The organism is Variovorax sp. KBS0712 (assembly GCF_006323185.2).
GTDB lineage: Bacteria > Pseudomonadota > Gammaproteobacteria > Burkholderiales > Burkholderiaceae_C > Variovorax > Variovorax boronicumulans.
Genome location: NZ_VCCD02000004.1, coordinates 275,692 through 332,481 on the forward strand (window position 1 = coordinate 275,692; position 56,790 = coordinate 332,481).

The window sequence follows — 56,790 nt, forward strand, 5'->3', positions numbered from 1 at the left end:
ATTTCTGTTTGAAATGTGAACTTTTGTCACCGACTATTGGAGGCTTTGATCATGACCGTCCCCGTGCCGCGCGAGTCGACCGCGCCGCTTTCCACCAGCCGCCGCCGTGCCCTTTCCGGGCTGGCCGCCACGACGGCCGCCGCGGCCGGCGTCGGGCTGGGATTTCCGGCGTTCGCGCAGAACCGTGCGATCCGCATCGGGACGACCTTCGACAACAGCAGCGTCGAAAAGGCCAACGGCCAGGGGCTGTACCAGGGCTCCACCGCGTTCTTCAACGCGCTGAACAAGGCTGGCGGCATCCATGGCAGCAAGGTCGAGCTCGTGATGGCCGACGACACCTTCAAGCCCGAGGTGGCCAAGGCCAACGCGCTGGCCTTCGAAAAAGACGGCTCGGTGCTCGCGCTGGTGCACCCGCTGGGCACGCGCCAGACCGCCGAGGTGATGGACGCGGTGCCCGGCATGGCCGTGGTCGGCCCCATCACCGGCACCATCGCACTGCGCAAGAAGACCTCGCCCAACACCTTCTGGGTGCGCGCCAACTACGACCAGGAGGTCGACAAGCTGGTGAGCACTGCCGCCGTGCTGGGCCAGACCCGCATCGGCCTCGTGCATTCGAACGACCCGCTGGGCCAGTCGGTGCTGGCGGCGTTCAAGAACGCGCTGGCCAAGGCCAAGCTGGAGCCGGCGGTGATCGCCACCACGCCCAACACCACGAGCATGGAAGTGGGCCCGGCCGCCGAGGCCATCGCCAAGGCCAAGCCGCAGGTGGTGGTGGTCGGCCTGGCTGGCACGGCGCCGGTGTTTTTGAAGGCGCTGCGCGGCGCGGGCAACAGCAGCTCGGCCTACGGCCTGTCGATCACGGCCAGCGCGCTGTCGGCCATGGGCGACCTGGCGCGCGGCCTGGGCTTCGTGATCGTGGTGCCGTCGCCGTACTCGACCAAGTTCGAGATCGTGCGCCGCTACCAGGCCGACATGGTGGCCAACGGCACCAAGGACTTCTCGCTCACCAGCCTGGAGGGCTACATGAACGCCGCCGTGCTGGCCGAGGGCCTGCGCCGCGCCGGCCCCTCGCCGACGCGCGCCGCCGTGCTCGGCGGCATGGCGAGCATCGAGAACTTCGACCTCGGCGGCGTGAAGATCAACTACGGCCGCTCCAACCGCGAAGGCGGCCAGTTCGTGGACGTGGCCGTGATCGGCAGCCGCGGGCAGATGCTGAGCTGATGCGGTCGAGGCGTACCGCGCGCTGCGGCGCACGGTAGCGCCTGCCGGTACGCCGGCGCACGCGCGGCCCTGTCGCGGGTCGGCGTGCTTACAGTGCGGCCATGACCCTCGAACTCATCCTGGGCCTCGGCCTGCTGGCCCTGGTGCTGCTGGACCTGGCCCTGTTCTTCCTCGTGCGCTGGGCCGTGCTGCGCGAGCACCTCGGTCCGCTGGCGGCCAGCCTCGTCTACGGCCTGTGCCTGGCCGCGCTGCCGTACTTCGTGTGGTGGGGCCTGGGCACCCACGTGCTGTTCGGCAAGGACACGACCTTCCTGGCGCGCGTGGTGGACGTCGGCCTGGCCTTCATCCTGTACACCTGCGTGTGGCTGTCGTGGGGCGTGAGCCTGATCGCCGGGGGGCTGGCGTCGTGGCGTTTCTTCGTGCGGGCCCGGCGGATCGGCCTGGCCTGACGGCTCAGCCGGCTGGCGCCTCGGCGATGCCGACGCCCAGCAAGCCTTCGAGCAGCTCCTTGTCGGCCGCCAGCGCCGCGCTCGGGCCGGCGTGCACGACGGTGCCGCGCTCCAGCACGATCGCCTGGTGCGTCATGTCCAGGGCCAGCACCGGGTGCTGCTCCACCACGATCGAGGCCAGACCTTCCGATTCGCACAGGCGCCGGATCGCCGCGGCCAGCTCTTCCACGATGATCGGCGCGAGGCCCTCCATGGGCTCGTCGAGCAGCAGCAGTTTCGGGTTGGTCATGAGCGCGCGGCCGATGGCCAGCATCTGCTGCTCGCCGCCCGAAAGCTGGTTGCCGTAGTTGCCGCGCCGCTCGCGCAGGCGCGGAAAGAATTCGTAGACGCGCTGCAAGGTCCAGCTGCCGGGGCGGGCGATCACCGTGAGGTTTTCTTCCACCGTGAGCGAGGGGAACACCTCGCGCTCCTGCGGCACCCAGCCCAGCCCCGCGCGCACGCGCTGGTGCGCGGGCCAGCGCGTGATGTCGGCGCCCTGCCAGCGGATCGCGCCTTGCATCACGCGGGTGTTGCCCATCAGCGTTTCGAGCAGCGTGGTCTTGCCCACGCCGTTGCGCCCGAGGATGGCCAGGCTTTCGCCGGGCCGCAGCGAGAAGTCGAGGCGGTCGAGGACCACGGCGTTGCCGTAGCCGGCGGTGACGCGGTCGAAGGCGAGGGCGGCGGTTGCGGTGTCAGCCATGGTGGTGCGAGCTTCCCAGGTAGACCTCGCGCACGCGCGGGTCGGCGCCGATCTCGGCGGGCGTGCCTTCGGTGAGGATGCGTCCGCCCACCAGCACCGAGATGCGGCGCGCAAAGCGGAACACGAGCTTCATGTCGTGCTCGATGAAGAGCACGCTGATGTCGGCCGGCAGCGCCGCGATGGCTTCGAAGAGTTCGCCGCTCTCGTCCTCCGGCACGCCGGCCGCGGGCTCGTCGAGCAGCAGGATGCGGGGCTTGGCGGCGAGTGCCAGCGCGATCTCGAGCAGCCGCTGCTTGCCGTAGGCCAGCTCGGCCACGGGCACGTCGGCCAGGGCGTCGAGCTTCAGCGTGGCGAGCAGCGCATGCGCTTCGTCGAACACGGCGGTGCAGCCCTTGAGCGGCCGCCACCAGGTGGCGCCCAGGCCTTCGCGCTCGCTGATCGCGAGCACCACCGACAGCAGCGGCGTGAGGCTGGGGAACAGCGTGTTGATCTGGAAGGTGCGCGCCAGCCCCATGCGGGCGCGCTTGTCGCCGGGCAGGCGCGTGATGTCGCGCGGGCCCAGGTGGATGTGGCCGCTGGTGGGCTTGAACACGCCCGTGAGCAGGTTGATGAGCGTGGTCTTGCCGGCGCCGTTGGGGCCGATCAGCGCCTGCCGCGCACCGGGCTCGAGCGACAGGTTGACGTCGCTCACGGCCTGGAAGGCGCCGAAGCGGATGCCCAGGTTCTGCGTGCGCAGCGCGTGCGTGGTGGTTGCGGTGGTGGAGCTCATCGCGCCTTCCCCGTGCGCACCACGCGCGAGAGCGCGCCCATGATCCCGCCGCGTCCCAGCATGACGGCCGCGATCAGGAAGATGCCGAGCCAGAACATCCAGTACTGCGGGTTCATGTCGGCGAACCAGTCGTGCACCAGCATGTAGACGATGGCGCCGATGAGGCCGCCGTACAGCCGCCCGGTGCCGCCGAGCACGAGGATGATCAGCACTTCGGCCGAGCGGTTGAAGCTGATCGATTCGATGCCCACGAACTGCGTGGTCTGCGCCAGCAGCGCGCCCGCCACGCCGGCCACGGCGGCCGACATCGCGTAGGCCATGCGCAGGCGCGCTTCCACCGGCGAGCCGATGGCCGTCATGCGCTTGCGGCTGTCGTGGATGCCGCGCAGCGCCAGGCCGAAGGGCGAGCGCAGCACCAGCCGCACGAGCAGGAACATCGCGAGCACCACGCCGAAGGCATAGCCGAACGCGGTCTTGCCGTAGAGGTCGAAGTCGAACAGGCCCAGCACCGGCGCGATCACCACGCCCTGCAGGCCGTCGGTGCCGCCCGTGATGCCCGAGAGCCGGTTGGCCAGCTCGAACAGCAGCACGCACACGCCGATGGTGATCATCAGCCGCGTGAGGTCGGCGCCGCGCACCACGAGGTAGCTCAGCACGTAGCCCAGCAGGCCGCACACGGCGAGCGCGAACGCCAGGCCGGTGAAGGGCTCGCTCCAGCCGTACTTGGCGAGCAGGCCGGCCGCATAGGCGCCCGCGCCGAAGAAGGCGGCGTGGCCCACGGTGAGGATGCCTGCGTAGCCCAGCGCCATGTCCAGCGACACGGCGAAGAGCCCGAAGATCATGATCTGGCTCATCAGCGTGAGCTTGTCGGGCAGGAGGAAGAAGCTCGAGGCGAGCGCGAGCCAGAAGGCGATTTCGGCCGCGCGCAGTTGCGCGGGGGAGAGGCTCAGCGGCTTCATGCGAGCCCCTTCTTGGCGACGATGCCGTTCGGGCGCACCAGCAGCATGACGATCATGAACACGTAGATGAGAAAGGCGCCCGTTTCAGGCAGGTAGTACTTGCCCGCCACGTCGACGATGCCGACCAGCAGCGCCGCGATGAACGGGCCGGTGACGGTGCCCGCACCGCCCACGCACACCACCATCAAGAAGTAGACGAGGTACTTGAGCGGGAACGACGGCTCCAGCCCCAGCATGCCCAGGCTCAGCGCGCCGCCCAGGCCCGCCAGGCCGCAGCCCAGCGAGAAGGTCAGGAAGAACAGGCGCTGCACGTGGATGCCCGTGCCGCCCGCCACGCGCTGGTTGTCGACGGCGGCGCGCACCATCGCACCGTAGCGCGTCTTGCCCAAGCCCAGCAGCAGCGCGACCAGCACCGCCACGCCGCAGCCGATCAGAAACAGGCGGTAGCGGCCCACTTCGAGGCCGAGCAACGACACCTGGCCTTCGAGCGCCTTCGGCAGCGTGAAGGGCTGCATCGTCGGTCCGAAGAAGTAGGTGAAGGCGGCGATCGAGACGAACACCACGCCGATCGACAGCAGCACCTGGTCCAGCGGGTGCGCGCGGTACAGCCGCCGGTAGAACACGAACTCCAGCACCGCGCCCACCACCGCCGCCGCCACGAAGGCCGCCGCCAGCGAGAGCCCGAAGCCCAGGCCCCACTGGTTCATGAGCACGCTGGCCGCATAGCCGCCCACCATCGCGAAACTGCCGTGCGCGAGGTTGACGAAATTCATGAGTCCCATCGTGATGGACAGGCCCACGCCGATGAGAAACAGGAGCATGCCGTAGGCCACTCCATCGAAGATCACGATGCCCATGAATTTCCTGCTTGCTGCGTGCTGGCTGGCGTTGGCTTACTTGGGAGCGGCTTCCTTGGCCGGGTCCTTGACGCGCTCGAACTTGTCGAACTCCACGTTCACCAGCTGGCCGTTGGCGCGCTCGGTCTTGCGGATGTAGACGGTCTGCACGATGTCGCGCGTGGCGGCGTCGATTTCGATCGGGCCGCGCGGGCTCTCGAAGCTCAGGCCCTTGAGCGCGTCCATGAACTTGTCGCCCGCGGTGTCGCCCTTGGTCTTGGCCAGCGCCAGGTCGATGGCGGCCATGGTGTCGTAGGCGGTCACGGCGAAGTAGCTGGGGCGCAGCTTGGCGCCGTTGTCGGCGGCGAAGTCCTTCACGAACTTCTGGTTCTTGGGCGAGTTGTGCGCGAACGAGTAGTGGTGGCTGGTCACGAGGCCCAGCGCCACGTCGCCGGTGGCGTCCAGGTAGCTGTCGTCGGTGGCTTCGCCGGTGGCGAACAGCTTGATGCCGGCCTGCTCCATGCCGCGCTCCTTCCACACCTTGAGGAAGGCCGGCGGCATCACGCCCGAGGGGAAGAAGAAGAACACGGCCTGGGGCTTGGCGTCCTTGATGCGCTGCACGTAGGCCGAGAAGTCGGGGTTGTTCATCGGCGTGCGCACCTCGCCCGAGACCTTGCCGCCGCCGGCGGTGAAGGCCTTCTTGAACGCGGTCTCGGCATCGACGCCCGAGGCGTAGTCGGCGACCACGGTGTAGGCGTCCTTCACGCCCTGCTTGAGCATGTAGCGCGCCATCGGGTCGGTGACCTGCTGCACGGTGAACGACAGGCGCGCCACGTAAGGCGAGCTGGTGGTGATGGCCGAAGAGGCGGCGTTCATCACCAGCGTGGGGATCTTGGCCTGCGTGGCGATGGCGCCCACGGCATAGGCGTTGGGGCTGAAGTCCAGGCCGGTGAGCACGTTCACCTTGTCGCGCACGATGAGCTCCTGCGCGATGCGCTTGGCGGCGTCGGGCGCGGGGCCGGCGGTGTCTTTCTTGATGATCTCGACGGCGCGCCCGCCCACCTTGCCGCCGTGCTCCTTCAGATAGAGCGCGATGCCGGCGTCGAACTGGCGGCCGTAGTCGGCGTAGGGGCCGGAGTAGGTCGCGATGAGGCCGATGCGCAGCGGCTCCGTGGTCTGGGCTTGAGCGGCACCCGCCATGCCGAGGCCGGCGAGCAGCAGGGTCGAGAGGAGGGTTCGCTTGGTCATCGTCGTCGTCATGAAAAAACGCCTTTCAGTGGGAGTGGAATGCGCCGCGCGGGCGCCGCTGGCTTGTAACCGGATGTTTGGCAGCGGGCGATGATGCCCGACGCGTTGGTCAGACCTGTGTATCGGGCACACGCACCGTGAGGCCATCGAGGGCGGCGCTCACGCTGAGCTGGCAACTCAGGCGCGAACCGGGCCGGCGCTCGGACGCGACGGCATCGAGCAGGGCGCTTTCCATGTCGTCGGGCGGCGGCAGCAGTTCGAGGAACGCGTCGTCGACGTAGACGTGGCAGGTCGCGCACGAGCAGCAGCCGCCGCACTCGGCGTCGATGCCGCGCACGTTGCCGCGGATGGCGGTCTCCATCACGCTGGCGCCGACCTTGGCGTCGACCTCGCGCGTGGTGCCGTCCTTGAGGATGTAGTGGATCGTGGGCATTGAAGGGTTCAGAACATGTCGAAGTACTCGCGGTGTTCCCACTCGCTGACTTCGAGGTTGAAGCGGGCGATCTCCGCTTCCTTGATGTGGCACAGGTAGTCGACGAAGGTCTTGCCCATCTGCGTGTTGAGCATCTCGTCGCGGCGCAGGCAGGCGAGGGCGTCGCCGAGCGATCGCGGCAGTTGCTCCGCCGGCGTTTCGTACGGCGCATCGGCCGAGGGGCCGGGGTCGGTCTGGTGGCGGATGCCGTCCAGCCCCGAGAACAGCTGCGACGCGAGGTACAGGTACGGGTTGGCCGTCGGCTCGCCCACGCGGTTCTCGATGCGCGAGGCGTTCTGGCCCGGACCGCCGAGCACGCGCAGCATCGCGCCGCGGTTGTCGCGGGCCCAGATCGCGCGGTCGGGCGCGAGCGAGAAGGGGCGGTAGCGGCGGTAGCCGTTGATCGTCGGGCTGGCGAGCGCGGCCGCGCCGCAGGCGTGCGCCTTCAGGCCGCCGAGGTAGTGCATGCCGATCTCGCTGAGGTCACGCCCGCCGGGCTCGGGCATGAAGGCGTTCACGCCGTCGCTCTTGCGGCGCAGCGACTGGTGCAGGTGCCAGCCGCTGGACATCACGTTCGGGATCTTCGGGCGGCACATGAAGGTGGCGTGCAGCCCGGCGCGCTGGCAGATCTGCTTGATGGCGCTGCGCAGCAGCACCATGGTGTCGGCCGGCGTCACGCCGGCCGTGGGGCCGAAGGTGAGCTCGAACTGGCTTGGGCCGAACTCGATCTCCAGCGAGCGCAGCGGCAGGCCGAGCGCCACGAGCTGCGAGCGCAGCAGCTCCATGAGGCCGTCGACGCGGTCGTAGCGCAGCTCGGTCAGGTACTGGTGGCCATGCGACAGCAGCGACACGCGCGGCGGCTCGCCAGGCTGGCCCGAGTCGGCCAGGCCCATGCGCGCGTCTTCGAGCTTGAACACGTGGAACTCGACCTCGAGGCCGGCGATGAAGTCCAGCCCGAGTTCGTCGAGCTGCGTCACCGCGCGCTGCAGGATCTGCCGCGTGGCGAAGGGGCAGGGCCGGCCGTCGGCCATGTAGGCGTCGCACAGGATCCAGCCGGTGCGCGGCGCCCAGGGCAGCACCTTGAAGGTGGCGGGGTCGGCCACGATGGTGAAGTCGGCGCCGCCCTGCAGGCCCTCGATGGCGAAGCCGCCGCCCTGCGTGAACACGGGGAACACGGTCTTGTGCGAGGTGTCCTTGGCCAGCAGGGTGGAGGTGAGGTTCACGCCCTCCCACAGGGCCGAGCGCGCTTCGCCCGCGACCAGGGTCTTGCCGCGCAGCAGGCCGTGCTGGTCGGGCCAGGCGAAGCGGACGGTGTCCACCTCGCCGCTGTCGATGCGGCGCACGAGTTCGCGCGCCTGCGCATGCTGGTCGGCCGACCAGAGACCGAAGCGGTCGACGAAGGTGTGGCTGTTCATGGCGCGTGCTCAGGCAGCAGCAGCCAGGCGTGCGGACGCCCAGTCGGACTTCAGGCGGCGCGCGCGGTCGGCGTCCTGCCAGTAGGCCTCGGTGGCGGCTTCGTCGACCACCTTGCCGATGCCGTCGATCGACGGCGGGCCGGTCATGGCGCTGGCCTGTACGGCGTCGATGAGCATCGGCGCGGTTTCGCCGGCGAGCGTGGCCTCGATGGCCTTCACCAGCACGCGGCGGTAGGCAATGATGCCCTTGTCGGTGCTGCCCAGGTGCTCGCGCGTGCGGTCCTGGATGGCGCCTTGCGACTCCACCGCCCACTGGTCGTGCACGTTGATGTCGTCGCCCATGCCGGTGTAGGTCTCGGTCAGCTGCTCCTCGATGCTGTAGCCGTAGTTGTTGCGCTTGTTCTTGCGCGAGGTGTAGTCGGGCAGCTCGTAGAGCTTCAGGCGCTGGTCGCGCATCTGCTGCTTGTCGACCGGGCCGGTGAAGCTGGTGAACACGGCATACCAGTAGCAGTGCGTGTCGTCCACGGGCACGTGCCACTGCGAGATGGTCATCTCGGCGCTCATCGGGATCACGAAGGCCTGCGGGAACACCACGTTGGTCACGCGCACGTGGGTGGTGTCTTCGGAGAGCTTGCGCAGCGCCTTCAGGCGGAAGCCGTAGTCGGTGGGCTCCACGCTGATGTCGGGGCGGTCGTACTCGCGCAGCACCTTGGTGATGGGCATGTCGGAGTCGGCCGAGGCGCCGCGGAACTGCTTGCCGTAGCTTTCCGACGTGTCGGCGTCCTCGAAGAAGCGGTGCAGGTACGAGGCGTGCGCGGGGTCGATGCCCACCTCGAGCGCCTGCAGCCAGTTGCATTCGAAGAGGCCCTTGAACGCGAAGGTGTGGCTGTCGGGCGCGACGAAGCAGTCGAAGTCGGGGAAGGCCGGGGGCTCGCCCTCGCCGATGTACGCGAAGACGATGCCGGCCTTCTCGACCACCGGGTAGGCCGACTGCTTGATGCGGCTGCACAGCTTGCTGGTGGCGGGCTCGGCCGGGGTTTCGAGGCAGTTGCCCTTGGCGTCGAACAGCCAGCCGTGGAAGGCGCAGCGGATGCCGCCGTTTTCCAGCCGGCCGAAGGCGAGGTCGGCGCCGCGGTGCGGGCAGTCGCGGTCGAGCATGCCGAGCTGGCCGCTCTCATCGCGGAACAGCACGAAGTCCTGGCCCATGAGCTTCACGGGCTTGACCGGGCGCGGGCCCGCCAGTTCGTCGGCCAGGGCCACCGGCTGCCAGTAGCGGCGCAGCAGCTTGCCGGCGGGCGCGCCGGGTCCGACGCGGGTGATGAAATCGTTTTGCTCGGCGCTGATCATCGTGCGGGCTCCATCGAGAGGTCTTTGTCAGAAGGCCTGCAGGCATTGCATGCAGTTGTATGCATTGTCTTGGTGATTTTTGACAAAGGTCAAACTTTCATCGGCCGATTCGCCCTGTTTTGGGGCTTGAAGCGGCCATATATAGGGTTAACTCTGAGGTGGTTGTGTGTTTTTGACACACTTCTGTTTGCAGTGCATGCAACAACCGCGCCCGTTTGGCTATGCTGCGTGCAGTGGCGGGCGGGTCTCCTAGAATCCGCCCATTCATCCCTCTCCTTGTTGCCCTGGCGCCTCCCGATGGACTCCCAACAATCCCGCGTGCTCGTGCAACTGCGCGACCTGATCCTCAAGGGCGAATTCGTGCCCGGAGAGCGGCTGGCCGAGATCCCGCTGGCCGAGAAGCTCGGGGCCTCGCGCACGCCAGTGCGCCTGGCGCTGGCCAGCCTCGAGCACGAAGGCCTCATCGAGCAGTCGCCCAGCGGCGGCTACCAGATGCGCCGCTTCACCTCGCAGGAAGTGGCCGACGCCATCCGCGTGCGCGGCGTGATCGAGGGCTTTGCCGCCCGCCTGCTGGCGGAAGACGGCGTGTCGCGCCAGCTGCTGCGCGACCTGAAGGACTGCCTGGAAGACGGCGATCGCGCCGTCAACAAGCCCAGCATGGAGATCGACGACTACGCCGCCTACGTCGAGATGAACGACCGCTTCCACCGGCTGATCCTCGAAGGTTGCGGCAACCTCGCGCTCAAGCGCGTGATGGACATGCTCGGCGGCCAGCCCTTCGCCGCGCCCAGCGCGATGCTGCCCATGCAGTCGTCGATGGAGGAGGGCCAGCAGTGGATGCGCCAGGCGCACCGCACGCACCACGCGATGGTGCAGGCGATCGAGCGCGGCCAGGGCTCGCGCGCGCAGGCGCTCGGCGAGGAGCACGTCGAGATCGCGCGCATGAACCTCGACTACGCGCTGGAGCGGCCCGAGCTCGCGGCCGAACTCATGCCGGGCATCCGGCTCGTGGCCAAGGGGCGCAGCGCCTGAGCGGCGAAACGGCCGGTCAGCGGATCTCGATCAGCAGCTGGGGCTGGTAGCCCTCTTGCTCGCCGTTGCTGCGGTAGCCCAGCGGATTGGCGACCACGCGGCAGCCGTCCTTCACATAGTCGAACGGGCAATGCAGGTGGCCGTGCAGCCACAGCTGTGCGTGCGGCAGCAGCTCGTCGAGCGAATTGCAGAAACCCGCGGTGCCGGGCGTGAGCCCGTAGCGCGGATCGGCGCTGGCGAGGCTGGGCGCGAAATGGGTGATGGCCACCGTCGTGCCGTCGTAGGGCTGGGCCAGCGCGTCTCGCAACCAGGCCTGACAGGTGAGCGCTTGCTCTCTCATTTCGGCAGCCATGAAGGGCTTGCCGTCGCGGGTTCCGGCCATTTTCTCGAGGTAGAAATCGGCCGCACGCATCGCCTTGCCGCGCTTCTTGAGCGCCTCGGCGAGGCCGTCGCGGGGCTCGACCAGCGCGTCGAAATCGGCCCACAGCGTGGTGCCGATGAAGCGGATGCCTTCGATGACCAGCGTCTCGCGCTCCAGCCAGAGGATGCCGAGCTCGTCGCACAGCGCCCGCAGGCGCGCATGCGTCGCGTCGAAATCGAGGTTGTCGTACTCGTGATTGCCCGGCACGTAGACCACTGGCGTCGGCCAGCCCTTGCGCGGCGAGAAGCGGCCCAGGCCGAAATCGGTGTCCGTCAGGCGGGAGCCTTCCTGGTAGGAGCCGATGTCGCCCCCGAGCACCAGCAGGTCGGCGCCCGGGATGGGTTCGGCGTGGAAGCGGGGATGGGATTCCAGGTGGAGGTCGGAGAGCAGTTGCAGCTTCATCGTCGGGTCAGTCTAGGTGAATCGCACTATGCATGAGATGCATAACCTGGGGCTTGCTTTACTAGGGATTACCCTTAATCTACTTCCATCGTTAATCAACTCCGTCGCAGCCACAAGCCGCGCACCGTCATGTTCAGTCTTCTTGCCCAAGTGGCCCGTTTCTTCCGTTCGTCGCCGAGCCAGACCCCCGCCAGCCACGCCGCTGCGCTGATGGAAAGCGCCGACAGCCGTGCCGGTCGCGGTGCGCACCACGCGCAAGAGCTGCGTGCGGCGGCTTCCGCCTGGCTCAGCGTCGTCAGGTAATTCGCTGACGTGCGGCGCACCCGGGATCCAAGGGCAGGTCACGCCTGCCCGTGGACCGAGCCCGCAAACGCCGCGGCCGCCGAGCGCAACAGCGCCGTGCGCAGCCACTCGTGCGAATGCCCATGTTGGGCGCGCCGGTGCCAGATGGCATCCACGTGCACCGGCGGCTGGTCGAAGGGCAGATCCCGCACCACCAGCTGATTCTCGATGCCCGTCACGCTCACGAAGTGACGCGGCAGCACCGCCAGCAGGTCCGAGTTCGCGACCACGCGCCCGGCGGTGAAGAACTGGTTCACCGTCACCGCGATCCGCCGCTCGCGCCCCATGGCGCCCAGCGTCTGGTCGATGAAACCGTACGGCCGCCCCGAAAAACTCACCAGCAGGTGCCGCGCCGTGCAGTAGCTGTCGAGTGTCAGCGGTGCGCTGGCCAGCGGATGGCCGCGTCGCATCACACAGACATACTGACCCAGGTAGAGCCGCTGGGTCTCGAACGGCACCCCCACCCCCGACTGGCCGCGCGCCGCCAGGCTCGCGATCACGGCAGGAAAGTAGCCGATCGCCATGTCGACTTCTTCGTGCTCCAGCATGCGGCGCGGGTCGCGCGTGGTCAGCGGCAGCACGCGCAGCGAGATGGCCGGAGCTTCTTCTTCCGCAATCTTCACCAGGCCCGGCATGAGCTCGGCGGCTGTGGCGTCGGCCATGGCCAGCAGGAAGGTCGTGTCGGCGGTGCCGGCATCGAACTCGCCGGGCGCCAGTGTGTGCTGCAGCTGGCGCAAGGCGTCGCGCACCGTCGGCCAGAGGGCTTGCGCGCGCGGCGTGGGTTCCACGCCCGCACCGGAACGCCGCACCAGCTCGTCCCCCAGCAGCTCACGCAGGCGGCGCAGCGAGTTGCTCACGGCCGGCTGGGTGATCGCGAGGTTGCGGGCGGCGCGCGTGAGGTTGCGCTCTGCCATCACCTCGTCGAAGACGCGCAGCAGGTTGAGGTCGAATGTGCGGAAATTGACATCCATCAGCAATATGAATGATAAACATCAGAAAGATAAAGTGGCGGAACACTGGGGTAATCCCTAATATCGGGTCATCGGCCTTGTTCGCCACCACTGATTACCACTTGTCCCCAGGAGGGATGCATCATGACCAGCTTTGTCCACGTTGACCAACCCACCGAACATCCCGGCGTCCGTCGCGCCGAAGTTCTCTTCGGCCAGATCCAGGCCGCCCGTGCCGGTGCCCATGGCGCCCGTCCGCTGATCGCCCTGTTCGTGCTGGCCCTCGCGGCCGCCGTGCTCGTGGTCGCCGACAAGATCGTCTCCAACTGGGACGAAGGCGCGCTGCTCGCCGCATGGACCGTGTTCTGCGTCGCCGCCATCGCCTTGTTCGCACTCTTCGTCGGCTCGGTCCGCAAGAGCAACCTGGCCACCCTGTGGCGCGAAGCTGCAGAGCGCCGTGCGCAAGCGCGTGCAGACGCCCGCTTCCTGGCGACCGCCCAGAGCGATCCGCGCATCATGCAAGAGCTGCAAGCCGCGGTGTGGCGCCAGCAGTCGGACGACGTCGTGTCGGTTCAGGCCGTCGCCAAGGTCGACGCACTGGCTCGCATGAACCGTCGTTCGCAAGAAGTGCGCATGCCCACGCTGTACGAAGCGATGCGCCGCATGAACAGCTCGCGTTATTACTAAGCAAGGCTGGGCCGGGCGCTGAGCGGCCGGCTGTAGTTGAGTTGGTTCAAAGGCCCGTCGGACGTATGTCCGACGGGCCTTCTTCATTGGGGCTGAGCTGATGCAAGTTGGTGAATGTCTCTGCTGTCATGGAGGCGCTGCGGGAGTTGCTCGATGGCGCCCTGGTTGGGGAAGCGTACGCCTCTATATATAACGGGGCGGATGGAGTCGCTCCTGGGGGCGCCGTGTGATCAAGCGGTGCCTGAAGACGCGGCAAGCTGTGGAGCGGTCTCGCTGCAAGATTCTTTTCATCTCGTGTTGGCTTCGGCACCCAAAATGACATACACTGGCAGGCTTCGCTGCTGAATACCTCTGGTGTTCGAGGCGACTGGCGCTCTCAGAAGTGCTGGTTGTGAGTGGTGAAGAAAGTCTTCGAAAGTTGACGCGGTTTGAAAAAACAGTGCATAATCGAAGGCTTCGCTGAAACGGCTTCAGCGACTTGAACTGAAAGGTTCGGGTTGCAGGAAAGAAGAAGTGGAAAGCGAAAAAAAGTCTTCGAAAGTTGACGCGGTTTGAAAAAACAGTGCATAATCGAAGGCTCCGCTGAAAACAACTTCAGCAGCTTGAATCGAAAGATTCGGGATGCGAAAAAAGAAGTTGAAGAAAGCGAAAAAAGTTTGACGATACTTAAAAAATCGTGTTAGACTACAAGGCTTCGCTGATCGCAGCAAAGCAAAACGAAGTAAACGACAAGTTGCTTCGGTGATCGTTAAAAAATTACAGCCGATAAGCGTGGGCGTTTGAAGGTAATTGCGTAAGTTCTTCGGAACAAGTCGCAAGACTTAAAAACGCTCATGAGATAGAAGTGAAGTTCACTTTAATTCTTTTTTTATGAGTTTTGCTTGACCGCGAGGTCAGGCGCAAAAATCAAGATCGAACTATAGAGTTTGATCCTGGCTCAGATTGAACGCTGGCGGCATGCCTTACACATGCAAGTCGAACGGCAGCGCGGGAGCAATCCTGGCGGCGAGTGGCGAACGGGTGAGTAATACATCGGAACGTGCCCAATCGTGGGGGATAACGCAGCGAAAGCTGTGCTAATACCGCATACGATCTACGGATGAAAGCAGGGGATCGCAAGACCTTGCGCGAATGGAGCGGCCGATGGCAGATTAGGTAGTTGGTGAGGTAAAGGCTCACCAAGCCTTCGATCTGTAGCTGGTCTGAGAGGACGACCAGCCACACTGGGACTGAGACACGGCCCAGACTCCTACGGGGGAGGCAGCAGTGGGGAATTTTGGACAATGGGCGAAAGCCTGATCCAGCCATGCCGCGTGCAGGATGAAGGCCTTCGGGTTGTAAACTGCTTTTGTACGGAACGAAACGGTCTTTTCTAATACAGAAGGCTAATGACGGTACCGTAAGAATAAGCACCGGCTAACTACGTGCCAGCAGCCGCGGTAATACGTAGGGTGCAAGCGTTAATCGGAATTACTGGGCGTAAAGCGTGCGCAGGCGGTTATGTAAGACAGTTGTGAAATCCCCGGGCTCAACCTGGGAACTGCATCTGTGACTGCATAGCTAGAGTACGGTAGAGGGGGATGGAATTCCGCGTGTAGCAGTGAAATGCGTAGATATGCGGAGGAACACCGATGGCGAAGGCAATCCCCTGGACCTATACTGACGCTCATGCACGAAAGCGTGGGGAGCAAACAGGATTAGATACCCTGGTAGTCCACGCCCTAAACGATGTCAACTGGTTGTTGGGTCTTCACTGACTCAGTAACGAAGCTAACGCGTGAAGTTGACCGCCTGGGGAGTACGGCCGCAAGGTTGAAACTCAAAGGAATTGACGGGGACCCGCACAAGCGGTGGATGATGTGGTTTAATTCGATGCAACGCGAAAAACCTTACCCACCTTTGACATGTACGGAATTCGCCAGAGATGGCTTAGTGCTCGAAAGAGAGCCGTAACACAGGTGCTGCATGGCTGTCGTCAGCTCGTGTCGTGAGATGTTGGGTTAAGTCCCGCAACGAGCGCAACCCTTGTCATTAGTTGCTACATTCAGTTGGGCACTCTAATGAGACTGCCGGTGACAAACCGGAGGAAGGTGGGGATGACGTCAAGTCCTCATGGCCCTTATAGGTGGGGCTACACACGTCATACAATGGCTGGTACAAAGGGTTGCCAACCCGCGAGGGGGAGCTAATCCCATAAAACCAGTCGTAGTCCGGATCGCAGTCTGCAACTCGACTGCGTGAAGTCGGAATCGCTAGTAATCGTGGATCAGAATGTCACGGTGAATACGTTCCCGGGTCTTGTACACACCGCCCGTCACACCATGGGAGCGGGTTCTGCCAGAAGTAGTTAGCTTAACCGCAAGGAGGGCGATTACCACGGCAGGGTTCGTGACTGGGGTGAAGTCGTAACAAGGTAGCCGTATCGGAAGGTGCGGCTGGATCACCTCCTTTCTGGAAACAAGCAATTTAATTTAAACGCCCACACTTATCGGTTGTTGGAAGAAGTCGGTTGTCTTCAATTTTGAAGATGATTGGCGAATGGGTCTGTAGCTCAGCTGGTTAGAGCACCGTCTTGATAAGGCGGGGGTCGTTGGTTCGAGCCCAACTAGACCCACCAAATCTTCTGATATCTCGTGTGAGAGTTTGAGGGGGATTAGCTCAGCTGGGAGAGCACCTGCTTTGCAAGCAGGGGGTCGTCGGTTCGATCCCGTCATCCTCCACCAATAACTTCGATACTTATTCAACACCAAAGCAGCTTCCTGCGAAAGCATGAGGCTTCTTTGTTGTTGATCAGGATCTCTTGATCAATCGGCTGTTCTTTAAAAATTCATAGAGTCGAATCAGCGTTGCTGATGGAAACTGCACATTCGTAAAGGTTTAGTGCAGACCGTGCCATCAGCAACATAGAATTTTTGATTGCGTCAAAAGAAACTTCAATTTCGAGTCAAATCGATATTGGAAGTACGGCATAACGCGTCAGGTGAAAGACCTGACATATTCCTTGAGATGATTTTGTAGTTTCGCAAGAAACGTCAAAGTTATAGGGTCAAGTGAATAAGAGCACGTGGTGGATGCCTTGGCAATGATAGGCGACGAAGGACGTGATAGCCTGCGATAAGCTTCGGGGAGCTGGCAAATTAGCTTTGATCCGGAGATTTCCGAATGGGGAAACCCACCTGCAAAGGTATCGCATGATGAATACATAGTCATGCGAGGCGAACCGGGTGAACTGAAACATCTCAGTAGCTCGAGGAAAAGACATCAACCGAGATTCCGAAAGTAGTGGCGAGCGAAATCGGAGAAGCCTGTTAGTGATAGCACAAGACATAACGGAACAGCTTGGAAAGGCTGGCCATAGCGGGTGATAGCCCCGTACGTGAAATGACCTGTGTGGTACTGAGCTAACGACAAGTAGGGCGGGACACGAGAAATCCTGTCTGAATATGGGGGGACCATCCTCCAAGGCTAAATACTCATCATTGACCGATAGTGAACTAGTACCGTGAGGGAAAGGCGAAAAGAACCCCGGGAGGGGAGTGAAATAGATCCTGAAACCGCGTGCTTACAAAAAGTAGGAGCCCGCAAGGGTGACTGCGTACCTTTTGTATAATGGGTCAGCGACTTACATTCAGTGGCAAGGTTAACCGAATAGGGAAGCCGTAGAGAAATCGAGTCCGAATAGGGCGATCAGTCGCTGGGTGTAGACCCGAAACCAAGTGATCTATCCATGGCCAGGATGAAGGTGCCGTAACAGGTACTGGAGGTCCGAACCGACTAGTGTTGCAAAACTAGCGGATGAGCTGTGGATAGGGGTGAAAGGCTAAACAAACTTGGAAATAGCTGGTTCTCTCCGAAAACTATTTAGGTAGTGCCTCAAGTATTACCATCGGGGGTAGAGCACTGTTTTGGCTAGGGGGTCATGGCGACTTACCAAACCAAGGCAAACTCCGAATACCGATGAGTACAGCTTGGGAGACAGAGCACCGGGTGCTAACGTCCGGACTCAAGAGGGAAACAACCCAGACCGCCAGCTAAGGTCCCTAAAATTGGCTAAGTGGGAAACGAAGTGGGAAGGCTAAAACAGTCAGGATGTTGGCTTAGAAGCAGCCATCATTTAAAGAAAGCGTAATAGCTCACTGATCGAGTCGTCCTGCGCGGAAGATGTAACGGGGCTAAGCCAGTTACCGAAGCTGCGGATTTGCAATTTATTGCAAGTGGTAGGAGAGCGTTCTGTAAGCCTGTGAAGGTGCGTTGTAAAGCGTGCTGGAGGTATCAGAAGTGCGAATGCTGACATGAGTAGCGTTAAAGGGGGTGAAAAGCCCCTCGCCGTAAGCGCAAGGTTTTCTACGCAACGTTCATCGGCGTAGAGTGAGTCGGCCCCTAAGGCGAGGCAGAGATGCGTAGCTGATGGGAAACAGGTCAATATTCCTGTACCGATTGTTAGTGCGATGTGGGGACGGATCTTAATAGGTCATCCAGTTATTGGATTATTCTGGTTTAGTTGGATGTAGGCGTGCATTAGGCAAATCCGGTGCACATATACCGAGGCCAACGATCGAGCGGACTTGTCCGTGAAGTGACTGAACGAGGTTCCAGGAAAAGCCACTAAGCTTCAGCTAACAACGACCGTACCGCAAACCGACACTGGTGCGCGAGATGAGTATTCTAAGGCGCTTGAGAGAACTCAGGAGAAGGAACTCGGCAAATTGACACCGTAACTTCGGAAGAAGGTGTGCCCTATTAGTGTGTAGTGAACAACGAAGCATGAATGGGTTGCAAAAAATCGGTGGCTGCGACTGTTTATTAAAAACACAGCACTCTGCAAACACGAAAGTGGACGTATAGGGTGTGACGCCTGCCCGGTGCTGGAAGATTAAATGATGGGGTGCAAGCTCTTGATTGAAGTCCCAGTAAACGGCGGCCGTAACTATAACGGTCCTAAGGTAGCGAAATTCCTTGTCGGGTAAGTTCCGACCTGCACGAATGGCGTAACGATGGCCACACTGTCTCCTCCTGAGACTCAGCGAAGTTGAAATGTTTGTGATGATGCAATCTCCCCGCGGAAAGACGGAAAGACCCCATGAACCTTTACTGTAGCTTTGTATTGGACTTTGAACAGATCTGTGTAGGATAGGTGGGAGGCTTTGAAGCAGGGTCGCTAGATCTTGTGGAGCCAACGTTGAAATACCACCCTGGTGTGTTTGAGGTTCTAACCTAGGTCCATTATCTGGATCGGGGACAGTGCATGGTAGGCAGTTTGACTGGGGCGGTCTCCTCCCAAAGCGTAACGGAGGAGTTCGAAGGTACGCTAGTTACGGTCGGACATCGTGACGATAGTGCAATGGCATAAGCGTGCTTAACTGCGAGACTGACAAGTCGAGCAGATGCGAAAGCAGGACATAGTGATCCGGTGGTTCTGTATGGAAGGGCCATCGCTCAACGGATAAAAGGTACTCTGGGGATAACAGGCTGATACCGCCCAAGAGTTCATATCGACGGCGGTGTTTGGCACCTCGATGTCGGCTCATCTCATCCTGGGGCTGTAGCCGGTCCCAAGGGTATGGCTGTTCGCCATTTAAAGAGGTACGTGAGCTGGGTTTAAAACGTCGTGAGACAGTTTGGTCCCTATCTTCCGTGGGCGCTGCAGATTTGAGGAAGCCTGCTCCTAGTACGAGAGGACCGGAGTGGACACACCTCTGGTGTATCGGTTGTCACGCCAGTGGCATTGCCGAGTAGCTAAGTGTGGAAGAGATAACCGCTGAAAGCATCTAAGCGGGAAACTCGTTTCAAGATGAGATCTGCCGGGGCCTTGAGCCCCTAAAGAGTCGTTCAAGACCAGGACGTTGATAGGTCAGGTGTGGAAGCGCAGTAATGCGTTAAGCTAACTGATACTAATTGCTCGTGCGGCTTGACCCTATAACTTTGATCAATCTGATCAAGGTGTTATGCCAAGTTGACGCATTCAAAATAATTCGCCCAAAGCTGATTCCAAACTCTATGAATTCGTTTGATTGATCGCGTGATCAATCGGACAACCCTTTATGCCTGATGACCATAGCGAGTTGGTACCACTCCTTCCCATCCCGAACAGGACAGTGAAACGACTCAGCGCCGATGATAGTGCGGGTTCCCGTGTGAAAGTAGGTCATCGTCAGGCTCTTACAGCCCAGAAAACCCCAGTCAGCAATGACTGGGGTTTTTTGCTTTGCGCGACGTAAAAGAACACGCAAGACAAGAACAGACAGACAAAGAAAAAGCGCCTACTCGAACGAGAAGGCGCTTTTTTATTGCAGCAGACAACCGCCAATCAGGCGTTGTGAACTCCCGATGCATCGGATTGCGCTGCGCCAACTGCAATCAGCTCTGCAAGCAGCTCCGACGTCAGATCGACCAGCGACTCACCGGCAAAGAATCGAGCCCGGATCCGCTCGAAATAGGGCGTTCCAGCAAGCCATCTATCCCATTCAGCGTGCGACGCCGCGTGCAGTTCGAGAAGCTTGAACTTCATCAGCACCTTCATCGCATGACGCGCGTGCTTCACCGGGTCACGCTCCAAGCCAGCTAAACGCTTGCGCGCCGTCTGCAACGCGCGCTCGACATCCGCGAAAACGCCACCATGACCAGGAATCACCTGCCGCGGCGCCAACTGACTAGTGCCTAAAACAAAAAAAGCCCGATGAGATGAGCTCATCGGGCTTCCTATTGGGCTTTCAAAACCCGCACTTCGCAGGCCTCATGAGCCCGCGAGCAGCGCTTACCTTACTTAAGCCGCCAGCCGCTGCTCAATCGCAGCCTTCGTCTCCGGCAGTTCCTTCGGCAGATGGTGCGCCAGCTGCTGGAACAGCTCCGTGTGCAGCTTCAGCTCAGCCTGCCAGGCCGCCTTGTCGATGCTCGTGACGGTAGCGAACTGCTCGGCGCTGAAATCCAGGCCGGTCCAGTTCAGGTCTTCGTAGCGCGGGCTCACGCCGGTGATGTGCTCGACACCTTCCGTCGCCTTGCCTTCCACGCGGTCGATCATCCACTTCAGCACGCGCATGTTCTCGCCGTAGCCTGGCCAGACGAACTTACCGTCCGCGCCCTTGCGGAACCAGTTGGTCGTGTAGATCTTCGGCAGCTGGGCGCCCGAGGCTTGCAGCTTCTTGCCCAGGTCGAGCCAGTGCTGGAAGTAGTCGCTCATGTTGTAGCCCATGAACGGCAGCATGGCGAACGGGTCGCGGCGCACCACGCCCTGCTGGCCGGCGGCCGCGGCGGTGGTTTCCGAGCCCATCGTGGCAGCCATGTAGACGCCTTCGACCCAGTTGCGGGCTTCGGTGACCAGCGGCACGGTCGTCGAACGGCGGCCGCCGAAGATGAAGGCGTCGATCTTCACGCCCTTTGGGTCGTCCCAGGCTTCGTCGAGCGCGGGGTTGTTGGTGGCGGCGACGGTGAAGCGCGCGTTCGGATGGGCGGCCTTGGCGCCGGTTTCCTTGGCGATCTGCGGCGTCCACTCCTTGCCTTGCCAGTCGATGCAATGCGCGGGCGCGTCGCCCATGCCTTCCCACCAGACATCGCCGTCATCGGTCAGCGCCACGTTCGTGAAGATCACGTCACGGTGCAGGCTGGCCATGCAGTTCGGGTTGGTCAGGTCGTTGGTGCCCGGAGCCACGCCGAAGTAGCCGGCTTCCGGGTTGATGGCGCGCAGCGTGCCGTCGGCTTGCGGCTTGATCCAGGCGATGTCGTCGCCGATGGTCGTGACCTTCCAGCCGTCGAAGCCCGCCGGCGGGATCAGCATGGCGAAGTTGGTCTTGCCGCAGGCGCTCGGGAAGGCGGCGGCCACGTGGTGCTTCTTGCCCTCGGGGCTGGTCACGCCGAGGATCAGCATGTGCTCGGCCAGCCAGCCTTCGTCGCGGCCCATGTTCGACGCGATGCGCAGCGCGAAGCACTTCTTGCCCAGCAGCGCGTTGCCGCCGTAGCCCGAGCCGTAGCTCCAGATCTCGCGCGTCTCGGGGTAGTGAACGATGTACTTGGTGGTGTTGCAGGGCCAGGTCACGTCCTTCTGGCCGGCCTCGAGCGGTGCGCCTACGGTGTGGACGCAGGGCACGAACTCGCCGTCGGTGCCCAGCACCTCGTACACGGCCTTGCCCATGCGGGTCATGATGCGCATGTTGACGGCGACGTAGGGGCTGTCAGACAGCTCGATGCCGATGTGCGCAATGGGCGAGCCCAGCGGACCCATGCTGAAGGGCACCACGTACATGGTGCGGCCCTTCATGCAGCCGTCGAACAGGGGCTGCAGCGTCGCGCGCATTTCGGCCGGGGCCATCCAGTTGTTGGTGGGGCCGGCGTTTTCCTTCTGCGCGGAGCAGATGAAGGTGCGGTCTTCGACGCGTGCCACGTCGCTCGGATCGGACATCGCGAGAAACGAGCCCGGGCGCTTGGCGGGGTTCAGCTTCTTGAAGGTACCGGCGTCGACCAGTTGCTGGCAGAGGCGGTCGTATTCTTCCTTGCTGCCGTCGCACCAGTGGATGGCGTCGGGTTTGCACAGCGCGGCCATCTCGGCCACCCAGGCGATCAGCTTGGCGTTCTTGACGTATGAGGGCGCCTGAATGGGAAGGCCCTTCATCGTGGGTGCGTTCATCGGAAATCTCCTAAGTTGAAAAATCGTCTTTCCGAACGGGGCGCCGCGCCTGACCAGGCACGGAGGTCCGTTTGAGAAAACGTTTCGCTTCGGGAGATTGCGTCAACGCGGGCCGCACAGCCCGCGGACAAAGGCGCGAAAGCCTGTCAGTTCAGGCGAGAAAAACGGCGATCGACGCCAGCAGCAGCATCAGCACGCCGCCAGCCAGCGGGAGCACGAGCGGCATCAGGTGAACGACCGATTCGACGGCGTCATGTTCAGCGGCAGCGTGGCCGTGCTCGGCGGGGGTGGGATGGGACATCGGGAAATACCTCGAATACGCAAATGACAAAGCATCAAATGCAGTCAACCGCAAATGACAAAACTCCCGCCATTTTACCGGCGAGGCGCCGTCAGCGGGTCTAGGGGGTTGCGAGGAGCCCTCAGTGCTGCTCCACCGCTTCGAAACCGGCGTCTTTCAGGGCACTCAACACGCTCGCCAAGTGGGCCCGGCCGCGCGTCTGCAGCACCAGCTCGACGTCGACATTCTGCGCCGCCAGCATGGTGAAGGCGCGCTGGTGGTGCACCTCGTCGACGTTAGCGCCCGCTTCGGCCACGGTGGCCGTAATCTGGGCCAGCGAGCCCGGCACATCGCGCGCGCTGACGCGCACCCGGGCGAGCCGCCCGGCGCGCACCATGCCACGCTCGATGATGGCCGCGAGCAGCAGCGGATCGATGTTGCCGCCCGACAGCACCAGGCCCACGCGCTTGCCGCGAAAGCGTTCCGGATGCCGGATCAGCGCCGCCAGGCCGGCCGCGCCCGCGCCTTCGACCAGGGTTTTTTCGATCTCGAGCAGCATCAAAACGCCCTGCTCGATGTCGCCTTCATCCACCAGCAGCAGGTCGTCGACCTTGGCGGCGATGATCTCCCGCGTCAGCACGCCGGGCGTGCCGACCGCGATGCCTTCGGCGATCGTGCTCGTGCCTTGCGCGTGGTGCGTGCCCTTGACGGCATTCACCATCGCCGGAAAGCGCTGCGTCTGCACGCCGACGATCTCGATGCCGGGCTTGATCTCGCGCGCCGCGACGGCCATGCCGGCGATGAGCCCGCCGCCGCCGACTGCCACCACCAGCGTGTCGAGGTCGGGCACGGCGTCGAGCATCTCGAGCGCGATCGTGCCCTGGCCGGCAATGATGGCTTCGTCGTCGTACGGGTGCACGAAGGTCAGGCCTTCGCGCTCGGCCAGTGCCAGCGCATGGGCGCGCGCCGCGTCGAGCGTGTCGCCGTGCAGCACCACCTCGGCGCCGAAGCCGCGCGTGCGCTCGATCTTCACGCCGGGCGTGAAGCGCGGCATCACGATGAGTGCGCGCAGGCCCAGCCGCTGCGCGTGATAAGCCACACCCTGCGCATGGTTGCCGGCCGACATGGCGATCACGCCGCGCGTGCCGCCTTCGGACAGATCGACCAGCTTGTTGCACGCTCCGCGCTCCTTGAAGGAGGACGTGAACTGCAGGTTCTCGAACTTGAGGAACACCTGCGCACCCACGATTTCAGAGAGCGTGCGCGACTCCACGCAGGGCGTGTTGAGCACCTGGCCCTGCAGGCGCGCCGCGGCGCGACGGATAGCTTCGATTCCGACCATGGCGCGCATTGTGGCTGGAATCCAGCGGATCAGGGTTTTTACTCTTTCGGCGTCTTCCCGAAGCCAAAAGTCTGCGTTATGGTCGCTCCAAGTATTTCCTCGCAGGAGGTTGCCTGATGGTCAAGCGTGCGGGTGTCGATGTGGTGGCTGCTGCGGTGCGCGGGCAGGCCTTGCCTTCGCCCGGCCTCAAGGAAGCACCGGTGCTCGAGCTCATGTGCTCGCACTTCGTGCTCACGCTCGCCGCCAAGCAGGGGCCGCGCTTCAATGTGCGGCGCGATATCAACGGATTGCTCTCGCTCACCGGGCGCCACCTCGTGTGGCCCGCCGCGGTGCTGCAGCGATTGCGCGAGTTCCTGGGCCGCCGCTGTGCGGGCAATGAAGCGTGGAAGGGCGTCGAAGACTTCGACGGCCGCACGCTGCTCGAACGCCACGGCGTGTGGCGCGGTCCGTATGAAGAAGGCACGCTGTTCTTCTACCTCGACGAGTACGCGAAAGACCAGCCCAAGGACCTGCTCTCGGTGCTGGCCGTCACGCGCGACTGGCTCACGCACGCGCTGCGCAAGCAGTCCACGCTGGTCGAGAAGAACATCGATGCGCTCGCCGGCCTCTTGCAGCTCAACAAGGCCGAGCGCGCGCTGCTCCTGTACGGCACGCTCGCGCGCTACCAACGTGACCTGCGCTCGCTGCTGGTCGAGTTCAAGGTCAACAATGCGCCCGAGGCCTATGCCGCCATCGCCGACATCGCGGGCGTCAACGCGAGCGAGGTGGGCGAGGCGCTGCGCGCGGGCTCGCGGCTGGAGCGCATCGGCCTGGTCGAGAACCTCATCTCCGAGCACAACATCACCGACCTCGCCGACCTCATGAAGGTCAGCGAGAAGCTGCCGCCCGTGCTCATGCGCGAGTACCGCGACCACAACGAGCTGATGGCCGTGTTCACGCGGCCCTCGGCCAAGAGCGCGCTCACGCCGCACGATTTTTCCTTCGTGCAGGAAGACGCGCAGATGCTCGTCACGCTGCTGCGCGCGGCGGTCGCGCGCAAGGAGCCCGGCGTCAACGTGCTGCTCTACGGCCCGCCCGGCACCGGCAAGACCGAGCTGGCCAAGGTGGTCGCGCAGGCCGCGGGCCTGGAGCTCTTCGAGGTCGAGTACGCCGACCGCGATGGCAACTCGCTCAGCGGCCGCGACCGCTACCGCTCGCTGCAGATCGCGCAGGTGTTCCTCAAGGGCAGCGCGCAGGCCGCACTGCTGTTCGACGAGGTCGAGGACGTGTTCCCGCCCATCAGCACCGAGGCCGCGCAGTTCATGGCGCGCGCCGAGCAGATCCCCGCGCCCGCCAGCGGCAGCGTGAGCGGCAAGGCCTGGGTCAACCAGATCCTCGAGGCCAACCCCGTGCCCACGCTGTGGGTCACCAACCGCATCGAGCAGATCGACCCGGCCTTCCGCCGCCGTTTCGCCTACCACCTGGAGCTCAAATCGCCGCCGCCCGGCGCGCGCGAACAGCTCGTCAAGAAGACGCTCGAAGGCGTGGTCGTGTCCGAGGCCTTCACCGCCAAGCTGGCCGAGCGCAAGGGCCTCACGCCCGCGCAGATCCGCACCGCCGTGCGCTTCGCCGGCCTGGCGAAAACTGACGAAGCCTCGGTCGAGGCGCTCATCGAACGGCAGTTGCGCAACGCCGACCTCGCGCTGGGCACGCTCGACAAGAGCCCGGCCGAGCGCCGCAGCGTCACCACCTACGACCTGGACATGCTCCATGTCGAAACCCGCTTCGAGATCCCGCGCATCGTCGAGGCGCTGAAGGCGCGCGGCCACGGCACGCTGTGCTTCTACGGCGCGCCCGGCACCGGCAAGACCGCGTTGGCCGAGCACATCGCCAAGGCCGTGGGCCGTCCGCTCATCGTCAAGCAGGCCAGCGACCTCATGAGCAAGTACGTCGGCGAGACCGAGCAGAACATGGCCGCCATGTTCAAGGAGGCCGAGTCCGAGAAGGCCGTGCTGCTGCTGGACGAGGCCGATTCGTTCCTGCAGGACCGGCGCGGCGCGCAGCGCACCTACGAGGTCACCGAGGTCAACGAGATGCTGCAGGGCATGGAGCGCTTTCGCGGCGTGTTCGTGTGCACCACCAACCTGCTCGACCGGCTCGACCAGGCGGCGCTGCGGCGCTTCACCTTCAAGATCAAGTTCATGCCGCTCACCGCAGCGCAGCGCGAACGCATGTTCGTCACCGAGGCGCTCGCGGGCGACGCGGCCCTGCTCACCGGCGAGGTGCGCGCGCGTCTGGCGCTGCTGTCGCAGCTGTGCCCGGGCGATTTCGCGGCCGTGAAGCGGCAGACCGACATCCTCGCGGCCGAGTTCTCGGCGGCGGAGTTTCTCGAACAGCTCGAAGCCGAGCACCGCATCAAGCCCGAAGTGCGCGAATCGCGCGGCATGGGCTTCATCCAGTAGCGGGCGAGCGTCCCGCCCCCGCGCCCCGAACAAAAACCAGTCTGCACTGTCCGCCACCGCGGACGCCAGGAGGACCCCGATGGCCTTTCGCAATGCACACGCGTCGCGGCGCTCGCGGGCCCTGGCCGCCGCCACCGGCGCGGTGGCGCTCGCCCTGGCCGGCCTGCTGGCGGGGTGCGGTGGAGGCGGCGGGGGAGGAGGTGGCGGCGGTGGCTTCCCGATCGGCGTGCTGCCGACGCCCGTGCCGGGAGGCGGGGGCAACGGGGGCGAGGGCGGCATCGTCGCGTCCTCGACCGTCGCCGGCCAGTGCGTCGCGCCGCGCCGGGGCACCAACCCCGCGACGGGCCGCGCGTACCCCGACACCGCCGGCACCGTCGACAACGAGAAGAGCTGGGTGCGCGGCTGGATCGACGAAACCTACCTTTGGTACAACGAGGTGCCCACCACGCTCAAGGCGTCCGACTACGCCACGCCGTTGACCTGGTTCAGCGTGCTCAAGACGCAGGCCACCACGCCCTCGGGCCAGCTCAAGGACCGTTTCCACTTCTACCTCGACACCGAGGCGTACCGCCTGGAGTCCGAGGGCGGCGTGTCGGTCGGCTACGGCATGGACACGGCGGCGGTGCGCAGCTCGCCGCCGCGCAACATCCGCCTTGCCTTCGTCGAGCCGGGCTCGCCGGCGGCGGCGGCCGGCCTGGCGCGCGGGGCCAAGCTGGTCGCGGTCGACGGCGTCGACGTGGTGGCCAGCACCGGGCAGGCCAATGTCGACATCATCAACCGCGCGATCTCGCCGCAGAACCTCGGTGAGAAGCACACCTTCACCTTCGAGGTGAGCGGCACGCGCGGCAGCCCGATCGAGCTCACGGCCCAGCGCATCACGAGCACGCCGGTGCTGTACACCCGCACCATCGGGCCGGCCGGCAACCGCGTGGGCTACCTGCTGTTCAACGACCACATCTCGACCGCCGAGGGGCAGCTCGTCACGGCCATGAACACGCTCAAGCAGGACGGCGGCGTCCAGGACCTCGTGATCGACATGCGCTACAACGGCGGCGGCCAGTTGCGCATCGCGAGCCAGCTGGCCTACATGGTGGCCGGGCCGGGCCCGACGAACGGCAAGACCTTCGAGTTGCTGACCTTCAACGACAAGAATCCGTACCGCACCACGCTCGCGGACAACCTCACGCCCTTCTTCACGACCACCCGCGCCGGCCAGCCCCTGCCCACGCTGGGCCTGTCGCGCGTCACGCTGCTGACGGGCCGCGGCACCTGCTCGGCCAGCGAGTCGGTCATCAACAGCCTGCGCGGCGTGGGCGTCACGGTCAACCTCGTGGGCGCCACCACCTGCGGCAAGCCCTACGGGTTCGTCCCGCAGGACAACTGCGGCACCACCTACTTCGCGGTCAACTTCAAGGGCGTCAACCAGGCCGGTTTCGGCGACTACGGCGACGGCTTTGCACCCAATGCCAGCTGCGCCGTGGCCGACGACTTCGACCACCTCCTGGGCGACGCCGCCGAAGGCCGGCTGGCCGCGGCGCTGCGGCTGCGCGACACCGGTTCGTGCACCGCGGCCACGGCATCCGCCAAGGCCGCGGACGCCCCGGGCCTGGAGAAGGCCGCCGCGCCGGTGGAAGAAGACGAGCTCTTCCTGCGCCCCCGCTCGCCGCTGCGCGAGAACCGGCTGATCGACCTTGTGCCCAACCCGGGCTGATAGACGGCCTGACCCCGCGCGCGAGGCCGGCCCCGGCCTCGCGGAAAACCCCTAGCCGCACCCCATTGCCACGCCTGCGGCCTGCCACTTAGAGTTTGGCAAACGTTTGCGCAAAGGTTTGCGCAAACGTTTTCACTCCCTGGCGCCCCTTTTGGAAACCGGGCTGGAAACCAAACACTTAGGAGAAGCAGATGCGCAAATGGACAGTGACGACCTTCTGGCTCGTCGTCGTGGCCGTGCTCACGGCATGCGGCGGTGGCGGGGGCGGCAACGACGGCATCGGCCTGGCACCCGGGTTCGCCGCGCCGCCGGTGGCGCAGAAAGTCATCATCGACAGCGACTACAACACCATGAGCGACGACGGCCAGCTCGGCGTCATGGCCGCGCAGCTGCAGGCCGAGGGCAAGGTGCAGGTGATGGGCATCAGCGTGGTGTCGGGCAACCAGTGGCTCAAGCAGGGCGTGGCCGACGCGCTGATGTCGGTCGAGCGCCTGGGCGTGGGCCAGCGCATCGGTGTCTACGTGGGCGAGAACTACGCCATCAACCACGACTACGCGACCATCGAGGCCGAGATGAAGGCGGGGGCGGGCGGCGACGGCTACCTGGGCGCCTGGAGCGGCCCCGAGCCCAAGACCGACGCCGACCTCAAGCCCTCGCCCGACGGCTTCGCCACCCGCACCGTGGTGCAGCGCAAGAGCGCGGTCGACTTCATCATCGACACCGTCAAGGCCAACCCCAACGAAATCACCATTCTGGCCATCGGCCCGCTCACCAACATCGCGCTGGCCGTGAAGAAGAGCCCCGACATCGTGCCGCTGATCAAGAAGATCATCTACATGGGCGGCGCCGTCGACGTGGCCGGCAACACCACCCATTTCGCCGAGTTCAACTGGTGGTTCGACCCCGAGGCCGCGCAGTTCGTGGTGCGCCTGCCGATCCCGCAGGTGGTGGTGCCGCTGGACGTGACCGACACCGTGTTCCTCACCAAGCCCGTCTACGACCGCATCGCGCACCCGGCCAAGCCGACGGCCGTGACCGAGGTGTTCCGCAAGCTCAACGGCTACGGCTTCAGCGGCACCAACGGCTTCGAGAACAACCCGAACTACACGCAGAACATCTGGGACACGCTGGTGCTGGCCTACCTCATCGATCCGCGCTATGCCACGCAGACCGTCGAGCGCTATGTCGACGTGGTCGCCAAGCCCGGCGCGGCCGACAACGGCCGCTCCATCGGCTACACCACGCCGCCCGCGGGCGTGCCGCTGCAGAAGATGACGGTGGTGAAGAAGTTCGACAACGCGCGCTTCTTCGAGCTCTACATCGACCTGCTCACGCGGCCGGTGCCGATTTCGCTGCCGGCGACCGGCTCGTAAACCACCTGCCGTCAGCCGGCGCGCGGGGCCGGAGCGCCGATACTTCGGCCCTCGAACAGGGAACACACGCATGCTGATCGGCATCGATATCGGAACCTCCGCGGTCAAGATCGTCCTGACCGACCTGCAGCTGCTGCAGGTCGTGGCCACGGTCGATCGGCCGCTCACTTCGCAGTACCCGCAGCCGCTGTGGTGCGAGCACGACCCCGACCAGTGGTGGGCTGCCGTGGCCGACGGCCTTGACGAACTGGCGCGCATGCACCCGACGGCGATGGCTGGCGTGCAAGGCATCGGCCTGTCGGGCCAGATGCACTCGCTGGTGCTGCTCGACGCGGCCGACCGCCCCGTGCGCCCCGCGATCTTGTGGAACGACGGCCGCGCCGCCGCCGAGGCCGCCGATCTCATGCAGACCGACCTGGCCCTGCGCCGCGCCGTCGGCGTGCAGCCGATGGCGGGCTTCACCGGCCCCAAGCTGCGCTGGCTGCGCACCCACGAGCCCGAGGCCGTGGCGCGCGCCCGCTCGCTGCTGCTGACCAAGGACTACGTGCGCCTGCAACTGTCGGGCGAGAAGGTGACCGACGTCACCGACGCGGCCGGCACCTGGCTGTTCGACCAGGCGCAGCGCCGCTGGTCGCCGCAGGCGCTCGCCGCCTGCGGGGTCGATCCCGCCTGGCTGCCGCGCGTGGTCGAGTCGTGCGAACCCTGCGCCACCGTGTGCGACGCGCTGGCCGCGCGCTGGGGCCTGCCGCGCGGCGTGCCGATCGCGGGCGGCGCGGGCGATGCCGCGGCGGGCGGCGTCGGCATCGGCGTGGTCGGGCCCGGCGACGGCTTCGTGTCGCTCGGCACCTCGGCGCAGATCCTGGTGGCCGACACCGCGCACCGCCCCGACCCCGAGCGGCTGGTGCACGCCTTCTGCCATGCGCTGCCGCAGCGCTGGTACCGCATGGCCGCGCTGCTCAACGGCGCGAGCCCGCTCGCGGCGCTGGCGTCGTGCACCGGTGGTGCGTCGGTCGGCGCGCTGCTGGCCGAGGTCGAGGCCGCGTACGCCGGGCCCTCGCGCCTGCTCGCGCTGCCTTATCTGTTCGGCGAGCGCACGCCGCACAACAACCCCTTCGCGCGCGGCGCGATCGTCGGCCTGTCGGGCGCCACCACGCGCGCCGACCTGATGCAGGCGGTCTGCGAAGGCATCGCCTTCTCGCTCGCCGACGGCCTGGAAGCGCTGAGCGCGCAGACGGCACGGCCCGAGCGCCTGGCGCTGATCGGCGGCGGTGCGCGCTCCGCCTTCCTGGCGCAGCTGATCGCGTCGGTGCTCGATGTGCCGCTGGTGCTGTACGAATCCGCCGACCGCGGCCCGGCTTTCGGCGCGGCGCGGCTCGCGCGGTTGGCGGTCACAGGCGAAGACCCGGCGGGTGTGGTGGTGGCGCCGCCGGTGCGCCAGGTGCTGGCGCCCGACGCCGCCTTGCATGCGGCCTACCAGCCCCGGCTGGAGGCCTTCCGCACGCTCTACCGCGCGATGGCGCCGGTCTGGGCGTCGGTGGCCTGAAGAGGCGCTCTCGCGGGTTCAGTCCGGCGTGAGCCCGGCGGAATCCACCACCTTCTTGTACACGTCGAATTCGGCGGCGATCTGCTGCGTGAATTCCTGCGGCGTGTTGCCGACGACGAAGGAGCCGGTGTCCTGGATGCGCTTGCGCACGGCAGGATCTTCGAGCGATTTGCGCGCCGCCGCGTGCACCTTGTCCACCACGTCCTTGGGCAGGCCCTTGGGGCCCACGATGCCGTAGTACGCCATGCGGTTCACCGGCGCGAGGCCGACCTCCTTGAAGGTCGGCACGTCGGGCAGGTCCTTCAGGCGCTCGGACGCCGCCACGACGATCGGGATCAGCCGGCGGTCCTTGATGAAGGGCAGCGCCGACGGCAGGTTGTCGAAGATCATCGCGACCTGGCCCGCGACGGTGTCGTTGAGCGCCGGGCCCGACCCCCGGTACGGGATGTGCGTGACGGACGCGCTGGCCATGCCCTTGTACAGCTCCATCTGCAGGTGCCCGATGCTGCCCGTGCCTGCGGTGGCATAGGCGTACTTGCCGGGATTCTTCTTCAGCACCTCGATGAAGCCCTTGTAGTCCCGGGCCGGAAAGCTGGGATGGACCGCAATGACATTGGGCGTGGCCGCGAGGTTGATGATGGGCGTGAAGTCGGTCTTCGGGTTGTACGGTACCTTGGGGTTGATGGCCGGATTCGCCGCCGTCGTCGATACGGTGCCGATGCCCAGCGCGTAGCCGTCGGGCGTGGCGCGCGCGGTCTCGGCGGCCCCGATCGCGCCGCCCGCGCCCGACTTGTTCTCGACGATGACGCTCTGCCCCAGGTGCCTGCCCAGGGGCTCGGAGATGACGCGCGCAATGATGTCCGTCGTGCCGCCCGGTGCGAACGGCACCTGCAGCTTGACGGGCTTGTCGGGGTAGCCCTGCGCGTGGGCGGGCACGGTTGCCGCCAGCAGGCAGGCGAGGGCGAACAGGGTGGGGTTTTTCGGCAAGGTGTCTTCCTCCTCTTGGATTGATGGAATGGGTGAGATGAGTGGGGGCCGATCAGGGGCGCCGCGGAATCAGGCAGCTCGCGTCGAGCTCGCCCGGGTCGTTGACGCCGAGCATCGCCATGTTCCGGTCGACCTCGTCCCGCAGCAGCCGGATCGCGTGCGTGACGCCCGCGTGGCCGCCCACGGCGGCGGCATACATGAACGGCCGGCCGGCGAACACGGCCTTGGCGCCCAGCGCCAGCGCCTTCAGCACGTCGCTGCCGCGACGCACGCCGCCGTCGACCATCACGGGCAACTCGCCCGCGGCGTCCAGCACCTGCGGCAGTGCGCGCAACGCCGGGGCCGCGCCGTCGAGCTGCCGGCCGCCGTGGTTGGAGACGATGAGCCCATCGGCGCCGAGCTGCCGCGCGCGCCGGGCATCGGCCGGATGAAGAATGCCCTTCAGGATCAGCGGTCCGCGCCACTGCTGCCGGATGCGGGCGATGTGGTCCCAGTGGATGTGGTCGCGGCCGGTCGTGTCGCGGATCGCGGTGCTGGAGAAAAGAGGCGCACCGCGCGTGGCGAACGAATTCTCGAAATGCGGCATGCCGCGCGTCACGAAGGTCCGCGCGAGCGTGCCGAGCAGCCAGCGCGGCCGCACGAGGCCGTCCCATGCCAGCCGCAGGCTGGGCCGCAGCGGCGTCGTGAAGCCGGCGCGCACGTTGTTTTCGCGGTTCGCCCAGACGGGAATGTCGACCGTGACGACCAGGTGGCGAAAGCCCGCGCCGGCGATGCGCGCCACCAGGCCGTCGATGCGCGCCGCATCGCCCGGCAGGTAGGCCTGGAACCACGTGCCGGGCGCGGCCTGGGCCACTTCTTCCATCGGAATGAGCGAGGTGCCGCTCATGACCGCGGGAATGCCGGCCGCCTGCGCCGCCTGGGCGAGCACCAGGTCGCCGCGGTAGGCCGACAGCGCGCTGATGCCGACCGGCGCGATCCCGAAGGGCGACGCGTAGCGCTGGCCGAACAGCGTGACCTCCTGCGAGCGCCGGGAGACATCGACCAGCACCCGGGGCAGGAAGTCGTGTGCGTCGAACGCGACGCGGTTGGCGTCCAGCGAGCGGTTGTCTTCCGCCGCACCGGCGATGTAGCCGAACAGCGGGCGCGGCAGCCGGCGCCGGGCCGCGTGCTCGAAGTCCTGCAGCGACAGGATGCCGGCGAGACGCCGTGGTGCCGCGGCAGCAGCAGCAGGGGCTTGCGCCGGCGCGGTGCGCGGGGCATCGAAGGCACGCGAGAAAACAGTCATGTCCGCCATCCAGTCAGTCGTTCGGTCCGCGCGGACTGTAGGGGGGCAGAAGGTTTTAAAAAAGCGAATTTATGGTAATTTGCCATTTCGCTTTTTTCGAAATGACCGAGGGAGACGGCGCATGACGCTGAAGCAACTGGAGGCCTTCTACTGGGCCGCGACCTGCGCCAGCTTTGCGCTTGCGGCGCAGCGGCTGCACCTGTCGACCTCGTCGCTGTCCAAGCGACTGGCCGAGCTGGAGGTGTCGCTCGGCGCGTCCTTGTTCGACCGCGCCGGGCAGCGGGCCACGCTCACGGATGCGGGTGAGCGTTTCCTGCCGCGCGCCGCCGCGCTGCTGCTGGCGGCCGACGAGACGAAACGGTCGATCGGCGCGCCCGCCAGCCTCGGCGGCCGTTGCACCTTCGGCATCGGCGAACTGAGCGCGCTGACCTGGTTGCCCCAGCTCGTCGCGCATGTGGGGCGGCACCTGCCGGACCTGCGCCTGGAGCCGCATGTCAACTTCGGCTCGGCGCTGGACGAGCGCCTTCGCAACGGCGAGCTCGACTGCGCGGTGATCGCCGGGCGCTCACCGCACCACGGGCTGATCTCGTCGCACACCGTGGGCCAGGCGCATTTCGTGTGGGTGGCCGCGCCCGCGCTGGCTGGCAAGACCACGACCCTCGGCGCGCCGCTGCTCGCGCAACATCCCATCGTGACGCTGCCGACCGGCGCGGGCACCAGCCGCCTGCTCGACGAATGGCTCATGGCCGAGAACCTCGAGGCGCCGCACCGCCTCAGCTGCAACAGCTGGGGCGCCGTCGCCGGCCTGCTGATCGAGGGGATCGGTGTCGGGTTCCTGCCGGAAGGCTGGGCGCGCCTGCTGTCGCGCCGCGGCGACCTGCGCATCCTGAAGACCCGCCAGGCCCTGCCCGCGCTGACCTACACCTTCCAGAAGCGCAGCAACGACGAGCGCCATCTGCTGACGGCCATGCGCGCCGCGGTGCTCGCGTCCATCGATTTCTCGAAGGCGGCCCGCCTGCTCTAGGTGGAGAGGGTCAGAAGGCTTCGCACACGCGAAGCACTTCAGAGCCGTAGGCCTCGAGCTTCTTCGTGCCGATCCCGCTGATGCCCTGCAGGTCTTCGAGCGTCGCGGGCGCGCGCTCGGCAATGGCGGCCAGCGTGGCGTCGTGGAAGATCACGTAGGCCGGCAGGTTGTGTTCCTTGGCCACCTCGGCGCGCCAGGCCTTGAGCGCCTCGAAGCGCTTCTTGCCCACGTCGTCCAGCGAGGCGGCTGCCGGCGACGGCGCGCCCTTGGCGGCCTTCTCGCGCCGGGGCTTGCGCTCGGCCGGCGACGACACCGACTCGCGCAGCGACACCGTGGTCTCGCCCTTGAGCACCGCGCGCGAGCCCTCGGTGAGCTTCAGCGTGTTGAACGCTTCGGCGTCCACCGCCAGCGCGCCCGTGGCGATCAACTGGCGCAGCACGCCGCGCAGCGCCACCTCGCTGAACTCCGCGCCGATGCCGAAGGTGCTGATGCGCTCGTGGCCGAACTGCTTGACCTTCTCGGTCGCCTTGCCGCGCAGGATGTCCATGATGTGGCCCGCGCCGAAGCTGATGCCGCTGAGCTGCTGCACGCGGTAGATGGTGCTCAGCAGCTTGCGCGCGGCATCGGTGCCGTCCCACACCTGCGGCGGGTTCAGGCAGTTGTCGCAGTTGCCGCAGGGCGTGCTCTTCTCGCCGAAGTAGCCCAGGAGGCGCACGCGGCGGCAGTCGCTGGCCTCGGCCAGCGAGAGCAGGGCGTCGAGCTTGCCGCGCATCACCTGCTTGAACTCTTCGCCGGCGGGACTCTCGTCGATCATGCGGCGCTGGTTCACCACGTCGTTCAGGCCGTAGGCCATCCAGGCGTCGGCGGGGGCGCCGTCGCGGCCCGCGCGGCCGGTTTCCTGGTAGTAGCCCTCGATGTTCTTGGGCATGTCGACGTGGCCGACGAAGCGCACGTCGGGCTTGTCGATGCCCATGCCGAAGGCGATGGTCGCGACCATCACGATGCCTTCCTCGCGCAGGAAGCGGTCCTGGTGCTTCTGGCGCACCGCGGCATCGAGGCCCGCGTGGTACGGCAGCGCGTTGATGCCGGCGCCCTGCAATGTCGTCGCGAGGTCTTCCACGCGCTTGCGCGACTGGCAATAGACCACGCCCGCATCGCCCTCGTGCTCGCGCTCGATGAAGCGCAGCAGCTGCGTGGTGGCGTCCTTTTTCTCGACGATGGTGTAGCGGATGTTCGGCCGGTCGAAGCTGGAGACGAACTGGCGCGCCTCTTCGAGCTGCAGCCGTTCGACGATGTCGGCGCGCGTGAGGTCGTCGGCCGTGGCCGTGAGCGCGATGCGCGGCACGCCCGGGTAGCGCTCGTGCAGCACGGTGAGCGCACGGTACTCGGGGCGGAAGTCGTGGCCCCACTGGCTCACGCAATGCGCCTCGTCGATGGCGAACAGCGAGAGCTTGCCGCGCTCGTTCAGCGAATCGAGCTGCGACAGGAAGCGCGGCGTGTTCACGCGCTCGGGCGCCGCGTACAGCAGCGTGATCTCGCCGCGCAGCATGCGGCGTTCCACGTCCTGCGTCTGCTCCCAGTCGAGCGTGGAGTTGAGGAAGGCCGCGCTCACCCCCGCTTCGTGCAGCGCGCCGACCTGGTCGTGCATCAGCGCGATCAGCGGCGACACCACCACCGACACGCCGCGCCCCGCGCGCTGCCGCGCGATGGCCGGGATCTGATAGCAGAGCGACTTGCCGCCGCCCGTGGGCATGAGCACCAGCGCGTCGCCGCCGCCCACCACGTGCTCCACGATGTCCTGCTGGGCTCCGCGAAAGCGCGCGTAGCCGAACACGTCGTGAAGGATGTCGGCGGGGGCCGCGCTGCCGGGGCTGCTGCCGTCGCTGGAGGCGTCGAAGGGGCGGGGAGCGAGGGAAGACACAGGCGGGGGTGCGAAGGGCGGGAGAGGGGGAGAAAAGGGCCGGAGCCGGGGCGGACGCCGATTGTCCCCCAGCGGCTCCGATATGACTGTGGCACGGCGTTTGCAATGGTGAACCCCGTCCCGGCACCCCTCTTGTCTAGACAGCAAAATGGGGCATTTCTCTCGGAGATGCACCAAAACAGGACTTTCGGGTTATCCTGTATAGACAAGTTGGGGCGCCTGGCAACAATGCGAGGCGTGCTGCCCATATCCCCCGGGCATGTATCGCCGAGTCACCTCTCTCAAAAAATGGAACCAGGAGTCCCCATGGTCAAGACGGTAGTTGTGAAAGTCGCTTCGCTGCTGGCAGCAGGTGCATGTGCAGCGGGCATGGCCGGAACGGCCGCCGCCCAGGACACGAAGATTTCGCTCGGCATGTCCGGCTGGACCGGCTTTGCGCCGCTGTCGCTGGCCGACAAGGCCGGCATCTTCAAGAAGAACGGGCTGGACGTCGAACTCAAGATGATCCCGCAGAAGGACCGCCACCTGGCGCTGGCCTCCGGCGCGATCCAGTGCGCGGCCACCACGGTGGAAACGCACGTGGCCTGGAACGCCAACGGCGTGCCGATCGTGCAGATCTTCCAGATGGACAAGTCCTACGGCGCCGACGGCCTGGCCGTGCGCAACGACGTGAAGAGTTTTTCCGACCTCAAGGGCAAGAGCATCGGCGTGAGCGCCCCGGGCACCGCGCCGTACTTCGGCCTGGCCTGGATGCTCAGCAAGAACGGCATGAGCCTGAAGGACGTGAAGGTGGTCTCGCTCGAGCCGCAGCCCGCCGCGCAAGCCTTCGTGGCCGGCCAGAACGACGCCGCCATGACCTACGAGCCCTACCTGTCGACCGTGCGCGCCAACCCCGCCGCCGGCAAGATTTTGGCCACCACGCTCGACTACCCGATGGTGATGGACACCGTCGGCTGCGCGCCCACCTGGCTCAAGGCCAACGGCAAGGCCGCCGCCGCGCTCACCAAGTCGTACTTCGACGCGCTGGACATGATCAAGGCCGACCCGGCCAAGGCCAACGAACTCATGGGTTCGGCCGTCAAGCAAAGCGGCGAGCAGTTCGCCAAGTCGTCGGCCTACCTGCGCTGGCAGGACAAGGCCGCCAACCAGAAGTTCTTCGCGGGCGAGCTCACCAGCTTCATGAAGGAAGCCGCGGCCATCCTGCTGGAGGCCGGCGTGATCCGCAAGGCGCCGGAAGACTATGCCGCCACCTTCGACGCCAGCTATGTCAAGTAAGGCCTTGCCGCAGATGCAACCGATGACCGCCGCCCCGGCGCGCGCCGTGACGCCGCCGCCCGCGCCTCCCGTGCGGCGCCGTGTGTTCGCGCCGCTCGAACCCATCAGCGCGTCCGCGCGCACGATGCTGGGGCTCGGCTTCTTCGTGCTCTTCGTGGTGGTGTGGGGCATCGCCACGCTGGGCGGCTTCGTGTCGCCCACCTTCCTGGCGAGCCCGATCACGATGGTCAAGGAGGGCTGGCTGCTCTTCACCGAGTACGGCTTCATCGGCGACATCGGCATGACCGTGTGGCGCGTGTTCGGCGGCTTCCTGCTGGCGGCCGTCATCGCGGTGCCGCTGGGCGTGGCCATGGGCACCTGGAAGACCGTCGAGGCCTTCTTCGAGCCCTTCGTGTCGTTCTGCCGCTACCTGCCGGCCTCGGCCTTCATCCCGCTGCTCATCCTGTGGGCGGGCCTGGGCGAAATGCAGAAGCTCCTGGTGATCTTCATCGGCTCGTTCTTCCAGATCGTGCTGATGGTGGCCGTCACCGTGGGCGGCGCGCGGCGCGACCTCGTCGAGGCCGCCTACACGCTGGGCGCCAACAGCCGCGGCATCGTGGCGCGCGTGCTCATTCCGGGCGCCGCGCCGGGCATCGCCGAAACGCTGCGCCTCGTGCTGGGCTGGGCCTGGACGTACGTCATCGTGGCGGAACTCATCGGCTCCTCGTCGGGCATCGGCCACATGATCACCGACAGCCAGGCGCTGTTGAACACCGGGCAGATCATCTTCGGGATCATCGTGATCGGCGTCATCGGCCTGTTGTCCGACTTCGCTTTCAAGGCGATGAATCGCCGTCTGTTTGCATGGGCTGCACTGTGAAGAATCAACTCTCCATTCAAGGCGTCTCGCGCGTCTTCACCGGCACCAAGGGCCAGCGCACGCAGGCCTTGCAGCCGATCGACTTCGAGGTGAAGGAGAACGACTTCGTCACCATCCTCGGCCCCTCGGGCTGCGGCAAGTCGACGCTGCTGCGCATCGTGGCGGGGCTCGACTTCCCGACCACCGGCCAGGTGATGCTCGACGGCGAGCGCATCGAAGGTCCCGGCGCCGACCGCGGCGTGGTGTTCCAGAGCTACACGCTGTTCCCGTGGCTCACGGTGGCGCAGAACATCCGCTTCGGCCTGCGCGAGCGCGGCATGAGCGAAGCCGACCAGAAGGAACGCAGCGAGTTCTTCATCGCCAAGGTCGGCCTGCGCGGCTTCGAGCACCACTTCCCCAAGCAGCTCTCGGGCGGCATGCAGCAACGCACGGCCATTGCGCGCGCGCTGGCCAACGATCCCAAGATGTTGCTGCTCGACGAGCCCTTCGGCGCACTCGACAACCAGACCCGCGTGCTCATGCAGGAACTGCTGCTGGGCATCTGGGAGTCGGCGCAGAAGACGGTGCTGTTCGTCACGCACGACATCGACGAGGCGATCTTCATGGCCAACCGCGTGGCGGTGTTCAGCGCGCGGCCGGGCCGCATCAAGACCGAGATCGCGGTCGACTTTCCGCACCCGCGCAGCTACACCATCAAGACCTCGCCCGAGTTCATGGACATCAAGGCGCGCCTGACCGAAGAAATCCGCGCCGAGTCGATGGCCGCGGCGGAGCACTGATCCCCCGATGAAACGCGACCTGCCGTCCCTCGCGCTCTATGCGCAAGTCAAGGATCACATCTCCCGCAAGATCCAGGACGGCACGTGGCCGCCCGGCCACCGCCTGCCTTCCGAGAACGAGCTGGTCGCGCAGTTCGGCATGGCGCGCATGACCGTGAACCGCGCCCTGCGCGAGCTCATGGAGCAGGGGCGCATCGTGCGCGTGGCCGGCGTCGGCAGCTTCGTGGCCGAGAACAAGCCGCAGTCCACGCTGCTGCAGATCGCCAACATCGCCAGCGAAATCCGCCAGCGCGGCCATGACTACCGCTGCGAGATGCTCGCGGTCGAGCGCCTCGCGGCCTCGCCCGACGTGGCGGCCTGGCTCGACCTGCGCGCGGGCGACTCGGTGTTCCACAGCGCCTGCCTGCACCTGGACAACGACACGCCCGTGCAGCTCGAGGAGCGCTACGTCAACCCGCAGGTCGTGCCCGACTTTCTCGAGCAGGACTTCACGGCCGTGCCGCCCAGCGAGTACCTGGTGCGCAACGTGCCCTTCGACCAGATCGAACACGTCGTCGATGCCGTGCTGCCCAGCGCCGAACAGGCCGAGCGGCTCGCGATGGCGCCCACCGACCCCTGCCTGCTGCTGACGCGCCGCACCTGGATCCGCAACACGCCCGTGACCTGGGTGCGCTGCCTGCATCCGGCTTCGCGCTACAGCCTCGGCAGCCGATTCAAGTCCGACGGCAACCCGACCTTCGGCTAGACAGACCGTTTTTTTTCGACCCTCAGAGGCTTACGTTTTCTCTCGCAACCACTTGTATAGACAGGTTCACATGCCAAGCAATCACACCGCCACTCCCCACGCCACATTGACCCTCACGCCCGGCAAGGTCGACCTTGCGATGCTGCGACGCATCCAGGCCGGCGGCGTGCACCTTGCGCTCGACCCGTCGGTGCAGGACGGCATGGCCAAGGCCGAGGCCGCGGTGCGCCACATCGTCGAGAACGACGAGGTGGTCTACGGCATCAACACCGGTTTCGGCAAGCTCGCCAGCACGCGCATCGGCAACGACCACCTGGCCGAGCTGCAGCGCAACCTCGTGCTCTCGCACAGCGTGGGCACGGGCGAGCCGCTGGCCGCGCCGGTGGTGCGCATGATCCTCGCGACCAAGGCCGTGAGCCTGGCGCGCGGCCACTCGGGCGTGCGGCCCGCGCTGGTCGATGCGTTGCTGGCGCTGTTCAACGCGGGCGTCACGCCCAGCATCCCGTGCAAGGGCTCGGTCGGCGCCTCGGGCGACCTCGCGCCGCTGGCCCACATGGCCTGCGTGCTCATCGGCGAAGGCGAAGCCACGCTGGCCGACGGCAAGAAGGTGAGCGGTGCCGAAGCCATGCGCAGCATCGGCCTCGAACCCTTCGTGCTCGGCCCCAAGGAAGGCCTGGCGCTGCTCAACGGCACGCAGGTGTCGACTGCGCTGGCGCTGGCCGGCCTGTTCGGCGCCGAAGACGTGTTTGCCGCCGCGCTGATGTCGGGCGCGCTGTCGCTCGAAGCCATCCAGGGTTCGATCAAGCCCTTCGACGCGCGCATCCACGCCGCACGCGGCCAGCCCGGCCAGATCGCCGTGGCCGGCGCCGTGCGCACGCTGCTCGACGGCAGCGAGATCGTGCCCTCGCACGCCGACTGCGGTCGCGTGCAGGACCCGTACTCGGTGCGTTGCATCCCGCAGGTGATGGGCGCCTGCCTCGACAACCTGGCCCACGCCTCGCGCGTGCTGGTCATCGAAGCCAATGCCGCGTCGGACAACCCGCTCGTGTTCTGCGACACCGGCGAGGTGATCTCGGGCGGCAACTTCCACGCCGAGCCGGTCGCCTTCGCGGCCGACATCATTGCGCTGGCCGTGAGCGAAGTCGGCGCCATCGCCGAGCGCCGCCTCGCGCTGCTGCTCGACAGCGGCCTGTCGGGCCTGCCGCCCTTCCTGGTGCGCGACGGCGGCCTGAACTCCGGCTTCATGATCGCGCAGGTCACGGCCGCCGCGCTCGCGTCGGAAAACAAGTCGCATGCGCACCCCGCCAGCGTCGACAGCCTGCCGACCTCGGCCAACCAGGAAGACCACGTGTCGATGGCCACCTTCGCGGCGCGCCGCCTGGGCGACATGGTCAACAACACCGCCGTGGTGGTGGGCATCGAAGCGATGGCCGCCGCCCAGGGCATCGAACTCAAGCGCAAGCTGAAGAGTTCGCCGCTGGTCGAAGCGGAATTCGCCCGCATCCGCCAGAAGGTCGCGTTCCTCGAGACCGACCGCTACCTCGCACCCGACATCGAAGCCATGCGCCTGTGGGCGCTCGCGGCCGACCTGCCGGCCGCGCTGCTCGACATCCTGCCCAGCCACTCGAAGTGATCCGTACCGACCGCCACCCGACAAGGAGAACCACGCCATGAACGCACCCGACAAATTCGCCCTGAACACCCCCACCGGCGCCGATCCGCGCCATGACCCGACCCGCGTGATCCGCGCCCCGCGCGGCACCGAGCTGAACTGCAAGAGCTGGCTCACCGAAGCGCCGTACCGCATGCTGCAGAACAACCTCGACGCCGAGGTGGCCGAGCGCCCGCAAGACCTCGTGGTGTACGGCGGCATCGGCCGCGCCGCGCGCGACTGGGCCTGCTACGACCAGATCCTCGCCTCGCTGAAGGAACTGGAAGACGACGAGACGCTGCTCATTCAATCGGGCAAGCCCGTGGGCGTGTTCAAGACGCATGCCGACGCACCGCGCGTGCTGCTCGCCAACTCCAACCTCGTGCCGAAGTGGGCCAACTGGGAGCACTTCAACGAGCTCGACCGCCAGGGCCTCTTCATGTACGGCCAGATGACGGCGGGCAGCTGGATCTACATCGGCAGCCAGGGCATCGTGCAAGGCACCTTCGAAACCTTCGTCGAAGCCGGCCGCCAGCACTACAACAACAGCCTCGCGGGCAAGTGGATCCTCACGGCCGGCTTGGGCGGCATGGGTGGCGCACAGCCGCTCGCGGCCACGCTGGCCGGCGCCGTGTCGCTGAACATCGAGTGCCAGCAGTCGAGCATCGACTTCCGCCTGCGCACGCGCTACGTCGACAAGCAGGCGCGCGACATCGACCACGCCTTCGAGCTCATCAAGCAGCATTGCGACGCCAAGGAAGCCGTGTCGATCGCGCTGCTGGGCAACGCGGCCGACATCCTGCCCGAACTGGTCAAGCGCGCGAAGGCCGGCGGCCTCAAGCCCGACCTCGTGACCGACCAGACCTCCGCGCACGACCTGATCAACGGCTACCTGCCCTCGGGCTGGAGCGTGCCGCAGTGGCAGGCCGCCATGAAGGACGCGTCGCAACACGACGCCCTGAAGAAGGCCGCCGCCAAGTCGTGCGCCGTGCACGTGCAGGCCATGCTCGACTTCCAGGCCATGGGCATCCCCACGGTCGACTACGGCAACAACATCCGCCAGGTCGCGTTCGACGAAGGCGTGAAGAACGCCTTCGACTTCCCGGGCTTCGTGCCGGCCTACATCCGTCCGCTGTTCTGCGAAGGCAAGGGCCCGTTCCGCTGGGTGGCGCTCTCGGGCGACCCGGAAGACATCTACAAGACCGACGCCAAGATCAAGGAGCTGTTCCCCGAGAACACCCACACGCACCGCTGGCTCGACATGGCGCGCGAGCGCATCGCCTTCCAGGGCCTGCCCGCGCGCATCTGCTGGCTCGGCCTGGGCGAGCGCCACATCGCCGGCCTGGCCTTCAACGAGATGGTGAAGAACGGCGAGCTCAAGGGGCCGATCGTCATCGGCCGCGACCACCTGGACACCGGCTCGGTCGCCAGCCCGAACCGCGAGACCGAAGCCATGAAGGACGGCACCGACGCCGTCTCCGACTGGCCGCTGCTCAACGCACTGCTCAACACGGCCGGCGGCGCGACCTGGGTCAGCCTGCACCACGGCGGCGGCGTGGGCATGGGCTACTCGCAGCACTCGGGCGTGGTGATCGTCTGCGACGGCACCGACGCTGCCGCCAAGCGCATCGGGCGCGTGCTCTTCAACGACCCGGCCACCGGCGTGATGCGCCATGCCGACGCGGGTTACGACATCGCCGTGGCCACGGCGAAGAAGCAGGGCCTGAAGCTGCCGATGATCAAGTAAGGCCGGCAGGCGCCGCAGGTGAAGTAAAAAAGCGGGTCACCCGACACCCCACACCCGAAGGAGACCCGACGATGACCCTCGATGCTTCCGACCTGCAGCGCCGCGTGCGCGAACGCGTGGACGACGCGCTGGTGGCGCAGTTCCAGCGCGACGGCGCGGTCTGCATCCGCCAGCTGCTCACGGCCGACGAACTCGCGCTGCTGCGCGATGGCATCGAAGCGAACCTGGCGGCGCCCAGCCCGCGCGCCAAGGTCGCGAGCCGGCCCGACGACCCGGGCCGCTTCTTCGAGGACTTCTGCAACTGGCAGGAGATCGACGCCTTCGGCCGCTTCATCAGGGAGGCGCCGCTGGCGCAGCTCGCGCAGCGGCTCATGGGCTCGGACACCGTGCGCCTGTACCACGACCACCTGCTCGTGAAGGAGCCCGGCACGCGCCAGCGCACGCCGTGGCACCAGGACCAGCCCTACTACAACATCGAGGGCATGCAGAACGTCAGCATGTGGATTCCGGTCGATCCGGTGTCGCGTGCCGCCACGCTCGAGTTCGTGGCCGGCTCCCACAAGGGGCCGTGGCTGATGCCGCGCACCTTCATGGACAACCACGCCAAGTGGTTCCCCGAAGGCAGCCTCGACGACCTGCCCGACATCGAGGGCGCGCGCGAGCGCTTTCCCATCGTCGGCTGGGACATCGAGCCGGGCGACTTCGTCTGCTTCCACATGCTCACCCTGCATGCGGCCGCCGGCGTGGAAGGGCCGAACCGGCGCCGCGTGTTCTCGGTGCGCTTCCTGGGCGACGACATCCGCCACGCGCCGCGCAGCTGGAAGACCTCGCCCGATTTCCCGGGCCTGGCCGAGCGCCTGCCGGCCGGCGCGCCGATGGACGATCCGCTCTTTCCGTTGCTGGTGCGCTGAGCCTCGGTAAGACGAAGGTAGAAAGAAAAAACGCGCTCATTCCCATCGCGTGGGAATTCGGGCTTGGTCGTGAGAACGGCGAGCAAGATACTGCACGCCGCATCCACTTTCGACCGCCCAGCGATTGCCCCCGATGACGACCCCCCTTGACGCTCCCGCCCACAACGACCGCGCGCTGTTCGTGCTGTCGGTGCTGGCGCAAAGCAAGGCGGCGATGACGGCGGCCGAGCTGGTGCAGGCCACCGGCCTGTCGCAGAGCACGCTGTACCGCCAGGTCGCCACCTTGCGCCGCTGGGGCTTCGTGATGGAGTCCGAGGGCCGCTACTCGCCGGGACCGGTGAGCGTGCAGCTGGCCAGCGGCTTCGACGGCAACTCCGACCTCGTGATGGCCGCGCGCGCCGACATGCGCGTGCTGGCGCAGCAGAGCCACGAGAGCGTGGCGCTCGTCACCCTGGTGAACGAGCGCGTCGTGTGCCTGGAGATGATCGACAGCGAACAGTCGCTGCGCTGCTCCTTCGACCGCGGCCGCAGCGTGCCCGCGCGCGACGGCGCCAGCGCCAAGTGCCTGCTGGCCCACGCGCCCGACGAGGCGCGCGACCTGCTGCTCGACGGCCTGGACGAAGGCCCCGAACGCCGTGCCGAGCGCGCCGCCGAACTCGACGCCATCCGCGCCGCCGGCCATGCCGTGACGCACGGCGAGGTCGATGCCGGCGTGTGGGGCGCGAGCGCGCCGGTGCTGGCCGCGGGCCGGCGCCTGCGCGGGGCGATCACGCTGATGGCGCCGCTCACGCGCGTCGAAGGCATGGAAGCTGCATTGGTCCACATGACCGTCGTCACGGCGGCCCGCATCTCGCGCGCACTGCAGTAGTCGCCGCTCTTTCTTTTCTTTCTCCCTCCCTCACCTCCACGAAAGCCCTCCCATGAACACCCGTCGCACCCTTGTCGCCGCCGCCCTGTCCGGCCTCGCCTTCTTCGGTTTCGCTGGCGCCGCGCAAGCCCAGGGCGAGCCGCTGCGCGTGGCCACCGACGCCACCTTCCCGCCGATGGAGTTCGTGGAAAACGGCAAGCGCACTGGCTTCGACGTGGAGCTGGTCGAGGCCATCGGCAAGACGCTGGGCCGCAAGATCGAGTGGATCGACATCGACTTCAAGGGCCTCGTGCCGGGCCTCATCTCCAAGCGCTTCGACATGGCCGTGTCGGGCATCTACATCACCGACGAGCGCAAGAAGGTCGTCGACTTCACCGTGCCGTACTACGCCGGCGGCCTCGTGGTCATGGTGAAGGACAACAACACGACCATCAAGAAGCCGGCCGACATCAACGGCAAGAAGGTCAGCGTGCAGGTGGGCACCAAGTCCGTGTCGTACACGAAGGAGAAATTCCCGCAGGTGCAGCTGATGGAAGTCGAGAAGAACCAGGAGATGTTCAACCTCGTGGACATCGGCCGTGCCGACGCCGCCGTCACCGGCAAGCCCGCCGCCTTCCAGTACGTGCGCACGCGCGGCGGCCTGAAGGTGCTCGACGAGCAGATCACCACCGAGGAATACGGCATGGCCATCCGCAAGGACACGCCCGAGCTCACCAAGGCCGTGAACGGCGCGATCGAGAAGCTCAAGGCCGACGGTACCTACGCGGCCATCGTGAAGAAGTGGTTCAGCGCCACCGCCAAGTAAGCGCGCCATGGACTTCGATTTCTCGCCCGTCTGGCAGGGCTGGCCCGACCTGCTGCGCGGCGCGCTGGTCACGGTGGAGATCACCGCCTGCGCGCTGGCCCTGGGTTGCGTGCTGGGCCTGCTGGTCGGCATCGGCCGGCTGAACCCGAAGCGGCGCTGGATCTACGGCGTGTGCACCGCCTACGTGGCGGCCATTCGCGGCACGCCGCTGCTGGTGCAGCTGTTCATTCTGTTCTTCGGCCTGCCGCACTTCGGCATCCTGCTGCCGGCCTTCGTGTGCGGCGTGCTGGGGCTCGGCGTGTACTCGGGCGCCTACGTGTCCGAGATCGTGCGCGGCGCGATCCAGTCGATCGACAAGGGCCAGACCATGGCCGCGCAGTCGCTGGGCATGACGCCCGGCGTGGCGATGCGCCAGATCGTGTTGCCGCAGGCCGTGGTGCGCATGATCCCGCCGCTGGGCAACGAGTTCATCGCGCTCATCAAGAACTCGGCGCTGGTGTCGCTCTTGACCATCCATGACGTGATGCACGAAGGCCAGAAGATCATCAGCGTGTCGTACCGCTCGCTCGAGGTGTACCTGGCCATCGCGCTCGTGTACTTCATGCTCACGGGCACGATGACGCTGATCCTGCGGCATTTCGAACAGAAGCTGCGCCAGGGCGGGTTGATGCGATGAGCGTGCAGCGTTTTTCGCGCGCGACCCTGCGCGCCACGCCCTGGAAGAACGGCGGCGGCACCACGCAGGAAATCGCCAGCTGGCCGCAAGGCGCGGGGCTCGACAGCTTCGGCTGGCGCGTGAGCATCGCCACCATCGCGTCGCCGGGCCCGTTCTCGGTGTTCCCGGGCATCGACCGCCAGATCATGCTGCTCGAAGGCGACGGCGTGCGCCTCTTCACGCACGACGGCCGCGTGTCGCACCGGCTCGACGTGCCGCACCAGCCCTTCGCCTTTTCGGGCGACGACCCGATCGACTGCACGCTGCTCGGCGGCGCCTCGAACGACTTCAACGTGATGGCGCGCGGCGGCCAGTGGCGCGCCGACGTGCAGGTGCTGGAACGCGCCGCCGACATCGCGCCCGCGCCGCACGGCGTGCTGCTGGCCTTGCGCGGCGAGTGGCGCTTGAATGACGGCGAAGCCCTGGGTGACGGCGACGGCCTGTGCTGGACCGACGCCGCGCAGGCATGGCAGGCCGCGCCGGCGAGCGAGGGCGCGCGGCTGGTGGCCGTGCGCTTCGTGCCGGCCTGAGCGGCCACAGAAAAAGGAGATGACGATGACACCCCCCAGCGAATTCCCCTCGGCCGACGGCCTCTGGACCGGCCTGCGCCTGGCGCCCGGTGCGGCGCCCGGCGTCACCTTGGCGCCCGACGCCGAAGCCGCCCTCGTGGTCGCGCAGGGCGCGATCCGCTGGGTCGGCGCGCGCGCCGACCTGCCCGCCGAGTTCGCGGGGCTCGCGCCGCACGACGGCGGCGGCGCGCTCGTCACGCCCGGGCTCGTCGATTGCCACACGCACCTGGTCTACGGTGGCCAGCGCGCCAACGAGTTCGCCATGCGGCTGGCGGGCGCGACGTACGAAGAAGTGGCGAAGGCCGGTGGCGGCATCGTGTCGTCGGTGCGCGCCACGCGCGAAGCCGACGAAGACACGCTGTTCGCCCAGGCCGCCGCGCGCCTCGAGCAGTTGCTGGCCGACGGCGTGTGTGCCATCGAGATCAAGTCGGGCTACGGCCTGGCGCTTGAGCACGAGCGCAAGCAGCTGCGCGTGGCGCGGCGACTGGGCGAGGCCTACGGCGTCACCGTGCGCACCACCTTCCTCGGCGCGCACGCGCTGCCGCCCGAGTACGCGGGCCGCAGTGGCGACTACATCGACCTCGTCTGCAAGGAGATGCTGCCCGCGCTCGCCGCCGAAGGGCTGGTCGATGCGGTCGACGTGTTCTGCGAACGCATCGCCTTCTCGCTCGCGGAAACCGAGCAGGTCTTCCAGGCGGCGAAGGCGCTGGGCCTGCCGGTCAAGCTGCATGCCGAGCAACTGTCGGACATGGGCGGCGCCGCACTGGCCGCGCGTTATGGCGCGCTGTCGTGCGACCACATCGAGCACCTGTCGGCCGAGGGAATCGCGGCCATGCGCCAGTCGGGCACCGTGGCCGTGCTGCTGCCCGGCGCCTACTACACGCTGCGCGACACGCACCTGCCGCCCATCGACGCGCTGCGCGCCGCGGGCGTGCCGATGGCCGTCTCGACCGACCACAACCCCGGCACCTCGCCGACGCTGAGCCTGCTGCTGATGGTCAACATGGCCTGCACGCTGTTCCGCCTCACCGTGCCCGAGGCGCTGGCCGGCGTCAGCGTGCACGCCGCGCGCGCGCTGGGCCTGCAGGACACGCACGGCGCCATCGCGCCCGGCATGCCCGCCAACTTCGTGCTCTGGAACCTGCACGACGCCGCCGAGCTGGCCTACTGGTTCGGCCAGCAGCCGGTGCGCGCCGTGGTGCGCCAGGGACGCATCGCCGTCGGAGCCACCGAATGACACACACACTTTTCGCAGCCGATGCGCTGCTGCCCGCTGGCTGGACGAAGAACGTCCTGCTGACGTGGAACGACGCCGGCCGGCTCACGCAGGTGCAGGCCGGCGCGCAACCGCCCGCGGGCGCGCAGGTGGCGACCGGCCCGGTGATCCCGGGCATGCCCAACCTGCATTCGCACGCCTTCCAGCGCGCCTTCGCGGGGCTCACCGAGCACCGCGCCGAACAGCAGGACAGCTTCTGGAGCTGGCGCACGCTGATGTACCGCTTCGCCGCGCGCCTCGGGCCGCAGCACATGGAAGCCATCGCGACCTGGCTCTACGCCGAGATGCTCGAGGCGGGCTACACCAGCGTGTGCGAGTTCCAGTACGTGCACCACGACACCGACGGGCGCCCCTACGCCGACGACGCGGCGCTGAGCCGTGCGCTGCTGCGCGCCGCGCAGAACACCGGCATCGGCTTCACGCTGCTGCCGGTGCTCTACCAGACCAGCGGCTTCGGCGACCAGCCGCCCACCGAGGGGCAGCGCCGCTTCATCCGCTCGACCGAGTCGATGCTGCGCCTGCTCGACGCGCTCAAGCCCGACTGCGACGCGCAGGGCGCGCGCTTGGGCCTGGCGCCGCACTCGCTGCGCGCCGTGCCGCCCGAGGCGCTGCGCGAGGCGCTCGCCGGCCTGGACGCCATCGACCGCACCGCGCCGGTCCACATCCACATCGCCGAGCAGACGAAGGAAGTGGACGACTGCGTGGAGTGGAGCGGCCTGCGCCCGGTCGAATGGCTGCTCGACCACGCGGCCGTCGATGCGCGCTGGTGCCTCGTGCACGCCACGCACATGAACGACGCCGAGTACGAATACGCGGCACAGAGCGGCGCGGTCGCGGGCCTGTGCCCGACCACCGAGGCCAACCTGGGCGACGGCATCTTCGACTTCGCGCGCTGGCGCAGCCACGGCGGCGCCTGGGGCGTGGGTTCCGACAGCCACGCCAGCGTCAACGCGGCCGAGGAGCTGCTGATGCTCGAGTACAGCCAGCGCCTGGGCCGGCGCCAGCGCAACGTCGGTGCCAGCGCGGCGCAGCCGCACGTGGCCACCGCGCTCACGCTCGAAGCCGTGCAGGGCGGGGCGCAGGCGTCGGGCCGTGCGGTCGGCGGGCTGGCCGCGGGGCAGCAAGCCGACTTCGTCGTGCTCGATGCCCATCACCTCGCGCTGCAGGGCCTGTCGGCGCCTGACATGCTCTCGGCCCATGTGTTCGCGAGCCACCGCACCTCGGCCGTCGACGCGGTCTGGGTGGCGGGCCGCCCGCGCGTCACGGCCGGGCGCCACGCGCTGCATGGCGATGCCGCAGCCGCCTTCGTTGCCGCGCGCACCCAACTCCTCAAGGACTGAATTCCCATGGCCTTCACCACCACCGAACCGGCGTTCCGCTTCCGCCAGGGCACGCGCCCGCTGCTGATCTCGATGCCGCACGTCGGCACGCACGTGCCGCCCGCGCTGGCCGCGCGCTTCACCGACGAGGCGCGCCACGTGCCCGACACCGACTGGCACCTCGAGCAGCTCTACGACTTCGCCGACGCACTCGGCGCCTCGGTGCTCGTGGCCACGCACTCGCGCTACGTGGTCGACCTGAACCGTCCGCCGGACGGCGCCAGCCTGTACCCGGGCCAGAGCGTCACCGGCCTGTGCCCGGTCGACACCTTCGACGACACGCCGGTCTATGCGAAGTCCGAAGACCACCCGTCCGACGAAGAAGTTGCCGAACGCCGCGAGGCCGTCTGGCGCCCGTACCACCAGCAACTGCAGGCCGAGCTCGATCGCCTCACGGCCGCGCACGGCACCGTCGCGCTGTGGGACGCGCACTCGATCCGCTCCGTGCTGCCGCGCTTCTTCGAAGGCAAGCTGCCCGACCTGAACCTGGGCACCGCCGATGGCAAGAGCTGCGACCCCGCGCTGGCCGCCACGCTGCGCGGCATCGCCGAATCGGCGCCGGGCTACACCGGCGTGCTCAACGGCCGCTTCAAGGGCGGCCACATCACGCGCCAGTACGGCAACCCGGCCGGCGGCGTGCACGCGGTGCAGCTGGAGATGACGCAGTCGAGCTACATGCAGGAAGCGCTGCCCTTCGACTACCTGCCCGACGTGGCCGCGGGCGTGAAGCCGCACGTGCGCCGCATGCTGGAAGCCGTGCTGGCCTTCGTCGAAGGCGGCGCCCGGTGAGCGCCGCCATCCACGCGTTCGCGCGCCCCGAGGTGCCGCCGCTGCCGCCCTACAACGCGGGGCTGTCCTCGGAGGCCGTGCGCGCGCGCTACGGCGTCAGCGAGATCGCGCGGCTGGCGAGCAACGAGAACCCGTACGGCCCCAGCCCCGCGGTGGCGCGGGCGCTGGTCGACCTGGCGGCGCGCGCGGGCACCTACCCCGACGCCAACTCCACGGCGCTGCGTGCCGCCATCGGGCAGCGCACCGGTGCGCTGCCCGGCGAGGTGGTGATCGGCAACGGCTCCGAGGACATCCTGCAGATGATGTGCCAGGCGCTGCTGTCGCCGGGCGACCGCGTGCTCACGCAGCGCCCGGCCTTCGGCCTGCACGAGATCTACCCGCGCATGATGGGCGCGCAGGTCGAGCTGCTGACGCTCACGCCGGAACTCGGCTTCGACGTCGATGCCTGGTGCGCGGCGCTCGCGCGCGGGCCCAAGGTGGTGATGCTGGCCAACCCCTCGAACCCGGTCGGCTGCATGTTCGATGCCGGCGACTTCGCGCGCCTGCTCGCTGCGGTGCCCGCGGGCACGCTGCTGGTGGTGGACGAGGCCTACTACGAATATGCGCGGCTGGCGCCCGGCTACCCCGACGTGCTCGCCCTGCTGCGCGCCTGGCAGGCGGCCGGCGAAGGCCGCGCCCCCTGGATCGTGCTGCGCACCTTCTCCAAGGCCTGGGGCCTGGCCGGCCTGCGCGTGGGCTACGGCATTGCGTCCGACGCGGCGCTGGTGCAGCTGCTCGACCGCGTGCGCACGCCCTTCAACGTGAACCTGGCGGCGCAGGCCGCGGCGCTGGCGGCCTGGGGCGACGAGGCCTTCATGGCGCAGGCGGTGGCGCGCACCGTGCAGCAGCGCGAGGCGCTGGCGGCGCAGCTTCGCGCCCTGGCCGGGGCGGTCTGGCCGGGCCTGCGCATCGCGCCTTCGGCGGCCAACTTCCTGTTCGTCGACCTCGGGCGGGCGAACGCGCCGGTCAACGAGGCCCTGCTGGCGCGCGGGATCATCGTCAAGCCCTGGAAGGAGCCGGGCTTCGAGACCTTCATCCGCGTCTCGGTGGGCACCGACGCGGACAACGCGCGCTTCGTGCAGGCGCTGGCGGAGATCGCGGGCGGGCAAGGCTGACGCCGGCAAGACCCGCCTGCGCGCCGGGCCAGACCGGGGTTTTTACAATCGCGGACATGACCAAGCCCCTCATCTATACCCGCGGCCAGGCGCTGCCGGGCATCCTGGCCAACCGCATTGCCATCCTCGACGGCGCGATGGGCACGATGATCCAGCGCTTCAAGCTCACCGAGGAGCAATACCGCGGCGAGCGCTTCAAGGACTTCGAGCGCGACGTGAAGGGCAACAACGAGCTGCTGTCGCTCACGCGCCCCGACGTCATCACCGACATCCACGAGGCCTACCTCGCGGCCGGCGCCGACCTCATCGAGACCAACACCTTCGGCGCCACCACCATTGCGCAGGAGGACTACAAGATGGCCCACCTGGCGCGCGAGATGAACCTCGAATCGGCCAAGCTGGCGCGCGCGGCCTGCGACAAGTACAGCACGCCCGACAAGCCGCGCTTCGTGGCCGGCGCCCTCGGCCCGACGCCCAAGACCGCGAGCATCAGCCCCGACGTGAACGACCCGGGCGCGCGCAATGTCGATTTCGAATCGCTGCGCGCGGCGTACTACGAGCAGACCGAAGCGCTGCTCGAAGGCGGCGCCGACGTGATCCTGGTCGAGACCATCTTCGACACGCTCAACGCCAAGGCCGCGCTGTTCGCGGTGGACGAGTACTTCGACAACAGCGGCCAGCGCCTGCCGCTGATCATCAGCGGCACGGTGACCGATGCGTCGGGGCGCATCCTCAGCGGCCAGACCGTCACCGCCTTCTGGCACAGCGTGCGCCATGCGCAGCCGCTGGCCATCGGCCTGAACTGCGCGCTGGGCGCGACGCTGATGCGCCCCTACATCCAGGAACTGGCGCGCGTGGCGGGCGACACCTACATCAGCTGCTACCCGAACGCCGGCCTGCCCAACCCGATGAGCGACACCGGCTTCGACGAGACGCCCGACGTCACCTCGCGCCTGCTGCACGAGTTCGCGGCCGAGGGGCTGGTGAACATCGTGGGCGGCTGCTGCGGCACCACGCCGGACCACATCGCGGCGATCGGTGCGGCGGTGGCGCCTGCCAAGGGCCGCCTGCTGAACAGCAACGGCTTCTACAAAGAAGCCGCCTGAAGTCGGGCGCCGCGCGCGCCCTCGGCTGATTGACGGCTCCCCGCCCCACGCCTACGCTGGGGCGCACAGGAGCCTCCCATGAACGCCACATCCTTCTTGCGCCGCGCTGCCTTGGGCGCACTCGTTTTGCTGCTGCCGCTCGCGGCGGCGGCGCAGCAGGCCTTCACGCGCGGCGCGGTCAACCTGCGCGCCGGGCCCTCGGGCGACTACCCGCTGGTGGCACGGCTCGGGCCGGGGCAGCCGGTCGACGTGGTCGGCTGCACCAGCGGCTACGGCTGGTGCGACGTGGTGCTGCCCGACGGCGGGCGCGGCTGGGTCTGGGCAAGGAACCTCGACTACGCCTACCAGCAGCAGCGCGTGCCGCTGGCCACCTACGGTGCGGTCATCGGCGTGCCGATCGTGAGCTTCGTGATCGGCAGCTACTGGGCCGACTACTACCGCGACCGCCCCTGGTACGGCGACCGGCGTTGGTGGGGCCAACGGCCTCCGCCGCCGCCGATCGCGGGCTGGCGCCCGCCGCCGCCCGTGCACCCGGGCTGGCAGCCGCGGCCCTGGCCGGGGCCTGGCGTGCGTCCGCCCCACGGGCCCGGGGTCCGTCCGCCTCATGGACCTGGGGTCCGTCCCCCGCACGGGCCGGGCATCCGGCCGCCCGTCGATCCGGGGTTCCGCCCGCCGCGACCGCAGCCGGGCTTCCGGCCCGGGCCGCCGCCGGGCGTGTCGCATCCGCATCCGGGCGGGGGCCGGCCCGGTGGGGGCGGCGGTGGTGGAGGAGGGCGTCCGCACGGCGGGGGCGGTGGGCACGGCGGTGGAGGCGGGCACGGCCACGGCCACGGAAAGAATTGACCCGGCTCACACGGCCGGCGTTGCGATGCCGGCCGCCGCCTGCCGGTCGCGCGCGATCAGCGCCACGAAGCGCTGCGCGCCCAGGCCCAGCGGCCGTTCGCGCGACCACACCACGTCCACCCACAGGTCCAGCCCGTTGCTGAGGTTCTCGAACGGGATCTCGACCAGCGCGCCCGCCGCCACGTGGGGCCGCGCGAAGTTGCGTGGCAGCCAGCCCCAGCCCAGCCCGGCGGTGATCAGGCTCAGCGCGGCCAGCGCGTTGTCGGTGCGCCAGACATGCCGCGCGAACACGAAGCGCGGGTCGCTGGTGGCCAGGTCGCGCCCCGCGACCACGATCTGGCGCGTGTTGGTCAGGTGCTCCTCGCGCAGGCGCCCGCCGGCCGCGGCGCGCAGCACCGGGTGCTCGGGCGCCATCACGGCCACCATGGTGTCGCTGCCGACCTCCTGGAAGCCCTCGCGGCCGTCGAGGCTGGGGCGCTCGAACACCAGTGCCAGCTGCGCCCGGCCGCTGTGCAGCAGCGCCAGCGCATCGGCCTGCGGCGCGGCCAGCACCTCGACCTGCAGCAGCGGGTAGTCGTCGGCCAGCGCGGCCAGCGGCCCGCTCCAGGGCGCGGCCAGCAATTCGGGCGCGATGGCCAGCGTGAGCCGGTCTTCCAGCCCCTGCGTGAGCGCCAGCGCCTGCACCTGCAACTGCCGCAACTGGGCCGCGAGCAGCCGCGCCTGCGGCTCGAGCGAGCGCGCGGCGGACGTGGGCTGGGGCTCGCGACCGCTGCGGTCGAACAGCGGCAGCGCCAGTTCGGCCTCGAGGTGGGCGATGGCCATGCTCACGGCCGACGGCACCTTGCGCAGCGCCCGCGCGGCGGCCGAGAACGAGCCGTGGTCGATCACGGCCAGGAAGACCTCGACGTTGTCGCTGGAGAAAGCCATGGCGTCCCGATCTATCAACAAAACTGAAATAAGTTAACTTTTTATATCAGCCAAAAGCAAATAAAGTCCCTCCATCGCAGTCAAACACACAGAGAAACAGTCATGCAGGGCCTTCAGCGTCGGATCGTTTACATCTCCCTCTACGAGGGCATCGCCATCGTGGCGGCCAGCGCCGGCCTGGCCCTGATGTCGGACGCGGGGCTCGGCCACTCGGGCCTGCTGGCCGTGGGCGCCTCGGTGATCGCGGTGATCTGGAACCTGACCTTCAACGCCCTGTTCGAGCGCTGGGAGTCGCGCCAGGCGGTGCGCGGGCGCAGCCTGAAGCGCCGCATCGCCCACGCCATCGGCTTCGAGGGCGGCCTGATCGCCTTCCTGGTGCCGATGCTGGCCTGGGGCCTGGGCGTGTCGCTCTGGCAGGCGCTGGTGATGGACCTGGGCCTCGTGGTGTTCTTCCTGGTCTACACCTTCGTCTTCAACTGGGCCTTCGACCGCGTGTTCGGCCTGCCGGCTTCGGCCATGGGCGAAGCGCAGCCTGCGTAAGCCGGCGCTTACTTGGCCGATTCACTTCACCGGCTTGGACGCGGCGGCCGAGCGCATCGCCAGGGCACCGCTCAGGCGCAGGCGCTCGTTCTCGTTGAAGAGCGTCTCGCGCAGCTGGGCCCGCTCGGCCTCGGGCGCGCTGGCGTAGCGGTCGAGCCGGGCGTTCCATTCCTGGGTTTCCTGGTCGAGCGTGGCCAGGCCGCGCGCCACCTCGTAGCCGTAGGCCTCGCTGCGCGCGGCAAAGCGCTCCTGGGGGCTGGCGCCGCGCGCCTGCAGCGCCTCGGTCTGGCGCATCACGTCCAGATGGGCCACCGCCTCCTTGCGCACCTCGCGCTGCGCGGGCGACAGCCAGGCCTGCTCGCTCTGCGCCAGCGCCGCGGCGCGCTGTTCGGGCGTGAGGTCGGGGTTGGACAGCAGCTCCATCTTCTCGGCCATGAACCGGTCCTGCCGGATCTGGTCGCCGAACAGGCCTTCGATTTCCTCGGGCGCGAAGAACTGCCGGCGCACCGCCTCGCGCGCCTCCAGGCTGCGGCGCAAAAAGGCCGGGTCGCCGGGCGCGGGCGGCTGCAGGGAGCGCAGGGCCTCCTGCATGTCGACGTAGCGCTCCAGCAGGCCCAGCGCGCGCACGCGCCAGTCTTCGCGCAGGCGCAGGGCGAGCAGGGCGGGCGCGCGGGCCATCAGCGTGGCCTTGCTGTCGGCCTGCGCTTCGGCGAGCACCTGGTCGAAGAGGGTGATGAGGTCGCTGGTGAGCAGGGCGTCGGGGGCCGCGGCAGCTTGCGACGCAGGCGGGGGCGCGCCGGGCACCGCGACCGCCGCCGTGGCGCGGGGCGCGGCGGCCTGCGGCGCATCGACCGCCCCGGGGCCGATCGCCAGCCAGCCGGTCCCCGCGGCCACCAGCGCGACGGCGCCGATGGTCAAGGCCACACCGCGCATGCGCAGCGTCCTCAGAGCCCCGCGCTCTTGAGTCGCGCGGCCTGTTCCCTGAACAGCTCCGGCGGTTTCTTCTCGTAGTACGGGAACTGGCTGCCGTAGGTGTTGCCGAAGGCCTGGTTCACCTCGTCCAGGTGGTTCTGGCGGTAGTCGCCCAGGTGGGTGCCCAGGCGCGTGGTGCAGACCGCGAGCAGGCCGTCGTTGGCCTCGCCGAAGAAGAACAGGCTGCCCAGGGTCGACAGCGCCGTGTCGCTCGGGTCGAACAGGTTGAAGCTGGTCGACACGCCCGACCACGAGTAGTAGCGCACGCCGTTGGCCACGGCCGCACCGCTCTTCACGTCGCACGACGAGCCCGGCGCGGGGCGCCCCTGCGGGAACTTGGCGTCGAAGGCCGCGCCGCCCGCCGTGGTCAGCGAGGCCAGCGCGTTCAGCGGCACTTCGGGCAGCTGGCTCGGGTCCTTGCCCGAGAGAAAACCGATCAGCCCCGTCAGCAGGCCGACGGCCTTCACCACCAGGGTCTGGCCGATGCCGCCTTCGGGCAGCTTGGCGAGCAGGTCGGCCACCTTCGAGCCGCCGTTGGCGCCGCCCACCGACGTGACCGACGCCACCATGTCGGGCGCCACGGCCGCCACGTAGCGCACCGTGGGCGAGCCCTGCGAATGGCCGATGAGGTTGAACTTGAGCGTGGGGTTCTGCTCCAGCGCGCGGATGGTCTTGAGCTCCTGCAGCAGCTGTTCGCCGCGGATCTCGGAGGTGTTGGTGCCCGACACCTGCGCCACGTACACCTTGGCGCCCGCGGCGGCCAGCCTGCCGGGGATGTCGTAGAAGTAGTCGACGCCCAGCAGGTTGTCGAAGCCCAGCAGGCCGTGGACCAGCACGATCGGGTACTTCGTCTTCGCCGTGTCGGAGGTGACGCGGGCCTCGACGCGCGTGGCGCTGTCGCCGGCGGCGGCACGCGCCGGCGGCGCATGAACCACGAGGGCCGCGGCGGCCAGGAGGCCGCAGCTCAGGGCCACGGCGCGCATCGGGGTGGCTGCATGCTGCAACCGGACATTCCACTTCCTGGCCATCGGCGAACTCCCTTACGTTTGGTTAAAAACACGAACGTT

At 67.1% G+C, this 56,790-nt stretch carries 48 protein-coding genes, 2 tRNA genes and 3 rRNA genes; 33 read left to right on the forward strand and 20 right to left on the reverse strand.

Annotated features, from left to right (window positions below; genetic code table 11):
• Positions 1–51: 51 nt before the first annotated feature.
• Together FFI97_RS29520 and FFI97_RS29525 are read left to right on the forward strand one after the other, a co-directional pair.
• The gene (locus FFI97_RS29520) at positions 52–1,221 is read left to right on the forward strand and encodes an ABC transporter substrate-binding protein (RefSeq protein WP_139703547.1); all 1,170 of its coding nucleotides are present in this window, start codon (positions 52–54) and stop codon (positions 1,219–1,221) included.
• A gap of 101 nt (positions 1,222–1,322) precedes the next feature.
• Positions 1,323–1,670, forward strand: coding sequence for a hypothetical protein (locus FFI97_RS29525; protein ID WP_139703549.1), 348 nt, complete (start codon positions 1,323–1,325; stop codon positions 1,668–1,670).
• 4 nt (positions 1,671–1,674) lie between these two features.
• On the opposite strand, the gene FFI97_RS29530 is transcribed toward FFI97_RS29525, so the two are convergent.
• From FFI97_RS29530 to FFI97_RS29565, 8 genes are all read right to left on the reverse strand, one after another.
• Positions 1,675–2,409 carry an ABC transporter ATP-binding protein gene (locus FFI97_RS29530; protein WP_095743123.1) on the reverse strand — a complete coding sequence of 245 codons (735 nt, stop codon included), beginning with the start codon at positions 2,407–2,409 and terminating at the stop codon, positions 1,675–1,677.
• On the reverse strand, positions 2,402–3,178 hold the full coding sequence (locus FFI97_RS29535; RefSeq protein ID WP_139703551.1) for an ABC transporter ATP-binding protein: 777 nt from the start codon (positions 3,176–3,178) through the stop codon (positions 2,402–2,404). The genes FFI97_RS29530 and FFI97_RS29535 overlap by 8 nt, the downstream gene beginning before the upstream one ends.
• On the reverse strand, positions 3,175–4,137 hold the full coding sequence (locus FFI97_RS29540; RefSeq protein ID WP_095743125.1) for a branched-chain amino acid ABC transporter permease: 963 nt from the start codon (positions 4,135–4,137) through the stop codon (positions 3,175–3,177). The genes FFI97_RS29535 and FFI97_RS29540 overlap by 4 nt, the downstream gene beginning before the upstream one ends.
• Positions 4,134–4,994, reverse strand: a complete 861-nt coding sequence (locus tag FFI97_RS29545; RefSeq protein WP_062470478.1) for a branched-chain amino acid ABC transporter permease — start codon at positions 4,992–4,994, stop codon at positions 4,134–4,136. The genes FFI97_RS29540 and FFI97_RS29545 overlap by 4 nt, the downstream gene beginning before the upstream one ends.
• A gap of 36 nt (positions 4,995–5,030) precedes the next feature.
• Positions 5,031–6,233, reverse strand: a complete 1,203-nt coding sequence (locus FFI97_RS29550) for an ABC transporter substrate-binding protein (protein WP_260685217.1) — start codon at positions 6,231–6,233, stop codon at positions 5,031–5,033.
• 97 nt (positions 6,234–6,330) lie between these two features.
• Positions 6,331–6,654, reverse strand: a complete 324-nt coding sequence (locus FFI97_RS29555) for a 2Fe-2S iron-sulfur cluster-binding protein (protein ID WP_062470484.1) — start codon at positions 6,652–6,654, stop codon at positions 6,331–6,333.
• Positions 6,655–6,662: 8 nt separating this feature from the next.
• A complete protein-coding gene (locus FFI97_RS29560) occupies positions 6,663–8,108 on the reverse strand; it encodes a glutamine synthetase family protein (RefSeq protein WP_139703553.1) in 1,446 nt (481 codons plus the stop codon).
• 9 nt (positions 8,109–8,117) lie between these two features.
• Complete coding sequence (locus tag FFI97_RS29565) at positions 8,118–9,455, reverse strand: aromatic ring-hydroxylating dioxygenase subunit alpha (RefSeq protein WP_139703555.1); 1,338 nt, start codon at positions 9,453–9,455, stop codon at positions 8,118–8,120.
• A gap of 297 nt (positions 9,456–9,752) precedes the next feature.
• On the opposite strand from FFI97_RS29565, the gene FFI97_RS29570 reads away from it, so the two are divergent.
• Positions 9,753–10,487, forward strand: coding sequence for a GntR family transcriptional regulator (locus FFI97_RS29570; RefSeq protein ID WP_139703557.1), 735 nt, complete (start codon positions 9,753–9,755; stop codon positions 10,485–10,487).
• Positions 10,488–10,503: 16 nt separating this feature from the next.
• Here FFI97_RS29570 and FFI97_RS29575 read toward each other — a convergent pair whose 3' ends face one another.
• Positions 10,504–11,310, reverse strand: a complete 807-nt coding sequence (locus FFI97_RS29575; RefSeq protein WP_139703559.1) for a metallophosphoesterase — start codon at positions 11,308–11,310, stop codon at positions 10,504–10,506.
• A 129-nt stretch (positions 11,311–11,439) separates the two neighbouring features.
• Here FFI97_RS29575 and FFI97_RS33715 point away from each other — a divergent pair, with 129 nt between their 5' ends.
• Entirely contained in the window at positions 11,440–11,613 is a 174-nt protein-coding gene (locus FFI97_RS33715) for a hypothetical protein (RefSeq protein WP_167394953.1), read from the forward strand.
• Between the two features lie 38 nt (positions 11,614–11,651).
• On the opposite strand, the gene FFI97_RS29580 is transcribed toward FFI97_RS33715, so the two are convergent.
• Positions 11,652–12,623, reverse strand: coding sequence for a LysR family transcriptional regulator (locus FFI97_RS29580; RefSeq protein WP_062470498.1), 972 nt, complete (start codon positions 12,621–12,623; stop codon positions 11,652–11,654).
• A gap of 123 nt (positions 12,624–12,746) precedes the next feature.
• Between FFI97_RS29580 and FFI97_RS29585 the strand changes: the two genes are divergently transcribed.
• From FFI97_RS29585 to rrf, 6 genes are all read left to right on the forward strand, one after another.
• Positions 12,747–13,289 carry a hypothetical protein gene (locus tag FFI97_RS29585; protein ID WP_139703561.1) on the forward strand — a complete coding sequence of 181 codons (543 nt, stop codon included), beginning with the start codon at positions 12,747–12,749 and terminating at the stop codon, positions 13,287–13,289.
• A 914-nt stretch (positions 13,290–14,203) separates the two neighbouring features.
• A 16S ribosomal RNA gene (locus FFI97_RS29590) occupies positions 14,204–15,740 on the forward strand.
• 89 nt (positions 15,741–15,829) lie between these two features.
• Positions 15,830–15,906: transfer RNA gene (locus FFI97_RS29595), tRNA-Ile, on the forward strand.
• 30 nt (positions 15,907–15,936) lie between these two features.
• Positions 15,937–16,012: transfer RNA gene (locus FFI97_RS29600), tRNA-Ala, on the forward strand.
• Between the two features lie 321 nt (positions 16,013–16,333).
• Positions 16,334–19,205, forward strand: a 23S ribosomal RNA gene (locus FFI97_RS29605).
• A gap of 128 nt (positions 19,206–19,333) precedes the next feature.
• Positions 19,334–19,446, forward strand: a 5S ribosomal RNA gene (rrf, locus tag FFI97_RS29610).
• The 16S, 23S and 5S rRNA genes sit together here with 2 tRNA genes alongside, the layout of an rRNA operon.
• Before the next feature lie 150 nt (positions 19,447–19,596).
• Here rrf and FFI97_RS29615 read toward each other — a convergent pair.
• The 4 genes from FFI97_RS29615 to FFI97_RS29625 all read right to left on the reverse strand — a co-directional run bounded on the left by FFI97_RS29615 (position 19,597) and on the right by FFI97_RS29625 (position 23,528).
• Positions 19,597–19,980 carry a hypothetical protein gene (locus FFI97_RS29615; protein ID WP_139703563.1) on the reverse strand — a complete coding sequence of 128 codons (384 nt, stop codon included), beginning with the start codon at positions 19,978–19,980 and terminating at the stop codon, positions 19,597–19,599.
• A gap of 72 nt (positions 19,981–20,052) precedes the next feature.
• Positions 20,053–21,906 carry a phosphoenolpyruvate carboxykinase (GTP) gene (locus FFI97_RS29620; RefSeq protein ID WP_139703565.1) on the reverse strand — a complete coding sequence of 618 codons (1,854 nt, stop codon included), beginning with the start codon at positions 21,904–21,906 and terminating at the stop codon, positions 20,053–20,055.
• Positions 21,907–22,057: 151 nt separating this feature from the next.
• On the reverse strand, positions 22,058–22,207 hold the full coding sequence (locus tag FFI97_RS33720; RefSeq protein WP_167394954.1) for a hypothetical protein: 150 nt from the start codon (positions 22,205–22,207) through the stop codon (positions 22,058–22,060).
• A 121-nt stretch (positions 22,208–22,328) separates the two neighbouring features.
• Positions 22,329–23,528, reverse strand: a complete 1,200-nt coding sequence (locus FFI97_RS29625) for a threonine ammonia-lyase (RefSeq protein ID WP_169805105.1) — start codon at positions 23,526–23,528, stop codon at positions 22,329–22,331.
• A gap of 116 nt (positions 23,529–23,644) precedes the next feature.
• Between FFI97_RS29625 and FFI97_RS29630 the strand changes: the two genes are divergently transcribed.
• The 4 genes from FFI97_RS29630 (at position 23,645) to xylB (ending at position 30,596) form a co-directional block, all read left to right on the forward strand.
• Positions 23,645–25,969 (forward strand): ATP-binding protein, encoded by a 2,325-nt coding sequence (locus FFI97_RS29630; RefSeq protein WP_062482108.1) that lies wholly within the window; start codon positions 23,645–23,647, stop codon positions 25,967–25,969.
• A gap of 79 nt (positions 25,970–26,048) precedes the next feature.
• Positions 26,049–27,680 carry a S41 family peptidase gene (locus tag FFI97_RS29635; RefSeq protein WP_139703567.1) on the forward strand — a complete coding sequence of 544 codons (1,632 nt, stop codon included), beginning with the start codon at positions 26,049–26,051 and terminating at the stop codon, positions 27,678–27,680.
• Positions 27,681–27,871: 191 nt separating this feature from the next.
• Positions 27,872–29,053, forward strand: coding sequence for a nucleoside hydrolase (locus tag FFI97_RS29640; protein WP_139703569.1), 1,182 nt, complete (start codon positions 27,872–27,874; stop codon positions 29,051–29,053).
• A 70-nt stretch (positions 29,054–29,123) separates the two neighbouring features.
• Positions 29,124–30,596 (forward strand): xylulokinase, encoded by a 1,473-nt coding sequence (gene xylB / locus FFI97_RS29645; RefSeq protein WP_144004544.1) that lies wholly within the window; start codon positions 29,124–29,126, stop codon positions 30,594–30,596.
• 18 nt (positions 30,597–30,614) lie between these two features.
• Here the strand turns inward: xylB and FFI97_RS29650 are convergent, their stop codons facing one another.
• Positions 30,615–31,583 carry a tripartite tricarboxylate transporter substrate binding protein BugE gene (locus FFI97_RS29650; protein ID WP_139703336.1) on the reverse strand — a complete coding sequence of 323 codons (969 nt, stop codon included), beginning with the start codon at positions 31,581–31,583 and terminating at the stop codon, positions 30,615–30,617.
• A 52-nt stretch (positions 31,584–31,635) separates the two neighbouring features.
• A complete protein-coding gene (locus tag FFI97_RS29655) occupies positions 31,636–32,868 on the reverse strand; it encodes an alpha-hydroxy acid oxidase (protein WP_139703342.1) in 1,233 nt (410 codons plus the stop codon).
• A 121-nt stretch (positions 32,869–32,989) separates the two neighbouring features.
• On the opposite strand from FFI97_RS29655, the gene FFI97_RS29660 reads away from it, so the two are divergent.
• A complete protein-coding gene (locus tag FFI97_RS29660; protein ID WP_139703347.1) occupies positions 32,990–33,892 on the forward strand; it encodes a LysR family transcriptional regulator in 903 nt (300 codons plus the stop codon).
• A 10-nt stretch (positions 33,893–33,902) separates the two neighbouring features.
• On the opposite strand, the gene recQ is transcribed toward FFI97_RS29660, so the two are convergent.
• Positions 33,903–35,813, reverse strand: coding sequence for a DNA helicase RecQ (gene recQ, locus FFI97_RS29665; RefSeq protein WP_185993753.1), 1,911 nt, complete (start codon positions 35,811–35,813; stop codon positions 33,903–33,905).
• A 306-nt stretch (positions 35,814–36,119) separates the two neighbouring features.
• Here recQ and FFI97_RS29670 point away from each other — a divergent pair, with 306 nt between their 5' ends.
• The 17 genes from FFI97_RS29670 (at position 36,120) to FFI97_RS29750 (ending at position 53,284) form a co-directional block, all read left to right on the forward strand.
• On the forward strand, positions 36,120–37,088 hold the full coding sequence (locus FFI97_RS29670) for an ABC transporter substrate-binding protein (protein WP_139703352.1): 969 nt from the start codon (positions 36,120–36,122) through the stop codon (positions 37,086–37,088).
• Between the two features lie 13 nt (positions 37,089–37,101).
• Complete coding sequence (locus FFI97_RS29675; protein ID WP_370681937.1) at positions 37,102–37,947, forward strand: ABC transporter permease; 846 nt, start codon at positions 37,102–37,104, stop codon at positions 37,945–37,947.
• Positions 37,932–38,726 (forward strand): ABC transporter ATP-binding protein, encoded by a 795-nt coding sequence (locus FFI97_RS29680; protein ID WP_062481286.1) that lies wholly within the window; start codon positions 37,932–37,934, stop codon positions 38,724–38,726. Before FFI97_RS29675 ends, FFI97_RS29680 begins: the two co-directional genes overlap by 16 nt.
• A 7-nt stretch (positions 38,727–38,733) precedes the next feature.
• Complete coding sequence (gene hutC / locus FFI97_RS29685) at positions 38,734–39,471, forward strand: histidine utilization repressor (protein ID WP_062481289.1); 738 nt, start codon at positions 38,734–38,736, stop codon at positions 39,469–39,471.
• Between the two features lie 70 nt (positions 39,472–39,541).
• Positions 39,542–41,104: a histidine ammonia-lyase gene (gene hutH / locus FFI97_RS29690; protein ID WP_070064048.1), complete on the forward strand. Its 1,563-nt coding sequence runs from the start codon at positions 39,542–39,544 to the stop codon at positions 41,102–41,104.
• 37 nt (positions 41,105–41,141) lie between these two features.
• Complete coding sequence (gene hutU, locus FFI97_RS29695; RefSeq protein WP_070064049.1) at positions 41,142–42,869, forward strand: urocanate hydratase; 1,728 nt, start codon at positions 41,142–41,144, stop codon at positions 42,867–42,869.
• A gap of 71 nt (positions 42,870–42,940) precedes the next feature.
• Positions 42,941–43,780 (forward strand): phytanoyl-CoA dioxygenase family protein, encoded by an 840-nt coding sequence (locus FFI97_RS29700; protein ID WP_139703358.1) that lies wholly within the window; start codon positions 42,941–42,943, stop codon positions 43,778–43,780.
• A 133-nt stretch (positions 43,781–43,913) separates the two neighbouring features.
• The gene (locus FFI97_RS29705; protein ID WP_139703361.1) at positions 43,914–44,648 is read left to right on the forward strand and encodes an IclR family transcriptional regulator; all 735 of its coding nucleotides are present in this window, start codon (positions 43,914–43,916) and stop codon (positions 44,646–44,648) included.
• A gap of 52 nt (positions 44,649–44,700) precedes the next feature.
• Positions 44,701–45,453, forward strand: a complete 753-nt coding sequence (locus tag FFI97_RS29710; RefSeq protein ID WP_062482279.1) for a transporter substrate-binding domain-containing protein — start codon at positions 44,701–44,703, stop codon at positions 45,451–45,453.
• A gap of 7 nt (positions 45,454–45,460) precedes the next feature.
• Positions 45,461–46,129, forward strand: coding sequence for an amino acid ABC transporter permease (locus tag FFI97_RS29715; RefSeq protein WP_062482282.1), 669 nt, complete (start codon positions 45,461–45,463; stop codon positions 46,127–46,129).
• Positions 46,126–46,698, forward strand: a complete 573-nt coding sequence (locus tag FFI97_RS29720; protein WP_139703363.1) for a HutD family protein — start codon at positions 46,126–46,128, stop codon at positions 46,696–46,698. The genes FFI97_RS29715 and FFI97_RS29720 overlap by 4 nt, the downstream gene beginning before the upstream one ends.
• Positions 46,699–46,723: 25 nt before the next feature.
• Positions 46,724–47,974, forward strand: coding sequence for an imidazolonepropionase (gene hutI / locus FFI97_RS29725; protein ID WP_139703364.1), 1,251 nt, complete (start codon positions 46,724–46,726; stop codon positions 47,972–47,974).
• A complete protein-coding gene (locus FFI97_RS29730; RefSeq protein ID WP_139703365.1) occupies positions 47,971–49,353 on the forward strand; it encodes a formimidoylglutamate deiminase in 1,383 nt (460 codons plus the stop codon). The genes hutI and FFI97_RS29730 overlap by 4 nt, the downstream gene beginning before the upstream one ends.
• A 6-nt stretch (positions 49,354–49,359) precedes the next feature.
• Complete coding sequence (gene hutG / locus FFI97_RS29735; protein ID WP_139703367.1) at positions 49,360–50,181, forward strand: N-formylglutamate deformylase; 822 nt, start codon at positions 49,360–49,362, stop codon at positions 50,179–50,181.
• Positions 50,178–51,335, forward strand: a complete 1,158-nt coding sequence (locus tag FFI97_RS29740; protein WP_139703369.1) for a histidinol-phosphate transaminase — start codon at positions 50,178–50,180, stop codon at positions 51,333–51,335. Before hutG ends, FFI97_RS29740 begins: the two co-directional genes overlap by 4 nt.
• Positions 51,336–51,391: 56 nt before the next feature.
• A complete protein-coding gene (locus tag FFI97_RS29745; protein ID WP_139703371.1) occupies positions 51,392–52,441 on the forward strand; it encodes a homocysteine S-methyltransferase family protein in 1,050 nt (349 codons plus the stop codon).
• A gap of 78 nt (positions 52,442–52,519) precedes the next feature.
• The gene (locus tag FFI97_RS29750; protein WP_139703373.1) at positions 52,520–53,284 is read left to right on the forward strand and encodes an SH3 domain-containing protein; all 765 of its coding nucleotides are present in this window, start codon (positions 52,520–52,522) and stop codon (positions 53,282–53,284) included.
• Positions 53,285–53,290: 6 nt separating this feature from the next.
• On the opposite strand, the gene FFI97_RS29755 is transcribed toward FFI97_RS29750, so the two are convergent.
• Positions 53,291–54,211: a LysR family transcriptional regulator gene (locus tag FFI97_RS29755; protein ID WP_139703374.1), complete on the reverse strand. Its 921-nt coding sequence runs from the start codon at positions 54,209–54,211 to the stop codon at positions 53,291–53,293.
• A gap of 102 nt (positions 54,212–54,313) precedes the next feature.
• On the opposite strand from FFI97_RS29755, the gene FFI97_RS29760 reads away from it, so the two are divergent.
• Positions 54,314–54,751, forward strand: a complete 438-nt coding sequence (locus tag FFI97_RS29760) for a PACE efflux transporter (protein WP_062473998.1) — start codon at positions 54,314–54,316, stop codon at positions 54,749–54,751.
• Between the two features lie 21 nt (positions 54,752–54,772).
• On the opposite strand, the gene FFI97_RS29765 is transcribed toward FFI97_RS29760, so the two are convergent.
• On the reverse strand, positions 54,773–55,684 hold the full coding sequence (locus tag FFI97_RS29765; RefSeq protein ID WP_185993754.1) for a lipase secretion chaperone: 912 nt from the start codon (positions 55,682–55,684) through the stop codon (positions 54,773–54,775).
• An 11-nt stretch (positions 55,685–55,695) separates the two neighbouring features.
• Positions 55,696–56,751, reverse strand: coding sequence for an esterase/lipase family protein (locus FFI97_RS29770; protein ID WP_260685218.1), 1,056 nt, complete (start codon positions 56,749–56,751; stop codon positions 55,696–55,698).
• Between the last annotated feature and the right edge of the window lie 39 nt (positions 56,752–56,790).

Coding starts and splice junctions, on each gene's coding strand:
- FFI97_RS29760 (WP_062473998.1), top strand. CDS start 54,314: ATGCAGGGCCTTCAGCGTCGGATCGTTTACATCTCCCTCTACGAGGGC.
- hutG (WP_139703367.1), top strand. CDS start 49,360: ATGGCCTTCACCACCACCGAACCGGCGTTCCGCTTCCGCCAGGGCACG.
- FFI97_RS29755 (WP_139703374.1), bottom strand. CDS start 54,211: ATGGCTTTCTCCAGCGACAACGTCGAGGTCTTCCTGGCCGTGATCGAC.
- FFI97_RS29535 (WP_139703551.1), bottom strand. CDS start 3,178: ATGAGCTCCACCACCGCAACCACCACGCACGCGCTGCGCACGCAGAAC.
- FFI97_RS29615 (WP_139703563.1), bottom strand. CDS start 19,980: ATGAGCTCATCTCATCGGGCTTTTTTTGTTTTAGGCACTAGTCAGTTG.
- FFI97_RS29560 (WP_139703553.1), bottom strand. CDS start 8,108: ATGAACAGCCACACCTTCGTCGACCGCTTCGGTCTCTGGTCGGCCGAC.
- FFI97_RS29670 (WP_139703352.1), top strand. CDS start 36,120: ATGGTCAAGACGGTAGTTGTGAAAGTCGCTTCGCTGCTGGCAGCAGGT.
- FFI97_RS29675 (WP_370681937.1), top strand. CDS start 37,102: ATGCAACCGATGACCGCCGCCCCGGCGCGCGCCGTGACGCCGCCGCCC.
- FFI97_RS29705 (WP_139703361.1), top strand. CDS start 43,914: ATGACGACCCCCCTTGACGCTCCCGCCCACAACGACCGCGCGCTGTTC.
- FFI97_RS29520 (WP_139703547.1), top strand. CDS start 52: ATGACCGTCCCCGTGCCGCGCGAGTCGACCGCGCCGCTTTCCACCAGC.
- FFI97_RS29585 (WP_139703561.1), top strand. CDS start 12,747: ATGACCAGCTTTGTCCACGTTGACCAACCCACCGAACATCCCGGCGTC.
- xylB (WP_144004544.1), top strand. CDS start 29,124: ATGCTGATCGGCATCGATATCGGAACCTCCGCGGTCAAGATCGTCCTG.
- FFI97_RS29625 (WP_169805105.1), bottom strand. CDS start 23,528: ATGGTCGGAATCGAAGCTATCCGTCGCGCCGCGGCGCGCCTGCAGGGC.
- FFI97_RS29575 (WP_139703559.1), bottom strand. CDS start 11,310: ATGAAGCTGCAACTGCTCTCCGACCTCCACCTGGAATCCCATCCCCGC.
- hutU (WP_070064049.1), top strand. CDS start 41,142: ATGAACGCACCCGACAAATTCGCCCTGAACACCCCCACCGGCGCCGAT.
- FFI97_RS33720 (WP_167394954.1), bottom strand. CDS start 22,207: ATGTCCCATCCCACCCCCGCCGAGCACGGCCACGCTGCCGCTGAACAT.
- FFI97_RS29700 (WP_139703358.1), top strand. CDS start 42,941: ATGACCCTCGATGCTTCCGACCTGCAGCGCCGCGTGCGCGAACGCGTG.
- FFI97_RS29715 (WP_062482282.1), top strand. CDS start 45,461: ATGGACTTCGATTTCTCGCCCGTCTGGCAGGGCTGGCCCGACCTGCTG.
- FFI97_RS29750 (WP_139703373.1), top strand. CDS start 52,520: ATGAACGCCACATCCTTCTTGCGCCGCGCTGCCTTGGGCGCACTCGTT.
- FFI97_RS29745 (WP_139703371.1), top strand. CDS start 51,392: ATGACCAAGCCCCTCATCTATACCCGCGGCCAGGCGCTGCCGGGCATC.
- FFI97_RS29765 (WP_185993754.1), bottom strand. CDS start 55,684: ATGCGCGGTGTGGCCTTGACCATCGGCGCCGTCGCGCTGGTGGCCGCG.
- hutH (WP_070064048.1), top strand. CDS start 39,542: ATGCCAAGCAATCACACCGCCACTCCCCACGCCACATTGACCCTCACG.
- FFI97_RS29525 (WP_139703549.1), top strand. CDS start 1,323: ATGACCCTCGAACTCATCCTGGGCCTCGGCCTGCTGGCCCTGGTGCTG.
- FFI97_RS29545 (WP_062470478.1), bottom strand. CDS start 4,994: ATGGGCATCGTGATCTTCGATGGAGTGGCCTACGGCATGCTCCTGTTT.
- FFI97_RS29580 (WP_062470498.1), bottom strand. CDS start 12,623: ATGGATGTCAATTTCCGCACATTCGACCTCAACCTGCTGCGCGTCTTC.
- FFI97_RS29540 (WP_095743125.1), bottom strand. CDS start 4,137: ATGAAGCCGCTGAGCCTCTCCCCCGCGCAACTGCGCGCGGCCGAAATC.
- FFI97_RS29630 (WP_062482108.1), top strand. CDS start 23,645: ATGGTCAAGCGTGCGGGTGTCGATGTGGTGGCTGCTGCGGTGCGCGGG.
- FFI97_RS29550 (WP_260685217.1), bottom strand. CDS start 6,233: ATGACGACGACGATGACCAAGCGAACCCTCCTCTCGACCCTGCTGCTC.
- FFI97_RS29620 (WP_139703565.1), bottom strand. CDS start 21,906: ATGAACGCACCCACGATGAAGGGCCTTCCCATTCAGGCGCCCTCATAC.
- hutC (WP_062481289.1), top strand. CDS start 38,734: ATGAAACGCGACCTGCCGTCCCTCGCGCTCTATGCGCAAGTCAAGGAT.
- FFI97_RS29555 (WP_062470484.1), bottom strand. CDS start 6,654: ATGCCCACGATCCACTACATCCTCAAGGACGGCACCACGCGCGAGGTC.
- FFI97_RS29730 (WP_139703365.1), top strand. CDS start 47,971: ATGACACACACACTTTTCGCAGCCGATGCGCTGCTGCCCGCTGGCTGG.
- FFI97_RS29680 (WP_062481286.1), top strand. CDS start 37,932: ATGGGCTGCACTGTGAAGAATCAACTCTCCATTCAAGGCGTCTCGCGC.
- FFI97_RS29565 (WP_139703555.1), bottom strand. CDS start 9,455: ATGATCAGCGCCGAGCAAAACGATTTCATCACCCGCGTCGGACCCGGC.
- hutI (WP_139703364.1), top strand. CDS start 46,724: ATGACACCCCCCAGCGAATTCCCCTCGGCCGACGGCCTCTGGACCGGC.
- FFI97_RS29570 (WP_139703557.1), top strand. CDS start 9,753: ATGGACTCCCAACAATCCCGCGTGCTCGTGCAACTGCGCGACCTGATC.
- FFI97_RS29655 (WP_139703342.1), bottom strand. CDS start 32,868: ATGACTGTTTTCTCGCGTGCCTTCGATGCCCCGCGCACCGCGCCGGCG.
- FFI97_RS29640 (WP_139703569.1), top strand. CDS start 27,872: ATGCGCAAATGGACAGTGACGACCTTCTGGCTCGTCGTCGTGGCCGTG.
- FFI97_RS33715 (WP_167394953.1), top strand. CDS start 11,440: ATGTTCAGTCTTCTTGCCCAAGTGGCCCGTTTCTTCCGTTCGTCGCCG.
- FFI97_RS29530 (WP_095743123.1), bottom strand. CDS start 2,409: ATGGCTGACACCGCAACCGCCGCCCTCGCCTTCGACCGCGTCACCGCC.
- FFI97_RS29770 (WP_260685218.1), bottom strand. CDS start 56,751: ATGGCCAGGAAGTGGAATGTCCGGTTGCAGCATGCAGCCACCCCGATG.
- FFI97_RS29720 (WP_139703363.1), top strand. CDS start 46,126: ATGAGCGTGCAGCGTTTTTCGCGCGCGACCCTGCGCGCCACGCCCTGG.
- FFI97_RS29710 (WP_062482279.1), top strand. CDS start 44,701: ATGAACACCCGTCGCACCCTTGTCGCCGCCGCCCTGTCCGGCCTCGCC.
- FFI97_RS29635 (WP_139703567.1), top strand. CDS start 26,049: ATGGCCTTTCGCAATGCACACGCGTCGCGGCGCTCGCGGGCCCTGGCC.
- FFI97_RS29660 (WP_139703347.1), top strand. CDS start 32,990: ATGACGCTGAAGCAACTGGAGGCCTTCTACTGGGCCGCGACCTGCGCC.